The sequence below is a fragment of the Microseira wollei NIES-4236 genome (genome assembly GCF_020521235.1).
Lineage (GTDB): Bacteria > Cyanobacteriota > Cyanobacteriia > Cyanobacteriales > Aerosakkonemataceae > Microseira > Microseira wollei.
Genome location: NZ_BLAY01000057.1, coordinates 1 through 52,829, shown reverse-complemented (window position 1 = coordinate 52,829; position 52,829 = coordinate 1). Strand labels below are relative to the sequence as shown.

General features: G+C 46.2%; 48 protein-coding genes, 1 tRNA gene and 2 pseudogenes. 27 read left to right on the top strand and 24 right to left on the bottom strand.

The window, feature by feature from the left end:
* Window positions 1-266: 266 nt before the first annotated feature.
* From sppA to dnaN, 4 genes are all read right to left on the bottom strand, one after another.
* A complete protein-coding gene (gene sppA, locus MiSe_RS19570) occupies window positions 267-2,096 on the bottom strand; it encodes a signal peptide peptidase SppA (protein ID WP_226583936.1) in 1,830 nt (609 codons plus the stop codon).
* 97 nt (window positions 2,097-2,193) lie between these two features.
* On the bottom strand, window positions 2,194-3,240 hold the full coding sequence (fni, locus tag MiSe_RS19565; RefSeq protein WP_226583934.1) for a type 2 isopentenyl-diphosphate Delta-isomerase: 1,047 nt from the start codon (window positions 3,238-3,240) through the stop codon (window positions 2,194-2,196).
* 309 nt (window positions 3,241-3,549) lie between these two features.
* On the bottom strand, window positions 3,550-4,086 hold the full coding sequence (gene pyrR / locus MiSe_RS19560) for a bifunctional pyr operon transcriptional regulator/uracil phosphoribosyltransferase PyrR (RefSeq protein WP_226583932.1): 537 nt from the start codon (window positions 4,084-4,086) through the stop codon (window positions 3,550-3,552).
* Between the two features lie 104 nt (window positions 4,087-4,190).
* Window positions 4,191-5,342 (bottom strand): DNA polymerase III subunit beta, encoded by a 1,152-nt coding sequence (gene dnaN, locus MiSe_RS19555; protein ID WP_226583929.1) that lies wholly within the window; start codon window positions 5,340-5,342, stop codon window positions 4,191-4,193.
* Between the two features lie 401 nt (window positions 5,343-5,743).
* Between dnaN and MiSe_RS19550 the strand changes: the two genes are divergently transcribed.
* Window positions 5,744-6,106 carry a hypothetical protein gene (locus MiSe_RS19550; RefSeq protein WP_226583925.1) on the top strand — a complete coding sequence of 121 codons (363 nt, stop codon included), beginning with the start codon at window positions 5,744-5,746 and terminating at the stop codon, window positions 6,104-6,106.
* Between the two features lie 49 nt (window positions 6,107-6,155).
* Here MiSe_RS19550 and dnaA read toward each other — a convergent pair whose 3' ends face one another.
* Entirely contained in the window at window positions 6,156-7,535 is a 1,380-nt protein-coding gene (dnaA, locus tag MiSe_RS19545; protein WP_226583923.1) for a chromosomal replication initiator protein DnaA, read from the bottom strand.
* Between the two features lie 331 nt (window positions 7,536-7,866).
* On the opposite strand from dnaA, the gene MiSe_RS19540 reads away from it, so the two are divergent.
* From MiSe_RS19540 to MiSe_RS19520, 5 genes and pseudogenes are all read left to right on the top strand, one after another.
* On the top strand, window positions 7,867-9,885 hold the full coding sequence (locus MiSe_RS19540) for a serine/threonine-protein kinase (RefSeq protein WP_226583920.1): 2,019 nt from the start codon (window positions 7,867-7,869) through the stop codon (window positions 9,883-9,885).
* A gap of 28 nt (window positions 9,886-9,913) precedes the next feature.
* The gene (locus MiSe_RS19535) at window positions 9,914-11,161 is read left to right on the top strand and encodes a U32 family peptidase (protein ID WP_226583917.1); all 1,248 of its coding nucleotides are present in this window, start codon (window positions 9,914-9,916) and stop codon (window positions 11,159-11,161) included.
* Between the two features lie 5 nt (window positions 11,162-11,166).
* On the top strand, window positions 11,167-12,333 hold the full coding sequence (locus MiSe_RS19530) for a U32 family peptidase (protein ID WP_226583913.1): 1,167 nt from the start codon (window positions 11,167-11,169) through the stop codon (window positions 12,331-12,333).
* 90 nt (window positions 12,334-12,423) lie between these two features.
* Window positions 12,424-12,918: pseudogene (locus MiSe_RS19525) on the top strand (MEKHLA domain-containing protein).
* Complete coding sequence (locus tag MiSe_RS19520; protein WP_226583951.1) at window positions 12,842-13,072, top strand: hypothetical protein; 231 nt, start codon at window positions 12,842-12,844, stop codon at window positions 13,070-13,072. Before MiSe_RS19525 ends, MiSe_RS19520 begins: the two are co-directional and overlap by 77 nt.
* A 140-nt stretch (window positions 13,073-13,212) precedes the next feature.
* Here the strand turns inward: MiSe_RS19520 and MiSe_RS19515 are convergent, their stop codons facing one another.
* Window positions 13,213-14,151 (bottom strand): DHH family phosphoesterase, encoded by a 939-nt coding sequence (locus MiSe_RS19515; RefSeq protein ID WP_373872818.1) that lies wholly within the window; start codon window positions 14,149-14,151, stop codon window positions 13,213-13,215.
* A 72-nt stretch (window positions 14,152-14,223) separates the two neighbouring features.
* Between MiSe_RS19515 and MiSe_RS19510 the strand changes: the two genes are divergently transcribed.
* From MiSe_RS19510 to frp, 3 genes are all read left to right on the top strand, one after another.
* Window positions 14,224-14,934 (top strand): tRNA1(Val) (adenine(37)-N6)-methyltransferase, encoded by a 711-nt coding sequence (locus tag MiSe_RS19510; RefSeq protein ID WP_444980522.1) that lies wholly within the window; start codon window positions 14,224-14,226, stop codon window positions 14,932-14,934.
* A gap of 568 nt (window positions 14,935-15,502) precedes the next feature.
* A complete protein-coding gene (locus tag MiSe_RS19505; RefSeq protein ID WP_226583907.1) occupies window positions 15,503-16,462 on the top strand; it encodes an orange carotenoid-binding protein in 960 nt (319 codons plus the stop codon).
* Between the two features lie 127 nt (window positions 16,463-16,589).
* Window positions 16,590-16,916 carry a fluorescence recovery protein gene (gene frp / locus MiSe_RS19500; protein ID WP_444980521.1) on the top strand — a complete coding sequence of 109 codons (327 nt, stop codon included), beginning with the start codon at window positions 16,590-16,592 and terminating at the stop codon, window positions 16,914-16,916.
* 386 nt (window positions 16,917-17,302) lie between these two features.
* On the opposite strand, the gene MiSe_RS19495 is transcribed toward frp, so the two are convergent.
* Window positions 17,303-17,533 (bottom strand): helix-turn-helix domain-containing protein, encoded by a 231-nt coding sequence (locus MiSe_RS19495; RefSeq protein ID WP_226583901.1) that lies wholly within the window; start codon window positions 17,531-17,533, stop codon window positions 17,303-17,305.
* Window positions 17,534-17,686: 153 nt separating this feature from the next.
* On the bottom strand, window positions 17,687-17,893 hold the full coding sequence (locus tag MiSe_RS19490; protein WP_373872817.1) for a helix-turn-helix domain-containing protein: 207 nt from the start codon (window positions 17,891-17,893) through the stop codon (window positions 17,687-17,689).
* 239 nt (window positions 17,894-18,132) lie between these two features.
* Between MiSe_RS19490 and MiSe_RS19485 the strand changes: the two genes are divergently transcribed.
* The 5 genes from MiSe_RS19485 to cmoB all read left to right on the top strand — a co-directional run bounded on the left by MiSe_RS19485 (window position 18,133) and on the right by cmoB (window position 21,440).
* The gene (locus tag MiSe_RS19485; protein ID WP_226583898.1) at window positions 18,133-18,486 is read left to right on the top strand and encodes a hypothetical protein; all 354 of its coding nucleotides are present in this window, start codon (window positions 18,133-18,135) and stop codon (window positions 18,484-18,486) included.
* A 117-nt stretch (window positions 18,487-18,603) separates the two neighbouring features.
* The gene (gene cmoA, locus MiSe_RS19480) at window positions 18,604-19,374 is read left to right on the top strand and encodes a carboxy-S-adenosyl-L-methionine synthase CmoA (RefSeq protein WP_226583895.1); all 771 of its coding nucleotides are present in this window, start codon (window positions 18,604-18,606) and stop codon (window positions 19,372-19,374) included.
* A 94-nt stretch (window positions 19,375-19,468) separates the two neighbouring features.
* Window positions 19,469-19,705, top strand: coding sequence for a hypothetical protein (locus MiSe_RS19475; RefSeq protein ID WP_226583892.1), 237 nt, complete (start codon window positions 19,469-19,471; stop codon window positions 19,703-19,705).
* A 126-nt stretch (window positions 19,706-19,831) separates the two neighbouring features.
* Window positions 19,832-20,281 carry a hypothetical protein gene (locus MiSe_RS19470; RefSeq protein ID WP_226583889.1) on the top strand — a complete coding sequence of 150 codons (450 nt, stop codon included), beginning with the start codon at window positions 19,832-19,834 and terminating at the stop codon, window positions 20,279-20,281.
* Window positions 20,282-20,405: 124 nt separating this feature from the next.
* Entirely contained in the window at window positions 20,406-21,440 is a 1,035-nt protein-coding gene (gene cmoB, locus MiSe_RS19465) for a tRNA 5-methoxyuridine(34)/uridine 5-oxyacetic acid(34) synthase CmoB (RefSeq protein ID WP_226583886.1), read from the top strand.
* Here the strand turns inward: cmoB and MiSe_RS19460 are convergent.
* The gene (locus MiSe_RS19460; RefSeq protein ID WP_226583883.1) at window positions 21,437-21,616 is read right to left on the bottom strand and encodes a hypothetical protein; all 180 of its coding nucleotides are present in this window, start codon (window positions 21,614-21,616) and stop codon (window positions 21,437-21,439) included. The genes cmoB and MiSe_RS19460 overlap by 4 nt on opposite strands.
* 26 nt (window positions 21,617-21,642) lie before the next feature.
* On the opposite strand from MiSe_RS19460, the gene MiSe_RS19455 reads away from it, so the two are divergent.
* Window positions 21,643-21,867 (top strand): hypothetical protein, encoded by a 225-nt coding sequence (locus tag MiSe_RS19455; protein ID WP_226583880.1) that lies wholly within the window; start codon window positions 21,643-21,645, stop codon window positions 21,865-21,867.
* 139 nt (window positions 21,868-22,006) lie between these two features.
* Here the strand turns inward: MiSe_RS19455 and ilvC are convergent, their stop codons facing one another.
* Window positions 22,007-23,002, bottom strand: a complete 996-nt coding sequence (gene ilvC, locus MiSe_RS19450; protein WP_226583877.1) for a ketol-acid reductoisomerase — start codon at window positions 23,000-23,002, stop codon at window positions 22,007-22,009.
* A gap of 175 nt (window positions 23,003-23,177) precedes the next feature.
* Here ilvC and MiSe_RS19445 point away from each other — a divergent pair, with 175 nt between their 5' ends.
* Window positions 23,178-26,012, top strand: coding sequence for a DUF4912 domain-containing protein (locus MiSe_RS19445; protein WP_226583875.1), 2,835 nt, complete (start codon window positions 23,178-23,180; stop codon window positions 26,010-26,012).
* 32 nt (window positions 26,013-26,044) lie between these two features.
* Here the strand turns inward: MiSe_RS19445 and MiSe_RS19440 are convergent, their stop codons facing one another.
* Window positions 26,045-26,575 (bottom strand): pentapeptide repeat-containing protein, encoded by a 531-nt coding sequence (locus MiSe_RS19440; protein WP_226583872.1) that lies wholly within the window; start codon window positions 26,573-26,575, stop codon window positions 26,045-26,047.
* Between the two features lie 257 nt (window positions 26,576-26,832).
* On the opposite strand from MiSe_RS19440, the gene MiSe_RS19435 reads away from it, so the two are divergent.
* The 3 genes from MiSe_RS19435 to MiSe_RS19425 all read left to right on the top strand — a co-directional run bounded on the left by MiSe_RS19435 (window position 26,833) and on the right by MiSe_RS19425 (window position 29,320).
* A tRNA-Asp gene (locus MiSe_RS19435) sits at window positions 26,833-26,906 on the top strand.
* A 180-nt stretch (window positions 26,907-27,086) separates the two neighbouring features.
* The gene (gene gltX, locus MiSe_RS19430; protein WP_226583870.1) at window positions 27,087-28,565 is read left to right on the top strand and encodes a glutamate--tRNA ligase; all 1,479 of its coding nucleotides are present in this window, start codon (window positions 27,087-27,089) and stop codon (window positions 28,563-28,565) included.
* 80 nt (window positions 28,566-28,645) lie between these two features.
* Window positions 28,646-29,320 (top strand): hypothetical protein, encoded by a 675-nt coding sequence (locus MiSe_RS19425; protein ID WP_226583867.1) that lies wholly within the window; start codon window positions 28,646-28,648, stop codon window positions 29,318-29,320.
* Here MiSe_RS19425 and MiSe_RS19420 read toward each other — a convergent pair.
* The 5 genes and pseudogenes from MiSe_RS19420 to MiSe_RS19405 form a co-directional block, all read right to left on the bottom strand.
* Window positions 29,317-29,748 (bottom strand): hypothetical protein, encoded by a 432-nt coding sequence (locus MiSe_RS19420; RefSeq protein WP_226583865.1) that lies wholly within the window; start codon window positions 29,746-29,748, stop codon window positions 29,317-29,319. The genes MiSe_RS19425 and MiSe_RS19420 overlap by 4 nt on opposite strands.
* Window positions 29,749-30,070: 322 nt before the next feature.
* Window positions 30,071-30,308 (bottom strand): annotated as a pseudogene (locus MiSe_RS19415) (type II toxin-antitoxin system HicA family toxin).
* On the bottom strand, window positions 30,308-30,526 hold the full coding sequence (locus tag MiSe_RS19410; protein WP_226583859.1) for a type II toxin-antitoxin system HicB family antitoxin: 219 nt from the start codon (window positions 30,524-30,526) through the stop codon (window positions 30,308-30,310). The pseudogene MiSe_RS19415 and the gene MiSe_RS19410 overlap by 1 nt, the downstream one beginning before the upstream one ends.
* Window positions 30,513-30,737, bottom strand: coding sequence for an NACHT C-terminal helical domain 2-containing protein (locus MiSe_RS52760; RefSeq protein WP_444980520.1), 225 nt, complete (start codon window positions 30,735-30,737; stop codon window positions 30,513-30,515). Before MiSe_RS52760 ends, MiSe_RS19410 begins: the two co-directional genes overlap by 14 nt.
* 66 nt (window positions 30,738-30,803) lie before the next feature.
* Window positions 30,804-33,254: an NACHT domain-containing protein gene (locus MiSe_RS19405; protein ID WP_226583856.1), complete on the bottom strand. Its 2,451-nt coding sequence runs from the start codon at window positions 33,252-33,254 to the stop codon at window positions 30,804-30,806.
* A gap of 151 nt (window positions 33,255-33,405) precedes the next feature.
* On the opposite strand from MiSe_RS19405, the gene MiSe_RS19400 reads away from it, so the two are divergent.
* Window positions 33,406-33,624, top strand: a complete 219-nt coding sequence (locus MiSe_RS19400) for a hypothetical protein (RefSeq protein WP_226583853.1) — start codon at window positions 33,406-33,408, stop codon at window positions 33,622-33,624.
* Window positions 33,625-33,745: 121 nt separating this feature from the next.
* Here the strand turns inward: MiSe_RS19400 and MiSe_RS19395 are convergent, their stop codons facing one another.
* The 4 genes from MiSe_RS19395 to MiSe_RS19380 form a co-directional block, all read right to left on the bottom strand.
* Window positions 33,746-34,051 carry a hypothetical protein gene (locus tag MiSe_RS19395; protein WP_226583850.1) on the bottom strand — a complete coding sequence of 102 codons (306 nt, stop codon included), beginning with the start codon at window positions 34,049-34,051 and terminating at the stop codon, window positions 33,746-33,748.
* 239 nt (window positions 34,052-34,290) lie between these two features.
* Window positions 34,291-35,577, bottom strand: coding sequence for an exonuclease subunit SbcD (gene sbcD / locus MiSe_RS19390; RefSeq protein ID WP_226583847.1), 1,287 nt, complete (start codon window positions 35,575-35,577; stop codon window positions 34,291-34,293).
* A gap of 82 nt (window positions 35,578-35,659) precedes the next feature.
* Window positions 35,660-36,391, bottom strand: coding sequence for a phosphoadenosine phosphosulfate reductase (gene cysH / locus MiSe_RS19385; RefSeq protein ID WP_226583844.1), 732 nt, complete (start codon window positions 36,389-36,391; stop codon window positions 35,660-35,662).
* 32 nt (window positions 36,392-36,423) lie between these two features.
* On the bottom strand, window positions 36,424-36,660 hold the full coding sequence (locus MiSe_RS19380) for a hypothetical protein (RefSeq protein WP_226583841.1): 237 nt from the start codon (window positions 36,658-36,660) through the stop codon (window positions 36,424-36,426).
* Here MiSe_RS19380 and MiSe_RS19375 point away from each other — a divergent pair.
* Together MiSe_RS19375 and MiSe_RS19370 are read left to right on the top strand one after the other, a co-directional pair.
* Complete coding sequence (locus tag MiSe_RS19375; protein ID WP_226583838.1) at window positions 36,650-39,835, top strand: tetratricopeptide repeat protein; 3,186 nt, start codon at window positions 36,650-36,652, stop codon at window positions 39,833-39,835. The two genes, MiSe_RS19380 and MiSe_RS19375, sit on opposite strands and share 11 nt — an antisense overlap.
* A 161-nt stretch (window positions 39,836-39,996) precedes the next feature.
* Entirely contained in the window at window positions 39,997-40,995 is a 999-nt protein-coding gene (locus MiSe_RS19370; protein WP_444980519.1) for a zinc-dependent alcohol dehydrogenase family protein, read from the top strand.
* On the opposite strand, the gene MiSe_RS19365 is transcribed toward MiSe_RS19370, so the two are convergent.
* Window positions 40,960-41,352, bottom strand: coding sequence for a hypothetical protein (locus MiSe_RS19365; RefSeq protein WP_226583832.1), 393 nt, complete (start codon window positions 41,350-41,352; stop codon window positions 40,960-40,962). The genes MiSe_RS19370 and MiSe_RS19365 overlap by 36 nt on opposite strands.
* Window positions 41,353-41,490: 138 nt before the next feature.
* Here MiSe_RS19365 and MiSe_RS19360 point away from each other — a divergent pair, with 138 nt between their 5' ends.
* Window positions 41,491-41,892 (top strand): helix-turn-helix transcriptional regulator, encoded by a 402-nt coding sequence (locus MiSe_RS19360; RefSeq protein ID WP_226583830.1) that lies wholly within the window; start codon window positions 41,491-41,493, stop codon window positions 41,890-41,892.
* A gap of 34 nt (window positions 41,893-41,926) precedes the next feature.
* Here the strand turns inward: MiSe_RS19360 and ilvN are convergent, their stop codons facing one another.
* Window positions 41,927-42,445: an acetolactate synthase small subunit gene (gene ilvN / locus MiSe_RS19355; protein WP_226583827.1), complete on the bottom strand. Its 519-nt coding sequence runs from the start codon at window positions 42,443-42,445 to the stop codon at window positions 41,927-41,929.
* A 310-nt stretch (window positions 42,446-42,755) separates the two neighbouring features.
* Here ilvN and MiSe_RS19350 point away from each other — a divergent pair, with 310 nt between their 5' ends.
* Window positions 42,756-43,097 (top strand): BON domain-containing protein, encoded by a 342-nt coding sequence (locus tag MiSe_RS19350; RefSeq protein WP_226583823.1) that lies wholly within the window; start codon window positions 42,756-42,758, stop codon window positions 43,095-43,097.
* Between the two features lie 47 nt (window positions 43,098-43,144).
* Here the strand turns inward: MiSe_RS19350 and MiSe_RS19345 are convergent, their stop codons facing one another.
* Window positions 43,145-44,110, bottom strand: coding sequence for an alpha/beta fold hydrolase (locus MiSe_RS19345; RefSeq protein ID WP_226583820.1), 966 nt, complete (start codon window positions 44,108-44,110; stop codon window positions 43,145-43,147).
* Between the two features lie 856 nt (window positions 44,111-44,966).
* Here MiSe_RS19345 and infC point away from each other — a divergent pair.
* From infC to MiSe_RS19325, 3 genes are all read left to right on the top strand, one after another.
* Window positions 44,967-45,500 carry a translation initiation factor IF-3 gene (infC, locus tag MiSe_RS19335; RefSeq protein WP_226583817.1) on the top strand — a complete coding sequence of 178 codons (534 nt, stop codon included), beginning with the start codon at window positions 44,967-44,969 and terminating at the stop codon, window positions 45,498-45,500.
* A 316-nt stretch (window positions 45,501-45,816) separates the two neighbouring features.
* A complete protein-coding gene (locus tag MiSe_RS19330; protein WP_307731468.1) occupies window positions 45,817-48,870 on the top strand; it encodes an Npt1/Npt2 family nucleotide transporter in 3,054 nt (1,017 codons plus the stop codon).
* A 219-nt stretch (window positions 48,871-49,089) separates the two neighbouring features.
* The gene (locus MiSe_RS19325; RefSeq protein ID WP_226583813.1) at window positions 49,090-49,548 is read left to right on the top strand and encodes a Crp/Fnr family transcriptional regulator; all 459 of its coding nucleotides are present in this window, start codon (window positions 49,090-49,092) and stop codon (window positions 49,546-49,548) included.
* A 582-nt stretch (window positions 49,549-50,130) separates the two neighbouring features.
* On the opposite strand, the gene MiSe_RS19320 is transcribed toward MiSe_RS19325, so the two are convergent.
* Entirely contained in the window at window positions 50,131-52,728 is a 2,598-nt protein-coding gene (locus MiSe_RS19320) for an NACHT domain-containing protein (RefSeq protein ID WP_226583810.1), read from the bottom strand.
* Window positions 52,729-52,829 lie beyond the last annotated feature (101 nt).

Below are 52,829 nucleotides of genomic sequence, written 5' to 3'. Positions count from 1 at the left end.
TCTAATCAATCCGGAAATTAAATGGCAAACGGGCATAAACACCCATCGGATCGTTGATTGATTTCAGGGCACGGCATCAGAGATATTTCGGTTCTTAATCCAAGATTTAATCATGCCGTGCCCCTACCATCACGATCTAATCAATCCGGAAATTAAACCAAATAAACAAACCCTAATCAATCAGATCGCCAAGTAGGGGCACGGCATCAGAGATATTTCGGTTCTTAATCCAAGATTTAATCATGCCGTGCCCCTAGGAGCGCGATCTAATCAATCCGGAAATTAAATGGCAAACGGGCATAAACACCCATCGGATCGTTCATTGATTTCAGCATGGTTAGCTCTTTTTGCAGTTGTTGATAAGCAACTGTAAGCGGATCGGATTGAGTCGCTTTCGGCGTAAAATCATCCCCATCGACGCTAGCAGAATCGCCGCCTAAATTCTTAAACAGCCGTTCTTCTAAACTACGGCTTCGGGGATATTCTTGCAACTCCCAATCATCTTCCAACTTAGCTTCTTTGGCAGCAAATTCAACGGCTTTATCCAATCCGCCAATTTCATCCACCAAACCGATTTGCTTCGCCGCCAAACCCGACCAAACTCGTCCTTGGGCAATTTCTTGCACTTTGTTTGTTGATAGCTTGCGCGAGTTAGCAACTTTACCTAAAAATTGATAGTAAATCCGGTTGACAGATTGCTGGTAAATTGCCAATTCTTGGTCAGTTTTAGGACGAGAAATTGTTTGGGCATCGGCATAGCGACCTGTTTTTACCCCATCCCAAGTAATGCCGTTGTTGTTGGCTAATTTTTGCACATCTAGCAGCAATCCAAACACGCCTATAGAACCTGTAATCGTATTTGGTTCTGCAAAAATGCGGTTGGCATAAGTCGAGATCCAGTAACCGCCAGAAGCCGCTACATCGCCCATTGAAACGATTATCGGTTTTTTCTCGCGAATTAGCCTGACTTCGCGCTGGATTACTTCAGATGCCGTAGCGCTACCGCCGGGACTGTTGACGCGGAGGACAACAGCTTTGACATCATCATCCAGACGCAGGCGGCGTAATTGACCCGCTAAGCGATCGCCTCCCACTTGTCTCACGCCTCCTTGTCCGTTGACAATCTCTCCCTCGGCGTAAATCACGGCTATTTTATGGCGAGATTGACGTTTAATGCCGACAGTTCTTGGGGAAACTCGCCCATAGGTGGGTAAGCTGATTTGTTTGAACGTGCGATCGTCTTCTTTACTGTCGGTTAGTTGCTTGAGATCGGCGACAACTTGATCGAAATAGGCGACTTTATCGACGAGGCGACCTTTCTGTGCTTCCTCTGGATTTAGCACACCTTTATTGTCTGCGATCGCTTGCACTTGCTGCGGACTTAATTCCCGACTCTTTCCTACCGTAGTGCGAAATTCCCCCCAAATATCGTTTAACAATCTTTGGGTTTGTGCGCGATTTTCCTCACTCAACTTTTCCAGAATAAATGGTTCAACGGCTGACTTATATTTCCCTACTCGAATTACCTGAACGCCAATGCCGTATTTTTCCAAAGCGCCTGCCAAAAACATTTGTTCTGCGCGTAACCCGTTCATTTCCATCGCGCCCAACGGGTTCACCACAACCGTATCCGCTACCGAACCTAAATAATAGCTTCGTTCATCCCAATTAGCATCGTAGGCAATAATCTTTTTCCCAGATGCTTTAAACTTTTCCAACGCTTGCCTTACTTCTTTTAGCGTTGCATACCCAGCGCCAACACTGCCAGATTCTCCATTACCATCTAAATAAATACCAACAATCCGCCGATCTTTAGTCGCTTTTTCGATAGCGTCCAGAACAGTACGGAGGGTAATCGAGTTATCTTCCTCACCCGATACAGCTTGTTGAATTAGTTCTCCCGTCCCCGAAGCGCGGCTTGAATCAGTAATATTGAGGGATAGATCGAAAACTAATACCGACTTATTCCTAACTTGTGGTTCAGTATCTCTAGTTGCAGCTGCAATCAGCAGAAAAATCAGTCCGCTGGCGGCAAGCATACAGAAAACCAATTGCCCAACCAGACTAGCGAAGGTGTATTTGAGAAAGTCACGCATATTTTTTATTTTTCTGCTTTCAGTTATGTCGGGGCGAGTATAACAAGCAATATCTCAACCTGCCCCGATCGATCGACCCAACGCCGACCAATATCAACTATGCTAGCTTCTGCAAGGCAAGAGAATGTTTTAAGTCTGATAAAGTCCCGTTGCCGGTGCAGAACAGTACTGTGGTGATTTCTGCTACTAGCACCTCGGCTAAAGTGTCTAGCGCCGCTTCTGATTCAGCTGCTGCTTGTAAAAAAGGCAACGCTAAACCGGCGATATCCGCACCTAAAGCGATCGCTTTCCCCACCTCTAACCCATTCCGCAGTCCTCCAGAGGCAATTAGGGGGATGTTGGGTGCGATTGCTCTCACATTCGTAATACACTCTGCCGTGGGAATTCCCCAATCGGCAAATGTCGCCCCCAAACGCCGCTGCATCGCATCTTTTGCCCTTTCGCTTTCCACCTTCGCCCACGAAGTTCCCCCAGCACCCGCCACGTCGATAGCAGCCACTCCAGCATCGATTAATTTTTGTGCCATCGTCGCCCAAATCCCATTCCCAACTTCTTTGGCTATTACCGGCACGGGCAATTTTTTGCATAAAACAGCAATTTTGTCAAGCAAGCCGCGAAAGTTTTTATCGCCTTTAGTTTGAACGGATTCTTGCAGGGGATTGAGATGTAAAATTAGGGCATCGGCTTGTAATAAATCGATAGCGCGGAGACATTGATCTAGACCATATTGGTAATTGAGTTGTACCGCGCCCAAATTAGCGAAGAGGAGGATATCTGGGGCGAGCGATCGCACCGCAAAAGTCCCCCCCACTTCGGGATTTTCCACCGCTACCCTTTGAGAACCCACACCCATCGCCAGCTTATACTTTTGTGCAACTTTAGCCAAGCGCTGATTGATAATTCCGGCGAATTCCGTTCCGCCTGTCATCGAAGAAATGAGCAGGGGCGCGCCCAATTGTTTCCCTAAAAAAGTTGTGGATATATCAATTTCATTCCAATCTAATTCTGGTAAACAACAGTGGGTAAAGCGATAGCGTTCTAGACCTGTAGTTTGTTGAAATTGTACCGATTCTTCCAGACAGACGCGCAAATGATCTGCCTTGCGATTTTGAGTTTCTGTTGGTGAGGTTATTTTTGAATTCACGGCGATCTATTTAGTTACGTTTTTTCCAGGTTAGTTACGAACCTTGGGAGTTGCTAATGGCTAATTGCTAATTGCTAATTGTTAATTGCTAATTGCTATCAGATCGTAATATAGCATTTCCCCTGGTATTAGCCATTAGCCATTAGCCATGAGCCATGAGCCATGAGCCATTAGCCATGAGCCATGAGCCATTAGCCATGAGCCATTAGCCATTAGCCATGAGCCATTAGCCATGAGCCATTAGCCATTAGCCATGAGCCATTAGCCATTAGCCATTAGCTTCTATTCATGAGATAATCGGCTACTGCATTATGGCTTGATTAACTCTACTGCATCTCGTCCATCCATATCTTGAAGGTAAACTTTAACTTGTTCTTCCTTAGCCGTGGGCAAATTTTTACCGATAAAATCTGCTTGAATTGGCAATTCTCGATGACCCCGGTCAACTAGGACGGCTAACCAAATTGCTTCGGGTCTACCATATTCGTGGACTGCATTCAACGCCGCTCGCACCGTGCGACCTTTATAAATTACATCATCGACCAGCACTATAGTTTTACCAGAAATATCAAATGGAATATCTGTTTTTTCTGGAGTCCGCACCCCAATTTGATCGAGATCGTCTCGGTAGAAAGTAATATCCAACGCGCCTACGGGGACTTGGACTTGTTCTAGCAATTCAATCTGACGCGCCATCATTTTAGCTAGGGGAACGCCCCTGGTATGAATTCCCAGCATCACCAGTTTAGACAAGTCGCGGGACTTTTCCACCAACTGGGAAGTCATGCGGTTAACCGTGCGGCGTACTTCTTCTGCTGATAAAATTTCGACAACTTGGGAAGGCATAGGGATTGAGTGGGTAATGGGTAATTGGTAATGGGTAATTGGTAATTGGTTTTTTACCCTCGTGACCACGGCGCCTGGGAACGCTATTACCTATTACCAAATTCCTAAGACCGAATTTGTACTGGCATAATGATGTGGGTTGCTTTCGCACCTCCCAGAGGCTTCAGCACCACAGGACTCAGTGCATTACCTAGTTCCATTTCGACTTCTGGAGTGGTTAAATTCTTGAGACTGTCCATCAAGTATTTGACGTTAAATCCAATCTCAATATCGTCTCCAGAAAGCTGAATGGGAACCGACTCCCGTCCGCTGCCAATATCTTGAGCTTCTACAGCTAAAGCTAGTGTTTGCTTGTCGCTATCGAGTTTCGCCTTAACGATATTATTTTTCTGGTCTGTTAAAACGGAAACTCGCTCTAATGCACTCAAAAGTTGCTTGCGTTCGATGATTGCAGACCTGGTAAATTGACGGGGAATCAGTTGACTATAAGCTGGGTACTGTCCTTCTAACAAGCGGGTAGTTAAGCGCTGGTCGCCGATTTCAAAGACTACCAGAGAGCGATCGCAATGCAAAACAACCGATGGGGTAGATTGGCGCGTCCCCAGCATCCGCTCTACTTCCCGCAACGCTCTTGCCGGAACGGTAACGTTCAATTCGGTCATCGGTTCGGGAGCAGTTTCTTCCTCACCACCGGGTGCAACTTCAGTTTGAACCACCGCGAGTCTATGACCATCCGTCGCGGCAAATTCTATACCATCTTCTTGGCTAGTAAAATGAACTCCTGTGAGTACCTGCTTGGTTTCGTCAGAACTCGTCGCAAATAAAGACCCGTGCAATCCTGCAATTAAAGCCTCAGATGGAATATAGATAGTTTGACCATCTTCTACCGTCGGTAGTTCTGGGAATTCTTCGGTTCCCATTCCCCGGATTTGGTAGCGTCCACCAGATACTGTTATGGTTACTAAGTATTCTCCCGCTTCATCGTCGATAGTAATTTCCGCTTCTGGTAAACGGGAAACAATATCGTTGAGCAGCTTTGCCGGTAGGGTGAAAGTCCCGCCAGCTTGCACAGTTGCAGCAAAGCTGGTTCGGATACCCAAACTCAGGTCAAAAGCTGTTAAGCTTACCCGTTGTTGTTCTTCATCTGCGGTTAGCAGCACGTTGGCTAACACGGGATGGGTAGGTTTTGAGGGAACTGCACGACTAACTAGCGACAGGTTGGCATTCAGGTCGTTCTGGGTACAAACCAGCTTCATGGGATGTGTGTCTGTCTTCAGTGACTTGACCGATCGTACTACCTGTATTGCCCATCGGGAAAACAAAAACAGGACTCATATCATGTCCGCTTGCAGAGGTAGCGTTAGGCTAGCAGGTGAGCAGGTGAGCAGGTGAGCAGGTGAGCAGGTGGGAGGGAAAAAACAGTGTTTCGCACAATTAACTATATCAGGACTTACGCCAGGGCGTTGCCAGAAACCCGGTTTCTACGTTGATCTCTGGTTGCCAAACCCACGATTTTTCGCAGAAACCGGGTTTCTCTGAAAAAGAAACAAAGGTGATAGGAACGCCCAAGCGTAAGTCCTGAAAAAGACTTTGCGCCCTCGTTACTTGGTTGAACGAGTGTAATTTTTAATATCGGCAGTAGTAATGACTGTGGAAAATGTGGAAAAAGTCGGCTAATTCTTTCCGTATTGCGGTTTCCGGAACCGATAGCCTGTGGAAAACTTGTGGAAAAATCGGCTGGGTTTTCCACAGAGTATTTATACCAGGACTTATGCACGACGAGGGCAGAAACCTTTTTCAGAGAAACAAAGGTGATTGGCGTAAGTCCTGTCTACTCTATGACTGTTTCCGCTCAAACTATGGATTTTTCCACAAAATTTCCACAGTTGCTGACATTCTTTGCAATCCTTTACATTTAAGCATTATCCACGACGAAGCCAAAAACCGGGTTTCGACCTATATCTCTACAGGACTGAGGCAAAGAAACCGGGTTTCTCAGTTCGGAAACCCAGATCGGTGAGCGTACTTGGTTTCTTCTGCCCACCTGCCCACCTGCCCACCTGCCCCTATTAGGATCGATTGGGGGATTTGCTGGCGAGGTTAATCCGATCGCTCAGCTGGCGCAGGGTATTCGCCATATTGGAATCGGTCTTTTGCAACTGGGAAATTTTATCGCAACTGTACATCACCGTGGTATGGTCCTTGCCGCCAAACTCCTCGCCAATTCTCGGCAAACTCAAATCCGTATGTTGGCGCATCAAGTACATGGCGATTTGGCGTGCCATACTAATTTCCCGTCGTCGCGAGTTACCCTTCAAATCTTCAATCGACACCTCAAACGCATCCGCCACCACCATGATCACCGCATCCGGCGTCGCCGCGACTTTTTCCGTTGGCGGGTTTAAAACCGGAGCAATATTTTCCACCGTCATCGGCAACCCGGAAATCGAAATATACGCCACAGCGCGAATTAAAGCACCCTCCAGTTCCCGAATATTCGAGGTGTAATTCGTCGCGATGTATTCAATTACATCGCGAGATAAGCGCATATTTTCGTACTCCGCCTTCTTTTGTAAAATCGCCATCCGCGTTTCCAAATCCGGCGGTTGGATATCAGCAATCAACCCCATGGAAAACCGGGAACAAAGGCGGTCTTGCAATCGGGAAATCTGCTTCGGAGGTCGATCTGCCGCCAAAACCACTTGTTTTCCGGCTTCGTGCAGCGTATTGAACGTGTGGAAAAACTCTTCTTGGGTATATTCTGTCCCTTCAATAAATTGGATATCGTCCACCAACAATACATCGGCGGCGCGATAATGCTCGCGGAAGCTTTGCATACTATCTTTGCGAATCGCCGCAATCAAATCATTGGTAAATTGCTCGGTGGAAACGTAAAAAATTTTGGCATCCGAACTAATATCGAGGCGATAGTGACCGATAGCTTGCATCAGGTGAGTTTTTCCCAAACCAACACCCCCGCAGAGAAACAGGGGATTAAACTCGCGCCCTGGAGATTCGGCGACTGCTAAAGCAGCAGCGTGAGCCATGCGATTGTTAGACCCTACCACAAACCGCGAGAAAACATGCTTGGAATTTAACGTCGTCGGTCTGGGTCGCTGACCGGACGTAACTTCTGGCGGATTGGGATTGACTGGGAGAGGCCAAGAAATTTCCATATCGCTGGTAATATTTTCATCCCCTTGGACGACGCTAATGTAAATTTCCACCGACTGACCCAAAATATCTTGCACTACCTCTGCGATGGTTTTGATGTAGTACTTCTGTAGCCAACTGCGAGCAAATGGATTCGGCGTGCGAATCACCAGACAGTTATTTTCCAGTTGTTCCGCAGTGGCGGTTTTGATCCAAGTTTCAAAGGTAGGGCGGCTCAACTGTAGCTGCAATCGCTCCAGAACCTGGCTCCATAAATTTTCGAGGGAGACTTCCACAGGTTTTCCTCCGCCCCTATCCGGCAATAAATACTGTATGAATCAGCTTAGCAAGTCTGGTCAGCACCATCGAAAGGGTTTTGACCTACCATTAAAGGCAAGCCGTGTCAATTCCCATTGGTTGAGGACTTACCCAAGGGCGTTCCTATCACCTTTGTTTCCAGCTGCTATCTCTAGTTGCCAAACCAACGATTTTTCATAGAAACTTTGGTGTTTGCGTCAGGGTGGATGGGATTCGCTTTTGTACCATTGCTTGCTAATCCCCCTAATCCCTCCAGGAAAAAAAAGAGCCATTATTTACACTGAAGATAGAGGAATTTCGTAGCCAGCTATGAGCTACTGTATCAATCCCAACTGTCCCAAGCCTAACGACGCCGCCAACGCCAATAGTCCCATTTGTCGTCACTGCGGTTCGGAGTTGTTACTAAAAGGGCGCTACCTAGTAATGCGCCTTTTAAGCGACAAAAGCGGCTTTGGCAAGATTTATGAAGCATTTGACGGGTCAACCCCCAAAATCCTCAAAGTTTTAAAAGAAGATCACAACACCAATCCCAAAGCCGTCGAACTATTCCAACAAGAAGCGGTAGTATTGAGTCAGTTAAACCATCCAGGAATTCCTAGAATCGAGCCAGATGGATACTTTCAATTTTTTCCTAGAGGTGCAAAGGAGCCGCTGCATTGCATCGTCATGGAAAAAATTGAAGGGCCAAATTTAAAACAATGGATGCAGCAACAAGGCAATCACCCCATCAGCGCAGACCAAGCGCTAAATTGGTTAAAACAACTAGCAGAAATTTTGCATCTCGTCCATGAAAAAAACTACTTTCATCGCGATATAAAACCAGAAAATATCATGCTCCGCCCCAACGGTCAATTGGTATTAATTGACTTTGGCACTGCTAGAGAAATGACCTATACTTACCTGGCAGCAGTGAGCGGAACGGGCAGCATTACAAAGGTAAGTTCCGCTGGCTACACGGCTCCAGAACAAGAACAAGGTCACGCCGTACCCCAATCTGATTTCTATTCTTTGGGACGGACTTTTGTTTATTTACTCACGGGCAAGAACCTGACCAATCAGGCAATTTATGATGCAATTAGAAATGAATTAAACTGGCGCAATTTTGCTCCCGACCTAGCGTTACCACTTGCCAATTTTATTGATGATCTAATTGCTCCAAAAGCAGCAGATAGACCTAAAAATACCCAAGAAATTATAGACTGTTTAGCTAAAATTTCCCAGGAGATGTATTATGCTAAATTTCCGGCGTCTGGTAGCAGCAATATATTGATGCAATCTTCAGCCAAAGTTTCCCTAATTCCAAGTAAAGTTATAAGGCAGAATAAAAAATGGCTATTATTAGGATACGTGGCTTTAGCTGTAGCATTGGGAGGATATGGAGGTTGGGAATTTTACTGCAATTCCCAAATTAACCCGATTGAAAATATCTCGCCAGTCAAAATTTTTACCGGACATTCCAGCTTTATTAATTCCCTGGTTTTTAGTCCCGATGGTCAAATATTAATTAGCGGCAGTGCTGACAAAACTATCAAAATTTGGCATCTGGCCACCGGCAAGGAAATTCGCACAATTAAAGACCATAATAGCTTTATTAATTATCTCGCGATCGCACCCGATGGGCAAACCTTATTCAGCGCCAGTGCCGACAAAACTATCAAACTTTGGAATCTGGCCACCGGCAAGGAAATTCTTACCCTCAAAGGCCATTATGGGTATGTGAATTATCTCGCCATTACCCCCGATGGGCAAACATTAGTCAGCGCCAGTGCCGACAAAACTATTAAACTTTGGAACTTATCCAATGGGCAAGCAATTCGCACGCTTAAAGGGCATTTAACCTCGGTAAATTCTCTGGCAATCAGCCAGGATGGAAAAACATTATTTAGCGCGGGTGCGGACAAAAATATTAAAATCTGGGACCTGGCAACGGGAAAACAAATTCGCACCCTAACTGGACATACCAGCTTTGTTAATTACCTAGCCATTAGTCTAGATGGGAAAAAATTATTGAGCGCCAGTGCTGACAAAACTATCAAAATTTGGGATATTGCTAGCGGAAAAGAAATTAATACCCTAAAAGGCCATACCAGTTTTGTAAGTTACCTAGCAATGGCACAGGATGGGCAAACGCTTATCAGTGGAAGTGCTGACAAAACTATCAAAATGTGGAATCTATACACCGGAAAAGAAATTCGCACGCTTAAAGGGGATTTTAACTATGGGAATAATTTGCCGATTAGCCCGCTGGCGATTAGTCCCGATGGGCATACTGTTGCCACGGGTAGCGGTGACAAAAGTATTAAAATTTGGCAAATACCGCTAAAATAAAAGTTCCCGCATCGATAAACTTGTTGCCATGTGGAAACCAGAACTGCTAGTCCCGGCTAAAAATTTGGAACGGTTAAAAGTCGCCATTGCCTATGGTGCAGATGCCGTTTATCTAGGAGGGCAAAAGTATGGTTTGCGGGCGCGGGCGGACAATTTTACCGACTCTGAGTTAGCCTTGGGTGTAGCATTTGCTCATCAGCACAACGCTAAAGTCTACATCACGCTCAACGCTTTTCTCCACGATGCCGATTTTGAGGGATTGGCAGACTATTGTCAGTTTCTCTCTGCCATCGGCGTCGATGGCGCAATTGTCTCCGATCTCGGCGTGATTCGCGTCATTAAAAATAGTTCCAATCTCAACATCCACCTATCGACTCAAGCTTCTTGCCTCAACTCTTATGCGGGGCGTTTGTGGAAGCAGATCGGAGTCAAGCGCCTGATTGTCGGTCGAGAACTTAGTATAGCCGAGGCTGGTGCAATTCGAGAGCATTCGGGCATCGATGTGGAAATGTTTACCCACGGGGCGATGTGCATGGCGTATTCCGGTCATTGCACTATTTCTAACTTTACAGCAGGGCGAGATTCTAATCGAGGCGGATGCATTCAATCCTGTCGATTGCCCTATCAGTTAGAAAGTGATGCTCAGAAACAGGAAGATTTAGTAACGTTCATGTCTTCTAGAGATTTATGGGGAATATATCAGATTGGAGAGTTTTTTAAACATCAGATTTGTTCTTTAAAAATCGAAGGAAGGATGAAATCTTCCTTCTACGTCGCCCTGACTTGCAAGGTTTATAGAAAACTAATTGATGCCTATGCCGACGGGAAATTGAATGCAGAAATGCTTCAATTTGCAGCAGCAGAACTGCAATCCGTTCCCCATCGAGACTACTTTTCTGGTTCGTTGGAAACGCCAGCAGGAAGGGATTCGGTGTTCGGACAGCTATCGGGAATTAATACGGGAACGCATCAATATTTAGGTATTGTCGTCGAGTCAACGCCCCAAGAAATTGTTTTGCAATTGGTTGAACCTTTGGCAATTGGAGATAAAATTGAAATTATTCCATTTGAGGGGGAAGCGATACGCTGGAAGGTCGATCGGTTATTTTCGGTGACGGGCGGTCGCATAAATTCCATGCGACAAGATAGCGTTGTTCGCATTCCCAAAATTGATGCACCCATAAACCTAGATGTCGCCAAACTAAATGTAGTTCGATTTGCCCAAGAAGTTAAAACAGTCACGATCCCCCCTGCCCCCCTTGCCAAGGGGGGTTAAATTATATGCAATTTAATACTTTTGTTTCTTCTATTGCCGATATTGAGCGATGCGCTAAAGCTCCCAATTTGCATGAGGTATTGTTGGAACCTGCGTTATTAGCTCGACAGGGGAAACTTTCAGAAGACAAGGTACTTTTGTTAGCGGCAGAAGCTAGGAATCGAGGACTGCGCCCGGTTTTGGTTTGGGATATATTGATGCCTGAACGGGCGATGAAAAGTGTATGCGATCGCATCCAGAATTGGGACCTCACCCGCTTTGCAGCAATCCGCGTTTGCGATCCTGGTGTCGCTTATTGGCTGTTAATTCATTTCCCAGAAATCCCGCTTCAGTTAATTGTTGAAACAGGCAATCATAATCTGGAATCCCTCTTAGGGTGGTGCGAAATTTTTTCTGGATCTTTGGAACGTCTCGTGCTATCCATCGAACTACCTGAAGAAAAACTAATTGAATATTGCCAAGCGCTTCCCGTCGCCTGCGAATTGCTGGGTGTAGGACAAATTTTACTGTTTTACTCGCCGCGAAGTCTGCTAGCAGAACATTTAGCAGAGGAGAATTTTAATCCAGACTCTCCTCTCTATTTGGAAGCTACTGCTGCTTTTGCAGACAATCCCAATCGGCATTTCCCTACTTTGGAAACAGCGCATGGAACCTTCATGTTCCTCGACAAAGACCAGTTTATTCTTGACAAATTAGATGCATTACAAGCGGCAGGTTTGCATACGGTACGCTTAGACTTGCGACATCTGGAACAGGAGGGTGATGTAGCCGTAGATATTGAGAGAATTTGTGGCAAAATTTTGTCAGATCCTGCTTCCCTGCGCGTCAACTGGTCGCGAGAAACACGCGCTCCCTTTTTCAAAGCCAATCGCACAACCGCCCTATTTCCACGCATGAAATCGAAAGTAACCGATTATCGAAATGATGGTTGTTTAGCTGAGGTTTTAGCTGGAGAAGGTGGGAAATATGTTGTGTTTTATACCAGGCGTCGTTTTGAGGTTTCGCAGATTAAAAGCATGATAATGCCAACGGGTGAAGAGATTAAGCTTCCCCAAGAAGTTACTTTTCGCAACTTAAACGGGGAACAGATTGATACTTTTGAGTCTGAACAAATTCTAGTTACGGACTGGATTAAGAAGGCGGTACCAGGCTCCCTGCTGCTGGGCGGTTGATACCGGAATAGGCCACAAACTGGTATGATTCCTTCTGACTGGAGGGAGCGATATGCCTCCCTTCGCTATGGGAACGCACGCAATTAACCTATGAACGCCAATATCCTATTTCCCTGGCAACAAGAGGAACTGATTCTTCACACCCAACGCATACTAAACAGCTTTAAGCATTGGGCAGGACATTCTCTAATCGAAATTAGTGGCTCACCTATCCAAATAGCACAGGCATTATTTGAAGCGCCTTTTCCGGTATATTCTCACAAGAGCGAGCCAGACCCGATTTTCAACTACGGAAACCGCAAAGCTTTGGAACTGATGCAACTCAATTGGGAACAATTGACCCAGATGCCTTCAAGGTATTCAGCCGAACCAATAGAACAGGAGGAACGCTCGCGTCTGCTCAACCAAGTGACAACCAAGGGTTATGTTACCAATGGTCGGGGAGTCCGCATTTCTCGCACTGGTAAACGGTAAATGGTTTCAGACTTTACCGTTTGGAACCTGCTCGATGAAAATCATCAGTATTGCGGTCAAGCGGCTAGGTTTACTCAGTGGATGCCGCTGCCAGAAAACAGAGAAAGCTAACCGGGAAGTACGTTATATTTTGAAGCGATCGCCAATCATGGAAACAACAAACCTATTGGACTTAGTAACAGGCGGATTAGCCCTGGCTATATTAATCGGCGGCTTGCTGATGCTATTTTTTGGGGTATCTGCATTTGGGGATAAGGATAAGTAGCTTGACTCTCTCCCGTTTACAGCGGATTGCTTTTCGAGTTCTCTCCTCAAGCAATACATCATCGTAGGGGCACGGCATCAGTAACTTTTGTCGCATTACTCAAAGCTTTTAGGATGCCGTGCCCCTACCTCCCATTGACTTTAACCGTCAGCATTAATCTGAGCGATCAATTCTTTTAATACCTCATCTGCCTTATCGTTATCAATTTGACAAGTGCCGGCATTCGCATGACCACCGCCGCCATACTTCAGCATCAATTCACCAATATTGGTTTTGGCGGTGCGATTGAAAATTGACTTACCCACGGCAAAGACTGTATTTTGCTGTTGCAGACCCCACATTTGGTGAATTGAAATATTGCATTCCGGGAAAAGAGCATAAATTACAAATCGGTTGCCTGCATAGATAGTCTCTTCATTTCTTAAATCGAGAATCACCAGGTTATTATAAATGGTGGCACACCGCTGAATCTGTTCCTTAAATTTTTGTTCCTGAGCGAAGTAAACATCAATTCTTTCTTTGACATCAGGCAGTTCCAAGATTTCTTCGATTGTGTGTTCTTTGCAGTAGTCAATCAGATGCATCATCAAATTATAGTTAGAGATGCGGAAGTCCTTAAAGCGTCCCAGACCCGTGCGGGCATCCATGAGAAAATTCAGGAGTACCCACCCTTGTGGATAGAGGACTTCTTCAATTGTGAATTGAGCAGAATCTCCCTTATCTACAGCCTCCAGCATTTCCGGAGAAATATTGGCAAACTTATTTTGCCCACCCAAGTAGTTGTAGACGACTCTGGCGGCTGAGGGGGAATCAGGATCGATAATATGATTGGCCTTAATTGTTTCATGGCGAATCGTTTCGCTGAAGTGGTGGTCAAAAGCTAGACCGACGCCTTCTACATAGGGTAAGTTAGTGGTGATGTCTCGGCTGGTCACCTCTATTTTGCCATCCTGCATATCTTTGGGATGGACGAACTTTATATCATCAATAAGGTCAAGTTCCTTCAGTAAAATCGCGCAGGCGAGTCCATCAAAATCGCTTCTAGTTACCAGACGGTACTTTTTCCCTTGTTCCAGCATATAATCTCCGAAAACCGATCTGTGCTTAGGATATAGACGCTCCCTAGTAGTTTACCCAAGTGTGTGGCTAGAATTCCCAATCCGTACTTTCACTTTAAAAAGTTCACTATTTTTCAGGATCGGTGCGCCATGAAGGTGGGTACTGATGGTGTCCTACTGGGGGCGTGGACGGATACCACAGGCGCACAACACATCCTCGATATCGGCACGGGGACGGGTTTACTGGCACTGATGTTGGCGCAGCGATCGCTCGCGAATATCGATGCGGTAGAAATAGATGCAGATGCTTGTATTCAGGCGAGGGAGAATGTTACGCGATCGCCCTTCTGGGATCGTATCGGCGTATACCAGTGTTCTATCCAAGATTATGCAACGACTTGCTCGCAGCGGTACGATCTCCTGGTTTCTAATCCACCTTTTTTTGAGAATGCGTATAAAACACCACATCAGGCAAGAACCTTGGCAAGGCATAGCGATCGCCTCGAGCAAGTCGATCTATTGCAAGCAGCAGAACAACTTCTATCTGAAAACGGTCGGTTGGCTGTAATTTATCCATCAGAATCAGCTAAAATTTTCCCAGAAAAAGCCGAAGCATTCGGTTTTTTTTGCCACCGTAAACTGTACGTTAAGCCAACATTAAATAGTCCAATCAAGCGCGTTCTAATCGAACTGGGCAAAAATCAATCGGAATATCAAGAAACCACGCTTACCATAGAAGCAGACAGACATATTTACACTGCTGAATTTATTGCCTTGATTAAAGACTTTTATCTGAAGTATTGAGATTCAATTATCAAAGTAGGGACACGGCATCTGAAATATTCTCTATAATATAATATTTTATGATTGCCCTGTCCCTACTCTGAAACGGGGAATAAGCTTTGTCGTGACTCAGTCCTGTATAGAACTGGCTCCTTGTTAAGAAATATTAAAAAAATTAATCAGTCAGATTACTCCCTTCGCGGTAGAAGACTATCTACATCTTTCTTCTTCCTTCTTCGTGTTCTTCGTGTCTATGCGCTGGCGCGCACGCTACGCGAACGCGGTTTATTAAATAGTTATTCTTACCTAGCGAAGCGAGTAATGATTGACTGCCAGAAAGCTTTGCGTGCAGGCATTAATGCTGCCGCTCCCCTTCCGCGTACCTCTGCTGCCAACCGCTATCAACGGCATCTCCAAGGGTTACAGCTACGAACCGAGGGACATTTCTGAGACTTATATGAAGATTTATTGACAAGTTGTAAAGTTTTGTGATAATTTAACGATGGGCAGGTAAGGTTTCATTCTCTGGAAGCTCTCGGTTTGACCTTTGTGCCAGTTGCAAATCTAGTCAATAAGGTGGATCTGTACTATGCCATTTACTATCGACTCAGCTCGCGGTATTTTCCCTAACACTCTTGCTGCTGATGCTGTGCCAGCCACAATTGCCAGGTTTAGTCAGTTGAGTGCGGAAGATCAACTCGCATTGATTTGGTTTGCATACCTTGAAATGGGTAAATCAATCACAATTGCTGCTCCAGGAGCAGCGAATATGCAGTTTGCCGAAGCCACGATGAATCAAATTCGGCAAATGTCATTTCGCGAGCAATCCCAAGTCATGTGCGACTTGGCAAACCGCGCTGATACACCGATTGGTCGAACCTATGCTACTTGGTCTGCCAACATCAAATTAGGTTTTTGGTATCAGCTTGGACAATGGATGGAGCAGGGAATTGTTGCTCCAATTCCAGAGGGTTATAAACTTTCTGCTAATGCCGCAGCCGTACTGCAAGCAATCAGAAACCTAGAATCAGGTCAGCAGATTACGGTATTACGTAATTCTGTGGTTGACATGGGTTTTGATACCAGCAAATTGGGTAGTTATAACCGAGTTGCCGAACCTGTTGTTGTTCCCAAAGAAATTTCACAGCGCAGTAAAGTCACGATTGAAGGCATTAATAATCCAACCGTATTAAGCTACATGGATAACCTGAATGCCAACGATTTTGATGCGCTGATCGAGTTATTTACTGCTGATGGTGCTTTGCAACCTCCCTTCCAAAAACCGATTGTGGGCAAAGATGCCGTGCTGCGGTTTTTCCGGGAAGATTGCCAGAACCTCAAGTTAATGCCAGAACGAGGCGTTGCTGAACCCGCAGAAGATGGTTACACCCAAATCAAAGTCACTGGTAAAGTGCAAACTCCCTGGTTTGGTGCTGGCGTGGGCATGAATATGGCTTGGCGGTTCTTGCTCAATCCTGAAAACAAAATTTTCTTTGTAGCAATTGACTTGCTAGCATCTCCCAAAGAGCTATTAAATCTGGTTCGCTAAACGCGAGCTAAGCGCGAGTAAACCTTAGATAATGGTGGATGAGCGCTCTTTTCTAAAGGGCGCTCTTTTGCTTGGGAGTTAGTGGTGCAATCGGATAAATTTAAATAATGACAGTTTAGTTTGGATGATGCAAGTGAGTGAAATTGAGTGGTCTAAGACAGAGCAGAAAGTGGCTAAAGAAGCCTTCGAAAAAGCCTATGAGCGAGAAATTGCGGCTTTGATACAGGAAGTTCGCGCGCAAGCAAGTGCGATCGCAGAACTTGATGATATGTGGCGTTTGCACGATTTCTTAAGTGCCAGAAGACACGATATCGATGGCAAGTACGACTACAGTTATTCAGTTCTCCTCTTTATTTTTGCCAGATTGGTGAAAGAGGGATGGTTGCATCTGGATGAATTGAAGGGACTCCAAACAGATAAGCTTTCTAAGGTAGCTGCGCTCTCCCGCATGTGAGTAGTAGGGGCTAAGGCTAAAGTAAGTTTTGTCCCTAAGGTCAAAGTTTTTCTTTAGCCTTAGCCCCTACAATGTTGTGTTGCACCCACGCAAAAAACTGGGTTTCTCGGTTCGTCGCCAAAAATATTTCCTGGGTATTAATTTTGAATTATTAACTCAAGTTGCTAGTTATCTCATAAATAGAAGCTAATGGCTAATGCAAAGACAAATCTTTTATTAGCAATTAGCAATTAGCAATATGTATCTCTCACCCCATTGCACTTATGCAGTTTAAGTTTTAGTGGACGCTGGCGGCTTCAGAACTTACGCAAAAAAACTCAGGTGATCCGACCTATAGTACTACCATCAGTAAGGAAGAAGGCGGTTCACCTACCAAAGTTCCTGGATCAATCATCTATATTTACCCCCAAATCCACTCCCAAGACACCTTCAATTTTCCTTAAGGTTTCTAGCGGCAAAAACTTGGTTTCTTCCTTTTCAATTTTGTACCAGTTGGCGGGAGTCATATCAATTTCGCCGCAAATCTGAATTAGAGAGCGCGAATCCGCCTCTCTTGCCCGTTTGATTCTTGCTCCCAATCCTGGGAACTCACGTTCGACAACCTTTCTGACCTTCATTTAGACAGTCGCTTTGTACACCTCAATTCTCAATTATCGGTTGACTTGTTATATTTACTATAAACTATAAACTAATGATTTAGTACTAACAATTGTGAGTTTAGAAAAAAATCACAAGAGAAGGCGGTGAACTTTGGTCGGTGAGAGGATCGCTCATCCTTTTACTCTCACCAATAAATCCTGAATCTCGCAATTTAGAGCTTCACAAAGTTTTTCTAAGGTATCTAGTTGAATCCCTTTGGCTCTACCTTGCTCCAGCTTCTGAATATTCTGAGGAGACATCTCAGTCAGTTTAGCTAGTTCGTACTGACTCAGCTCACGGGATTCTCTCACCTGCTTCAGCCTGATTTCCACCGGCATAATCCAAACTCTACTTTTATCAGCTTCGATAGTACTACTTTGATTAGCGCTACATTTAATAATATAAGTAGCTTATATGCGTAATATAATACTATTACAAAAAATAATACTATTGTAAGTTGCCTTAAACTATTTTTAGTACTAATATTAGTAATAGAGAACGCGGTTGACCGACCAAAGTACACCGCCTTCTCAGTTAAACCCTCTAAACAAGGATTTTTTTAATCGGATCGCCAGCTTTGGATCAAAGCATTACTCAGCTACTATCGCGCATCAGCAATTACCATGATGGTGATTTTGATGCTGCCCGGATGAGTTTGCCACAACAAGAAGTTGAGGGCATTGCCACGTTGCTGATCGAGCAGCTAAGTGCCAACCTCAAAGGCGCTGTGCTTGCTAACTATCTTTTCGCGATCAGAAATCGGGCAACACTTCAACGTCCTTGGATGATTGTGCGTATTATACCAGGTGCAAAGACTCATATCATCGCTCGTTTTGTCAACCGCCAAGACGCCGACGATCGTTTAAGAGCTTTGCAGCGGTATGTGCCGAATGCAGTGTTTGAGGTTGTCTTCGATCCTGGTGAAAGCTAATAATTTTTTTAGGCGTTCGCGCAGCGGAAGGGAGGCATATCGCTTGTTGCTAATATCGGTACAGAACGCAAACTTGCGCTCGCAGGTACTTGGAAGGTAGCCCAAGGGATAAATCCAATGTCTGACCAATTTGATCCAGAACTATTCCAAACAAAACTTTATCTCAGTCCTGAAAAAGACCAACTGTTTGAAACCGGGCCTTGGCCTAAACCATTTGTATTTAATGAGGATGTAGTGCGAGTTTTTGATGATATGATATCGCGCTCAGTTCCCCTGTATCGAGAAGTCCTAGCCTGTGCAGCTCATTGGGCTAGAGATTACTATCAACCGGGAACTCGAATTATTGATATCGGCTGTTCAACTGGAACATTTCTAGAATTATTAGGGCGATTTTTAAAGCAACCAGCGACCCTAGTCGGGATTGATAATTCTCAACCGATGCTAGAAAAAGCCCGGCAGAAATTGGAGCGAATTCAACAAATTCACCAAGTTGAATTAATCTGTGAAACTGCTGAAAATTGCTCATTTGAAAACAGTAGCGTTGTTGTAATTAATTACACGTTACAGTTTTTACCGTTGCAGGTGCGGCAAAAGTTGCTCAGGTCTATCTACGAGGGTTTGAATCCGGGCGGCTTGTTATTCTTGAGCGAAAAAGTTAAATCGGCTTGTCCGCAATTTCAAGAGACAATTAATCGGCATTACGAAGCTTTTAAAGCGCATAATGGATATGCCAAAACTGAAATAGAACGCAAAAAAGAAGCATTAGAAAATGTTTTAGTACCTTTAACTGAAGCACAACAAATTTCAATGCTACAAGAAAGCGGTTTTAGTCACATCGATTCGCCAATCAAACTGCATAATTTTATCTCATTGGTGGCTCTCAAGTGAATCAAAATAAATTTAACTATAATTTACCCAGAAAGTCATCCTTTAAAAAGTGCTAGGATGGTTAATGTACTCTTAAAAACAAAGGATCGTTATAGTGGCTGAAAATACTGTTAAAGTCGGAATCTCGTTTGAGTCATTGCTGGAAGCAATTTCATTGCTGGCAGTTCCTGAGAAACGCAAGTTGTGGGAATTCCTTGAGGCTGAACTGTTCCAGGATCGAGATGAGGAAGATGAAGATAGTCCCGAAACAATAGCAGAAATTCAGGCTGCGCGCACGGACTATCAGGCAGGTAATTATCTTACCTTAGACCAATATTTGGCACAGCAGTAAAACTTATAAATATTTAATAATTAACATTACCGATTCATGGTAAACATGTTAGCATAGCGCCTAGTAATTTCTGACAAAGATCCTATTTGCGATCGCATAGTCTTGATACTGGGTTACCTTGACTGTATGAATAAAAAATTATCCTTCCTTCACTCCGTTCTGACTGTGGCAATTGTCGGACTTGTGCTTGGTATAAATGGCAATATCGATGCCATTAGCATCGACGATGATCGCAGACAAAAAGACAATTCTGCTGCTGTGGCTCAGAATTTAAACTGCCCTAACTTGGACGAATCTTTAGTTCCTGTTAGACATCCCGTGCGTGCCAGCTTAAATAGAAAATTTCGTGCTGAAGGGAGAGCAGGAGAAATTAACAATGTTGTCAGATTAGGAAATTACGGTGCAGCCTATTGGTGGACTAGAAGTTCAGCTACTCCGGTAGCGATACAATTTAAGGGTAATGGTTTAGGTCAAGCAGTAACAACATCATCTGTAGTTAATGTCTTGCAGTCATGGGGGGCTTCTCGTAATACTGCTCAGTGCATCCACCTACTGCTTAACGAATCAGGAATTTAATTAACTATTAACGCAAGTTGCTAGTTATATTTTAATGGCTGCTAATAGCTAATGGCTAATTGCTAATTGCTGATGGCAAAACCGAAAAATATGTCCATGAGCAATCAGCAATTAGCGGTTAGCAATGGCAGCAACTCATGATAGTTATAACTATGATGTAGAACCAAATAGTAATATGTTTGATGAGATGGTTGGATATTTAGCTCCTGATTATTGCGCTCGCTACCCCACCCTCTTACAACGCGACGCAATTTTAGCAGTACGTCAAGAGCGACAATCCAAGTTATTCGCACCCCAAGTCAGTCTGTACCGCGATGCCGTTCAATCTGTTCAAGACATCCAAAGCAATTGGTTCGACTTCTCCGATGCCGTCGTCAAAGTCGGTCGATCTGATGAACTATCAACTGAACAACAGCAACGATTTTATCAAGCCCTACAAGCCTTTTGTCCTTGGAAAAAAGGGCCTTTTGAACTATTTGGCACGACTATCGATGCTGAATGGCGTTCTGACTGGAAATGGGCGCGCATTTTACCCCATATCCAACCCCTGAAAAATCGCCGCGTGGCGGATATTGGCTGTCACAACGGCTATTTTATGTTTCGGATGGCACACCAAAAACCTGAGTGCGTCATCGGGTTTGAACCTGTTGCGAAACACTTTTGGAACTTTCAGCTAATTCAAAATATCGTCCGGCAAGAAATGCTGGCATTTGAATTACTGGGTGTGGAGCATATCGACTATTATCCCAATTTTTTTGACACCATCTTTTGCTTAGGGATTCTCTACCATCATCCAGATCCGATTGGTTTGTTGGGTAAAATGCGGCAAGCTTTAGCACCCAAGGGAGAAATTATTATAGACTGTCAGGGAATTCCGGGAGATCTACCTGTTTCCCTGACTCCGCGCCAGCGTTACGCACAAGCGCGAGGTATCTGGTTTTTACCTACCCAATCTTGTCTGGAAAATTGGATGATCCGCGCTGGTTTTACCCAAGTTCGCTGTTTCTTTGCTCAACCCCTCTCAATTGAAGAACAGCGTAGCACCGCTTGGGCAAACGTGGATAGCCTGCGAGAATTCCTCAATTCTGACGATTTTTCCCTAACTGTAGAAGGTTATCCTGCTCCCTGGCGTTATTATGCCCTCGCGCGCCAAGATTAAAGGACGCACCAGACGCGGCGACGCGGCGACGCGGGGACTACCTTCAGACGAGGAATGAAGAAAATTGAACATTTAACCCCAGAAAAAAAGTTAAACTTACCCATTTGTGAATGGCGGTTCTGGGAATTTTTAGCAAGAATCAAGGTAGGAGCGATCGCTAAGGGTGCCGGAGGCATATCGCTTAGTCTATAAGGATAACAATATGGATCGCAAGACTGCTACAACCTATCTGTTAATCCTGTTCTTGTTATTTGTCACTTTGGGGGACAGGATTCTTCCCAAACCATTGAGTACTGCTAGCGTTCAAACGCGAACTTCACTCAACAACTTTTTTATCGGGTTGTTTCCTCAAAAGGGACCTAAGCTAAACCCCAACGAGCGAACGGAAAAGGCAGTAGAACAGGAGGAAAAGGCAACGGGAAATTAGCATTTGGCTAATGGCTAATGGCTAATGGCTAATGGCTAATGGTTAATGGCTAATGGCTAATGGTTAATAGTAAAAAGGGCTTTTTGCCAGATATCAAGCAATTACCAATTAGCAATTAGCCATTAGCCATTACCAATGCTTAGTCCTTTTTCAACCAGCTAAACATTGCGCGTAAATCCTTGCCGACTTCCTCAATGTGGTGTTCGGCTTCCTGACGCCGCATGGAAGTAAATCCTGGTTTGCCAGCTTGGTTTTCCAGGACGAATTCCCGTGCAAATTGACCGCTTTGAATTTCTTGCAGAATTTTCCGCATTTCGGCCTTAGTTTGGTCGTTGACAATCCTGGGCCCGCGCGTATAATCGCCGTATTCGGCTGTATTGGAAATGCTATCGCGCATTTTAGCTAAGCCGCCTTCCACAACTAAGTCAACAATTAATTTGACTTCGTGGAGGCATTCAAAATAAGCTAATTCGGGTTGATATCCGGCTTCGACTAAGGTTTCAAAACCAGCTTTGATCAGGGCGCTTAAACCGCCGCACAAAACTGCTTGTTCGCCAAACAAGTCGGTTTCGGTTTCTTCGCGGAAGGTGGTTTCTAAGATACCGGCGCGGGTACCGCCGATGCCTTTCGCGTATGCCATCGCGCGATCTCGTGCTTGTCCGGAACCATTCTGATACACTGCAAACAAAGCGGGAACGCCTTGTCCTTGTTCGTAGGTTCTCCGCACCAAATGCCCCGGCCCTTTGGGTGCTACCATCACCACATCGACTTCTGCTGGCGGTACAACCTGACCAAAGTGAATGTTAAACCCGTGGGCAAAAGATAGCACCTTGCCAGGGGTTAAATGGGGTTCGATTTCATTTTTATAGACTGTTTTTTGCACTTCATCCGGCAGCAAAATCATAATCCAGTCTGCCGTCTTGGCTGCATCCGCCACCGCATGAACGGTTAAACCAGCTTCCTTGGCTTTTTCCGCCGACTTACTGCCCGGATACAGACCCACAATGACCTTAATGCCGCTATCTTTAAGATTGAGGGCGTGGGCGTGACCTTGAGAACCATAGCCGATGATGGCAACGGTTTTATTCGCCAAAAGGTCTAAATTGGCATCAGCGTCATAGTACATGCGAGCCATAAGGGCAACTCCTTCGGTGGAAGCGTCTCGATCAACACAGGACTTGTTATTCTACCAAAATGGGTGCATGTCGTATAGGCTGCGATCGCATTTGAGAAAACGACGGCTATATAATTAGCACATCTTTATTTAAAGAAATTAACTTCAGTCAGGGCTGTCAAGCTGCTTTTTATATATGTTGGACAAAAAATATACAAGGCTAGTCACTTTGGCGTTACTGTGCTACCTCGCGGCTGCTGAACAACCCGCAGCAGCATCTACCTTCGCTGCCGTTTTGGCTCAAACTCCCGCTCCTACTGCCCTACCAAGTCGTACAGCCGTTCCTGGGGTGACAAAGCTGCGGATTGCCAGTTCTTCCAGCATGGAGAAATTTAACGAAGCGCTCAAACAGCGCTTTGAGCAACAGTTCGCCGGACAAGAAGTCATCATCGGGTACGGGGACGCAAATGCCGCGCTGCGAGCAGTGCGGCAAGAACAAGCCGATCTGGCTGCTATTGGGCGTCCCTTGACTAGGCGGGAGAAAGCCAGAGGTTTGGTTGAGGTTCCGGTAACTCGCCATAAAATTGCCATTGTGGTCGGGGCAAATAATCCCTTCACGGGCAGTTTAACCGACCAGCAATTTGCCAAGATATTCCGGGGCGAGATTCAAGATTGGTCTGAGGTAGGTGGCGCACCCGGTGGAATTCGAGTCATCGACCGCCCCGCAACGAGCGATATCCGCCAAAGTTTGCGGCAATATCCGGTTTTTCAGGCAGCAAGGTTTGACACGGGTGCAAACGCGGTCAAGCTATCGGAAGATACCACGCAAGCCGTCATTCGCGAGTTGGGAACCGATGGGATCGGCATCGCTATTGCCGATCAAGTACTCAACCAACCAGGTGTTCGCGTCCTGCCGATGCATAAAACCACCCCAGATGACCCCAGGTATCCTTTCTCGCAAGGTTTGTTTTACGTCTATAAGAAAACGAATACCAGCGCTGCATTAAAGAATTTTCTGGGCTATGCAACCGCACCCCAGGGTCAGAGCGCGATCGCCGCAGCTAGAACAGCAATTGCAGCAACACCCGCAGCAACTCCTACTTTGGGAACGACAGCAACACCTGGTGCCACGGCTTTATCCACCCCAGCAGCAACACCCGCAGCAACTCCTACTTTGGGAACGACAACTACACCTGGTGCAACTTCTACTTTGGGAACGACAGCAACACCGGATGCCACGGCTTTACCCACCCCAGCAGCAACACCCGCTGCAATGACTGCCCCCCAGACAACAGCGTTAACCACACCCACCGCTAATGCCATTGCTGGTACTTCTATTTCAGATGGAGGTGTACAGGGGATCTGGTGGCTGTGGCTCTCAGGTTTGCTACTATTTCTGCTTTGGCGAGCCTTGAAAAATCAGCGAAAGCAACCTCAATCAAATCAACACCTGTCTCTGTCAAGCCTCGATCCGATCGAACCTAGCGATTCTCCTACGGTACGCGAACGTTATCGATTCCCAGTATCATCTGATACCCCAACAACTGCTAACGAGACAAAAGATATAGCGCTCGCAACATCTGGGCTGGTTACTGGGTCAGAAATTGCCCCATCACAACCGATAACAGAACAGGTGTCTTCCCCTGTAGCATCGGCTCTGACCCAGAAAACTCCAGAACCCGTATCCGACATCCCAGAAGCAGCTTCTGGGTTAGTTGCTGGCTCAGAAATTCCAGACTCAAGCGATTATTCCCCCTCACCACCCGTCGCCTTTGATCGATCCACCCCAACAGCATCGCAGCCAATCGAGTCAACTCCAGAAGACATTTCCCACACCGTGGCGGAAACCCCAATAGCTATACCTTCGGTGACACACTGGACTGCGATTGCAACTGCTGGGTTAGTTTCTGGTTCAGACATTGGAGACACAAGCGATACTCAACCCGTCCCACATGACTCTTCCCCCATCCCGTCTACAAATACATCAGTATCAAATGTTACAGATAAAACCCCCGCCGGGGAAGCGCTCGCAACATCTGGAAAACACACCAGAGACACAAGCAATACAAAACCCGTTTTAGATGATGACTCGGTGTCTATCGGGGAAACTGTTGTAGCAGAAGGGGCAGCGGTATCGCTGACCTCAAGTGCTTCGCCAAACGCGATCGCCACAAATGCAGCAAAGCTATCAGACCAACCTGCTATGGCAACTCAGGCGAATCGCCAGGGAGTACAAGCAGTAAAATCCGATACCGAAGCAACTGAGAACGCGGATAGCTCAACAGCAGCCGATGAAAGTACTATTGTCCTGTTATCGAGCGAATCAGAATGGGCCTACGCTTACTGGAATATCCCCAAGGAGGAAAAAGAGAAATTGCGGCAGGAGGGTGGTACTAAGTTAGCGTTGCGTCTTTACGATGTCACCGATATTGACTTAAATAACCAACAGCCCCAAAGCATTCAACAAAATGATTGCAACGAAGACTCGCGGGATGGATACTTGATGGTTCCCTGGCGCGATCGCGATTATATGGTGGAAATTGGCTATGTTACACAGAACGATCGCTGGCTAATGTTAGCTAGATCGGCAGTTGTCCGCATACCCCCCGCCTCAGATCAAGATCGACAACTAGCCAATGTCGAATTGGAAGCCATGGGGCTACTATCTGTGCCGCCTGTTAGTCCATCCATCCTTTCTTCTAGCGGCGGTAGGTTGGGTGTTACCAATTTATTAGATACCTCTGAGAATCCCTCGTCTGCCTCTACTGAAAAAACTCGTCACAGCAAGTTTCGCCTGGTTGCAGATGCTGAGTTAAGCGTTTACGGTGAAACCGAACCCGATGCCAAGGTTACCATCGACGGTCGTCAGATCGAACTCAATCCTACTGGGACATTCTGCTGCCAAATGCTTTGTCCGGATGGCGAGAGCGAGTTTACCATCACAGCAGTTGCCGCTGATGGCGAGACTGACTCGATCCAGATCAAGCTTACCCGCCAAACCCTCAAGCCCAATCCCACTCACTCAACGTAAAAAAAGAGACAACGGTAAATTCCTCCCACCCATCACTTGCCTTGATATCCATCGGGAAAAGTGGTTGTGCGATCGCACACCGCCTTTGACAGATCCGCATTCTGGGCGCGAAACAAATTGCTACCCACTAGCACCGCTGACTCCAGATTCGCTCCCTCTAAATTCGCGGCTCTCAAATCAGCATCGCTTAAATCCGCCTCGCTTATATCCGCATGATATAAGTCTGCCCCGTATAAATTCGCACCCCTAAGCTTTGCTCCCCGCAAATTGGCATAACGCAGATTGGCTCTTGACAAATTCGCGCCTTTCAGGTTAGAAGAAGACAAATCAACTTGGTAAAGTTGGGTATCCGCCAATTGAGCATGTTGTAAATTAGCTTTCTGCAAATTCCCTTGACTGAGATTGGCATAAGGTAAGTGAGCTGCCCTTAAATTGCTATTTTTAAGATTGATTTGCCTTAAATCCACTTCAAACAAGTAAGCCTCGCTTAAGTCAACTTGCTCAAAGTCTCGTTTGCCGCCAGCGTATTGAGCTAGCAATTCCTCTGTGCTTAACTTCTGCATGTACATCTTGATGCTGAAAACACCTGTCTTCCACTTCCCACCAAAAAAATTGAGTATTTATGCTTACTCAACCTTTAGAATGCTATATTTGTAAACTGAGATACATTTATTTAAAGTTTTTTTAATATTTGTAAATAAAATAGAAAAAGAAAAATTTATGTGTATAGGCAAAAAAAAAAAAATTTTAGAGAAGTCGGGCAAAAAATACTTGACAACTCTGGGAAATATAGTAATAATGGAAATTGCGCTCGAAAGTTGGGACTGTAGTTCAATCGGTTAGAGCACCGCCCTGTCACGGCGGAAGTTGCGGGTTCGAGCCCCGTCAGTCCCGTAAACTCTAGCTCCCAGGCTCCGGCCTGGGAAAGCCTAGCTCCCAGGCTCCGGCCTGGGAAAGCCTAGCTCCCAGGCTCCGGCCTGGGAAAGCCTAGCTCCCAGGCTTCTGCCTGGGAACGCGGATTTAAGATAAACTCTAAAATCTACAGTAGTCGTGCCTTGCCGGAGATAGTTAGTTGTGACAGTTAGAGTTCGGATTGCGCCTAGTCCCACGGGAAATTTACACATTGGCACGGCGAGAACGGCTGTGTTTAACTGGCTGTTCGCCCGTCATCAGGGTGGTCAGTTTATCTTGCGGATTGAAGATACCGACTTAGAACGCTCAAAACCGGAATACACCCAAAACATCCTCGAGGGCCTCACCTGGCTGGGATTAACTTGGGATGAAGGGCCAATTTTCCAAACCAAACGCCTAGATTTGTATCGGCAGAAAGTTCAAGATCTGTTGGATAAAGGCTTAGCCTATCGCTGCTACACCAGTGCAGAAGAACTAGAAGCGATGCGGGAAGCGCAAAAAGCCAAAGGACTTGCTCCCCGCTACGATAACCGACATCGGAACTTGACGCCAGAACAACAAGCAGCGTTTGAAGCGGAAGGTCGCAAACCCGTGATTCGGTTCAAAATAGATGACGACCGGGAAATTGTCTGGAATGACATGGTACGGGGAAAGGTCGCCTGGAAAGGTAGCGACTTGGGTGGCGATATGGTAATTTCCCGGACTGCGGATGGGGATGGCGGGCAAGATGCCCACCCCACAATTGGCATACCCTTGTACAATTTTGCTGTAGTGGTCGATGACATGGATATGAGCATCACCCACGTCATCCGGGGAGAAGACCACATTGCCAATACAGCTAAGCAGATTTTGCTTTACGAAGCCTTTGGCGTCTCACTACCGGAATTTGCCCATACGCCGTTAATTTTGAACAAAGAAGGGCGCAAGCTTTCCAAACGGGATGGGGTAACCTCGATCTGGGACTTCAAAGACATGGGTTACACCGCCGAAGCAATGGTCAATTATATGACCTTGTTGGGGTGGTCGCCGCCAGATTCGACTCAGGAAATTTTTACCCTAGAAGAAGCAGCGAAGCAGTTTAGCTTCGATCGCGTCAACAAAGCGGGGGCAAAGTTTGACTGGGATAAGCTCAACTGGATTAACGGTCAATATCTCCACAAAATGCCGGTAGAAAAGCTGACAGATGAATTAATTCCCTATTGGCAAGCAGCGGGATATCAGTTTGATAAGGCTGGCGATCGCTCATGGTTACAACAAATAGCTGCTTTGATCGGCCCATCGCTTACCCGCTTGCAGGAAGCTGTTGCTATGAGTCGAGTTTTCTTTGCTGCGACGGTGGATTTTACTGAAGAAGCTCAAGCTCATTTCCAACAAGAAGGAGCAACAGCCGCCCTTGAGGCAATTTTAACCGCCTTAGATAGCATTGAATCGCTAACAGAAGCAAATGCCGGAGAAATTCTCAAGCAAGTCACCAAACAACTGAACGTCAAAAAAGGATTGGTAATGCGAAGTCTGCGCGCAGGTTTATCCGGCGAAGTGCATGGCCCCGACCTGATTCAATCTTGGCTGATCTTGCATCAAAAGGCACTCGACCGACCCCGGTTGCAACAGGCGCTAGAACGCTTGTCTGAACTTAGCTAGGAACTTTGTTGCCAGTACGATCGTCCCTGAAGGTGCAAAACATTTGATACACGATTGCTTATCCGCAATCTACCGTTAAAATGCAAAACAAATTGCAGAATCAAGGGTCAAGATTAAGAATAAAAGCGTTCTCAGGTTCTGCCTGGGAACGAATAATACCAAATCCGCTTCGAGGTTGGCTTTTATCCCCCACCCTGAAGGGTGGGGCTACACAAACTTTGACCGCCTGCGCGGTCTTTGAAAATAAATCCGGATTTGGTATAAAACCAGCAAAAAAAATAAAACAGGTTTCTTTTGTTTGTTTCTTTTTACTTTCTGTTGTTTACTGTTTACTAACCCAAAGCGGAGTTGAGGCGCAGAGATCCCAAAATATACAAAATATTACCGTCAGCCCTGGCTTTTCTCCAACTCCGATTAGAGTTCAAGGTGTTGGTGGCGGGTCAGTTTCCATCAGTCAAATTGCCGGTCGCCAGGAAACAGCCAATGGCCCCTGCGTTGGTTTTACCGATGCTAAACCTAACCATAATTTAGTTTTAACTTCGTCGTTTAACTACCTCAGCATTCAAGTTGAAAGTCGAGAAGATACAACGCTGCTTGTACGGGGGCCTGGGGGAATTTGGTGCAATGATGATTTTAGAGGGAAAAATCCCGGCCTCGCGGGTGAGTGGTTACCTGGAACTTACGAAATTTGGGTAGGTGCCTATGGAAAAGAAAAACAAGCACCCTACACGCTTCGGATCTCAGAACAGCGTTAGAAAAGCATAACGCGACCATCGTTGAGGATGTAGATCGTGCGATCGCCCGGTATGCGTCCCCCAGATATTAACACGACTCGCAGGGTGTCCGGATTCGGTTTAGAAAGTCTCGCGGTCAGTACTCGCGATATCGTACTCCAAAACACCAGCGAGAAATTTGGTTCCGTCGCGGGCCACCGTCGAAATCTCAACGCCTGTCCAGGTCTAATCCCAATTGCGTCAGTCCCCGCCACCTTTTCCGCCAAAAGCACCGTAACGCCAGTTTGATTCACCACCTCCACATCGATGCGTTGTCCGGGTACGAACCCCAAGGGCGGCGGCGGACAGCTAGCACCTGCACAAGTTGCGGCGATTGCGAGATTTTGGTTTTCTGCGTGACCCAAAATTAGGGCAGTTGCAACTAAGAATACTGGCAAAAGTTTAGACATGCCAGACACCCGATGAAGTTTTTACTTTTGAAGTTTATCTTAATTTTTTCTGCGTTAGTTTGTAATTGCAAATATTTTTATCTTGATTCAATAAATATTTGCAATTACAGCGGATTGCACTCGTATGAGGTACACCGCAAGTTTGTCAAGCGCGCAGCCATTTTTGCTGCGCGCTTGACAAACAAAGCCTGAAGGCTGTACCTCACTAAGAAAGCAATCCGCTATAATACAGGACTTACGCACGACGATCAAAGAAACCGGGTTTCTGGGTAGAGAAACCCGGTTTCTTTGCGTAATTCCTGTAATAGTTTCTTTGCAAGCGTCAACTTTGCTCGTATGCGTTCATGAATTCATCCCGTGAGATGCCTGACTGGGTGCAGATAGTTCTGAGTGTGGCTCCTTTGATCTGAGAATGGTTTGGCAGTGTCAGAGGCGTGCGTACCGTCCTCATTATCTCGCACCATCGAGATATGCTCCCGCTCCCTAACAATTTGAAACCCCAAAAGTTGAAGTGCTTTGATAACTTTTGCTTTGGCAGCATCGACCGGAAATTTAGGCATCAGATACTTGCCTCCGCAACGAATGCTTCCAACACAGGTGATTCCGGTTCGAGTACCTCTTCACCAAAAGTTTCAATATGAAACTTGATGGCTGATTTGACATCGGCTAAAGCTTCCTCATAGGTGTCACCTTCTCCAACAACGACACCTTTAACTCCAAGGGGATAAGCAACATAACCATCCGGATGTTTTTCAACAATTATTTTAATGTTTTTCATCGTCTTTCCTCTGCTGATACTTTTTAATTTCTTCGATTGGCAACAACAACGTTTCTTCAATCTCCTGCCGCACTTCCCGACTGACGTAACAATCGCTATTCAAACAATCTATTAGCAGCTTATTGGCATTGTAATACTGCTTCAGGAGTGACTTTTGCTCTGGTTTAAACTCAAATAGCGGCTCGAAAAAATATTGCTGGATCCTCTCAATTTGTTCAATTTTGTTCTTCCCATGATTCTGCCACCATCGTTGAAAATGTTCTCTATTTTTTCCAGATTATTCAGGCATTTTAGCTTGTAAATTGCGCCATTCATGCTGTATTTTTATAGCAGAAGCAAAACCATATTTCAAGACAAGTACCAGATCTGTATGGCTATCCATAGCAGCTTTGATTAAGTCGTCAATTCTGGAATCGATAGCATGATAAAAGTCAACAATAGGCTCTGAACTCTGAAGCCAACGGGCGAAGAAAAAGGCTCTAATGGCTGATGGTTTTACTTCACAAAATAAAGATTGCTGATGCACCAATTTAAGAAACTGATATGTAGTTTCCTCATTTTCAACTTTTTTGAGAAGTGCATAAGCCTTCTGTTTCATCAACCGTAACAAAGTATCGGCACTATCCAACATCCCAACTGTCAGCAAAAACACTTCCCGCCAGCGCTTCTCCGTCAAATGACTCACCAACCCTTGTAAAATCGGATCGTCTACATCATATTGATTGCAACTTGTCACAATCTTGCGTGCCGTAAAATATTCGTGAAACGTCAAATGTGAAAATGAATAAATGCCCCTCGCCCGTTCCACAAATAACCCATGCTGTGCCTCAATCGACTTCAACACCGCTGCGCTATCCAATTCTAATACTTCTGGATCTGTACTAGCATCTGGTAAGTTTTGAATGTACTGGGTGATGTAGCGCTCTACTTCCTTTTGTTTAAAGAAATAATTCCCAGCTTCAAACGTAGTGCGGGCAATCTGACTAAGCAAATCTTCCTTTCTTTTGGGCGACAATCGTTTGTAGACTTGCTCTCGCTCAATGTTGCGTTTCACATCCCATTTTTTCAGCAACACATCCACGCCAGTCTGATACAATTCGGCGCGGTTAGTGGGAAAGCTGCCGGAGTCTTCAAACACCAAACACAACAGGGTCAGCAGTAATGGATTGGTTGCTAGTTCCCGGATGGGTTCATCTTCTTTCAGCTTTTGCACAAACCGATCTGCTTTGATTGGGTCGTTTTTAGTGCGGAACCATTTCCCGGAAAAATCGGCGATTTGTTCATCGTTAAAATCGGCAATTTCCACATCGGTGAATTTTTCAAATGTATATTCTCGCGCCGCAAGGCGACAGGTGATGACAAATTGATTTTGGGGAAATTGCTGCGAAAATTCCTGGATTTGGCGCAATACCCGAGGACTATCGGCATCTCTGACTTCATCCAATCCATCTAATAAAATCAATGCCCTGCCATGTCGGATAATTTCCTGTGGGGGCACGGCATCATCCACCTTTCTATTTAAACCGAAAGATCCCGGATGCCTTGCCCCTACGGCATCATCCACCTTTCTGCTTAAACCGAAAGATCCCGGATGCCGTGCCCCTACGTCATGGGGTGTTTCTCTGGAAAACATGGGAATTAATCGATTGAGGGGCACGGCATTATCCACCTTTGTATTTAAACCGAAAGATCCCGGATGCCGTGCCCCTACGGCATTATCCACCTTTCTGCTTAAACCCAAAGATCCCGGATGCCGTGCCCCTACGGCATGGGGTGTTTCTAGGGAAAACATGGGAATTAATCGATTGAGGGGCACGGCATTATCCACCTTTGTATTTAAACCGAAAGATCCCGGATGCCGTGCCCCTACGGCATCATCCACCTTTGTATTTAAACCGAAAGATCCCGGATGCCGTGCCCCTACGTCATGGGGTGTTTCTATCGAGAACATGGGAATTAATCGATTGATGTATTCCAACAAATCGGGTTGACCAGGTGCTTCGGCAAAATCTTTTAGCGTCACGAATATCGGCAATCTTTCTGGTTGAAATTTGCCGCCGATGCAATGAATTGCTAAATGCTTCAGAAATGTTGTCTTCCCCGATCCTGGTTTTCCCAAAATCATCAATTTCGAGAATTTCTCAACCGCTTCCAACCCCGGAATTCGCTTTTCTCGCACATCTCCAAGGCAAAACCGCTCATAATTTTCTGGGGAAACGTCCTGCATTAATTCTGTTAGTTCCAGCCCTCTGCGTCCCGCGATTTTCTCTAAGATATTGACACTGGTGTAGATTTCGCCCAGTTCAATTGGTTGGTTCATGTCCAGCACCCGCATTGTGCCGCATTTTTCCTGGATGTAAGGTTGTATCTGCTGTCGCACCTGCTGTACCAGCGCATCAATATCAGCATTACTTTCCTGTCTATCCTGAGATGATTCTGCTTTAGCTTGCTTAGATCGACCAGAAACCTCTTGCCAATCTAACTCCAGCGCTTTACATATTTCCTTGAACTGCTGGTATTGAACGGGTTCGCCTTTGAAGAATTTATTGATGGTTGTACGCGATATTCCAACCGTGGTTTTGGGTGATGCACCCTTGACCTTGCCGCGCGATACACTAATGCGGGTTGCCAGATCGGATTTGGTAATGGCAAGTTTGTCAAGTGCCTTGTTCGCCGCTTTAATTCCTGCTTCTGTAAGTTGTAGCGATCGCTCTATCTGCCCTGCCATATCTAATCTTGCTGCCTTTTGACCATCCTAGCGACAAAGACAGTAATTGAACAAGGTTGAACACCCCTTGCACAGTTGGAGATAATTCGCTGAACCACTCTCCCAGCTTGCATTTGACAGACTTTAGGAAGTTCATTACCAAAAATGTTCTATGACAACTTCCACCCCCAATCAACCCGCACAACAGCAACCATTACCCAATCGGAAGTATAGCGCGAGCGCGAAATCTAACAAAAAGCAACCTTGGCTAAAAGCGATCAAATTTGCTGTCGTCGGTTTTGCCACCTGGTTAAATCCTCAAGCTGGTTTGCTTATCTTTTTACTCAAACTTTGCTTTCAAATTCTGCAAGCACTTCAGGAGGATCGTTAGCAGATATCCCCACAAACCCAGAAACCCGGTTTCTTGAAGAAACCGGGTTTCTCAATCCGATCGTTTCAACCCTTTTTAACGGGTTTCAGCTTTCAGCTCGAAATTTATTTTCAGGCAACTGTCATTGTTGCATACCCATCCAATTTATGTGCCAGCCCAAACTATTAGCTTGTGCTGGAGTGAGGGGCGAAAAGTCTACCCACCTGACATATACGCGAAAACCTGTGGCGGTTGCCAAGTAGACAGAAGTAGCTCCGATTGTTCCCCAATGACTGCTGTTGCCACCAATTGATGTTATATACACCGGAGTGTCGGTGAACCCAGCAGCACTCGTGTCAACATCAAGATAGATACCTTTAGCTGTGTATACCTGCCAAGCTGTTGCACCTGGAGTTGTTCTTCCGGAAGCAATTGTCACGACGCTCATTTTTAATACCTCCTTGGAGGCTGTTATTTCCCAGCCGTGCAAAAACAATGCCGCAGTTTTTATCCTATTTTTGATTCAGAAAAAGCGAAGTTGTTTTTGTCTGGGTTCTTAACTATATTTAAGTGTGCTTGGAAATCTCCTACCAGTCGCTTTTTATGGGTAACTCAGTTGAGTGTCACTCAATTGCTCTACAAGGCGATTGAGTCACGAGATTGTGCGATTAAATTTTTCCAAAACTTCTAAAGCAAACGCAACTGACCAACTGCTTTTTCTCCCTCAACTTCAGGTGCATCTAACCACACCTCTTTATCTCCTTCTAACAAACTTTCCGCTGCCTCTAGCATCTCAGATGCAAGACTTTTAAGGTCTGCTCGACTCTCCAAATAAGTCTTTAATGCTGCCATCGGGTCAATGCTGTTACCCGCACCCAATTCTGGCACGCGAGGGCGCGCTAATTGACTGACTAATTCTGCTTGAATTGTGTAAGTGTGAGCATCTTTTAAAGCTTGGTGCAGAGATGGGTTATCAATTTGATCCAGCTGTTCGGAACGCAGTTTATAAATCAACCGCACAACCGCATCTTTAATATCTTTTTTCCCAATCGCTTTGATTAAAACTGCTTGCGGGTCTTCTGCTTTAGATAAATCGACTTCAATCGTGCAAAATACTCTAACTGATAGTTGACAAAATTCCCATTTAGCGCTACCTTTTTCTAATTCAATTAATACAAAGCCTTTGTCTTCTTTTTCTTCGCTGAAATCTACCCGTTCGATGCTACCGGGATAAATAACTGGAGGGTCGTTCGATTGATTCAGATTTTGGTGTTTGTGGACGTGACCTAAAGCAACGTAATCAAAACAAGGTCGCGTCAGCATAGAAAGGGGAATAGTAAACCCTTTTCCTACTGCTAAAAAGCGTTCTGCTCCCAGATTAGCGCGGTCTGCCATTAAATGAGCCAGCAAAACCGTTGGTACATTTGGATCTAAGCGTCTAATTTCGCCTTCTAGTGCTGGTTCTAGGCGCTTAATTAATAGATCGTTAACGTCAGCGAGAGATAAACCTTCGGTTTCTTTCCGAGTTAGTAAGGTAGAACGAGTTAACCAAGGTAAAGTAATAACTTGGACAGGGCCATTGCGGGTTTGGATGGCGTGGGTTTCCAAGCGATCGCCCACAACAAACCCAGGCACTCCCAAGGTACGATAAATGCATAAACTTGCCCCACCCTGTCCTTGGGCGTGTTGGTCGTGGTTCCCTACCAACAATACTGTAGGAATTTCAGCATCTACCAAGCGACGAAACTGACTGGCAAACTTTTCCTGCACGTTGGGTGCTGGCGTCGCATCGGGAAACGCATCCCCGCCGAATAATACCAAATCGACAGGTTCTTCAATTGCCCGGTCAATACAGCGAGATAAAGTCTTGACAAAATCCTCCAACCGTGTATTTAACCCCGTTTGAGAGTTAATTTTACCGTGGGAAAAGCCACTTCCCATGTGGATATCGGAGAGGTGGAGGATTTTAATCATATTGGCTAATTGCTAATGGCTAATTGCTAATTGTACGAGGTTATTCACAATTAGCCATTAGCCATTAGCTATTAGCAATTAGTTAAATATGAATTCCACATTCAGTTTTGCCAGTTCCCCGCCAGCGTCCGGCGCGTTCGTCTTCGCCTTCTGCGACTTTGGTGGTAATTGGTTCGTCGCCGATGCTGGGATAACCTTGGTCGTGGAGAGGATTATAAATTACCCCATGCTCGAATGCGTATGCCCAGGTTTCCTTGCGCGTCCAATAGGCGACGGGGTTGACTTTGAGTCGGTTTTGATTATCTATTTCCAAAACTGGCATTTCGGCGCGAGTGGGAGCTTGGTCGCGACGGCGTCCGGTAATCCAAGCTACGGTGTTTAATTCTGCCAAACCTCTGTTGAGTGGTTCAATTTTGGTGATTTGGTGGAATTGGAGGATATCTTTATCCCACAGCGCTTCACCGTACTTGGCGGCAAATTCTTCGCGGGTGTTAACGTCTGGAGATTTGTAAGTTCTCAAGTCTAGGTTATAGACTTCCTGGGCTTGTTTAACTAATTCCAGGGTTTGGGGGAAATGGTATAACGTGTCTAAAAAGATGACTGGTACTGGCGTCGCGGGTTTGAGGTCGCGGTAGAGAATATCTGTAATGACCAGATCATCCACGTTGAAGGCGCTGGTTTGCACAAAACCCGTGGGAATATTCTCAATGCACCAAGCTAAAATCTCTCTGGGATGGGCGGATGCAAATCTCTCGTTAAGTTCGTCGAGGTTCAGTTTGTCGAGAGCGATCGGGGTTTTGAGGGAAGATACCATCGTCGGGTTTTATGATTGTTCTTACACGGTAATTATACCTTAAAACGCACATACTCCGATAGAGAAAAGGGGTTTATTCTGGGAAGGGAGGCGATCGCTTGTTCTAGGCTGCTATCTAACCCAACTCCTCTGCTGACGAGGGAACCACTCGCCTCGCCCTGGAGATCGCGTCTGACCATATACCATACAACAACAGGTAATGATATAAATAGGCGCGATTGTCCTGCGGAGACGCTGCGCGAGCGCATAACTAAGTAAATGTCCGACACTCCCAGTAAAATTAAACACTTCGTAAACTATGCCCTTACTCTCAAAGGCTATGAGAAAGGCGAAGCACAGGTATTTTGTGACCGACTGTTTCAAGCTTTTGGACACAGGGGATGCGTTGAGGCAGGGGCACAGCTGGAGTATCGCCTAAAGTCACAAGGAAAGCACACCAAATTTCCCGATTTAGTTTGGCGTCCACGACTGCTGCTGGAAATGAAAAGTCGCGGCGAAAATCTGGAGAATCACATTCAACAAGCGAGGGAATATTGGCATGAACTGAAACCCCATCCTCGATATATTGTTCTGTGTAACTTTGATGACTTCTGGATTTACGACACCGCGCTTCAAATAGAAGAACCAGTAAGTCGGGTGAAGCTGGAAGAATTACCCCAAAGATATAATATTTTAAACTTTCTATTTCCCGGCAATAGCGCCGTCGATTTGTATCAGAAGGCGGCTAATTATTGCGAGAATATTCCCCTCAGTGGTGCGGCACAATTTGTTGGGCGATCGCAGGAAATCCAAAAGCTGAAGGAGTTGTTGCAGCAAGAGGATGGGCAAGCGATCGCAGTCATTGTAGGCATGGGGGGCGTGGGTAAAACCGAACTCGCCAATCAATATGCTTGGCAACATTTAGAAACTTTAGGAGATAGAGCGGGTGGGGTTTGTTGGATAGATGCCAGAGAAATCGATATAGGAATTCAATTCGTTAATTTTGCTCGGAGTTTCTTCAACCTGAAACCGCCAGAAGATTGGGATATAAAAACTCAATTGAACTACTGCTGGCGAAACTGGCAATCCGGCAATTGGCTGATAGTTATCGATGATGTCACAGACTACAGAAAGCAGGTAAAGCCATATTTGCCACCACAAACATCCCCGTTTAAAATATTGCTCACAACGCGAGAAAACTTGGGTTCATCTTTAGCGCACTTATCGCTTGATGAACTCAAAGCAGGAGCAGCACTGGATTTATTAATATCCCTGGTTGGTGCGGAGCGAATTCAACCAGAATTAGAAATAGCCCAACAAATCTGTAATTGGCTTGGCAATTTGCCCTTGGGTTTGGAACTGGTAGGGCGATATCTATATCGTGACCCAGATTTATCGCTCAAAGCAATGCTTTCTCTACTGGAGAAAAAGCGACTCAGACACAGATCCGTCGTTGAAACTGATGCGACAATGACAGCCAAACTGGGGGTAGCTGATGCCTTTGATTTAAGTTGGGAGCGATTAGATGAAAATGCCCAACAATTGGGCTGTATGCTGAGTTTGTTTGCTTTGGCTGATATTCCTTGGGATTTAGTAAAACAGGCATACAGTAATCTGCCGTTCTCGAAAGATGGCGAGATTGATATGGATTTTTTGGAAGAAGCTAGAGTAGATTTAGTTCGTTGCAATTTGCTACAGCGCACAGGTAAAGAAATCTACAGCCTGCATCAGTTGATTCGAGAGTATTTACGTGAGAAACGAGAACAGTCAGAGCAGGTGAATGATTTTAACCAAGCGTTTGTAGACGCTATTGTGGCAGTAGCAAAACAAGTTCCTGAACCTGGTAAATTAAGTTGTCAGTTAATTGATTCAATTTTCTATAAAATTCCTCATCTTGCAGAAACTGCCACAACATTGATGGATTGGCTAAGTGGTGAGGATATATTCTGGCCTTCGTTGGCATTAGGCAGATTTTACAAAGCTCAATATTTATATGAGCAAGCAGAACATTTTTATCAGCAGTGTTTAAATCTCACTCAAACTCGATTGGGTGTTGAGCATCCTTATCTGGCAATTAGCCTAAGTAATCTGGCAGAACTTTACCGCGAGCAGGGGCGATACAAAGAAGCTGAACCTTTATTCCTTGAAGCTTTAGAAATTTGGCAAAAGTTGCCAGACAAGGATGAGAATGAACCCACAATGATTTTGAACAATTTGGCGTTACTATACGAAGAGCAAGGTCGTTACAGTGAAGCTGAACGGCTATTCTTACAAGCATTGGAACTAAATCGATCTTCATATGGTGAAGAGCATACTTATGTTGTTGGATTTATTCTCCATAATCTAGGAAAATTATACCAGCAACAAGGACGCTATAGTGAAGCAGAATCAATAGCGATCCAGGCTGTTAAAATTAGGAAAAATTTGCTAGGAAATGACAACCCAATTACAGCAATGACTATCAACAATCTGGCAGCTGTATACTTATCTCAGAGCCGTCACAGCGAAGCTGAACCTTTATTGCTGCAAGCTTTAGCAATCATCCGTAGAACACGGGGAGAGGAACATCGAGAAGTGGCAACTTGTCTGAGTAACCTTGCCAGCTTATACATATCTCAGGGTCGATACAGCGAAGCTGAATCTATGTTATTAGAAGCTTTGGAACTAGATAAACGATTGCTAGGTGAGGAGCATCCAGAATTAGTCACAGATTTAAGCAATCTGGCTAATTTTTATCAATCTCAGCTCCGATATAGTGAGGCAGAAACCCTGTATAGGCAAGCTTTAGAACTGGGAAAGCGTGTAGTAGCACATAACCATCCTATGATGGCAAACAGCTTGCAATATCTGGCTGTTCTCTACTATTCTCAAGGTCGCTACAGCGAAGCTGAAACCCTGTATAAGCAAGCGCTGGAACTGGAACAATCTAGGCTGGGAGAAGACCATCCTGAATTGGCAAAAAACCTGAATATTCTAGCTCATCTGTACCATGCTCAAGGTCGCTACAGTGAAGCCGAAACTTTGTATAGGCAAGCATGGGATATGAGAAAACAGCTATTGGTAGAAGATGACCCCAATGTAGCTAATAGCCTACACAAGTTGGCTTATATATATCAGGAACAAGGTCGTTACACCGAAGCTGAAACCCTGTATAAGCAAGCGGTGAAACTGAAAAAACGCCTGCTAGGAGAAGACGATAATGAAGTGGCAGTCAGTTTAAATAACCTGGCATTACTTTATTACAACCAGAAGCGCTACACTAAAGCTGAACCTCTTTTAGCCGAAGCTTGCAAAATTTTTGAGCGACGCTTAGGAACAAACCATCCTGACACGATTAATTGCAGAAAAGGTCTTGCAATCGTTCGCGAGCGCATCAAATCCACATCGACAGAATTGCCCAATTTTAAACAGAAACCCCACAAAAGCGGCACTAAGAAAAAGCCCAAAGGTTTTGGCAAAGCATAACCGCCCTACAAAGAAGATTAGCATTGAAAGCCTTTCCTCTCTCTCCTCTCTTCCTTGGCGTCCTTCGCGTCTTCGCGGTTCAAATCCTTACATGCTTACGCTCTCCCCCCAACTAAGGTAAACTGCTAATCTGTCCCCCGGCACAAAACAAAGGAGGATGTGTGAAAGGAGTCCTAATGACAGCCCCAGGCGCGCCAGAAGTCCTGCAACTACAGGAAGTCCCAAATCCCGCCTCTCCAGGCGATACAGAACTTTTAATCCGCTTAAAGGCAGCAGGCATCAACCCCATCGACACCAAATTACGCCAGCGAGGCACTTTCTATCCCGATAAAATGCCAGCAATCTTAGGATGCGATGGTGCTGGTATTGTCGAAGCTGTCGGTGCTGGCGTGGAGAACTTTCGCCCCGGCGACGAGGTATATTTCTGCTGGGGTGGATTGGGCGATCGCGCAGGCAATTACGCAGAATATACAGTCGTAGACGAGCGATTTGTTGCCCAAAAACCCGCCTCCCTCTCCTTCGCCGAAGCAGCAGCAGCACCCCTGGTTTTAATCACCGCTTGGGAATCTCTCTACGATAGAGGACGCCTGGAAGCTGGCAGAAAAGTTTTAATTCATGCTGGTGCGGGTGGTGTCGGTCACGTCGCCATTCAACTGGCAAAATTACAAGGGGCAGATGTTTGTACAACCGTTAGTTCTCAAGAAAAAGCCGATTTTGTCCGCAATTTAGGCGCAGATGAAGTAATTTTTTATAACCAAACCGATTTTGTTGGAGCAACTTTAGATTGGACACAAGGCGAAGGCGTAGACTTAGCTTTTGATACCATCGGCGGCGATATTTTTGCGAAAACTTTCCCCGCTGTTAAGATTTATGGCGATCTCGTGACAATTTTGGAGCCTGATGCTAAAACAAGCTGGAAAGTCGCGCGCTCGCGCAATCTCCGCATCAGTCTAGAATTAATGCTAACTCCCATGTTGCAAGGACTCGTAGAAGACTTGAAACACCAAGCAAAAATTCTTTCCCAATGCGCCCGTTTAATTGATGAAGGCAATCTCAAAATTCACCTCAATAAAACCTTCCCCCTAGAAGCTGCTGCTGAGGCTCACCGATTACTGGAAACAGGTTCAATGATGGGTAAAATCGTTTTGAATATAGACTAAAGGCTCGGATAAATTATCTTGGCATTCCTGCCAAATTTTCTGCAAAAATGAGAGGACAGAATCCTCGTATTGCTTGCGATGTTTTTTGCGATCGTTTTTGAGCGTACTCCACAAATGATTGAGTTGTTGTAGGGTAGAACATTGTTGGAATTGCGATGCGATCGCATTCTTCCAATGTTCTAGCACGCGATAGCTGACAAACTGTCCGCCTATATCTTTACGATGAACAAACAACACAAAAGGCCAGCACTCAAATTTTACAATTATCGACTCGGCAACGCCCAAAATTCTGGCTATTTCTCCCTTGGTGATGCGGAATTTCTTTGCAGGGTCAACCCGCCTGAACAATGTAGTCATAGCTTACTCTCTCCCAGCTATACTCTTTAATTAACACTATTTTACACGAAAGCAGATGATTTGCGGAATGCCTTCATAATATGTAATGCTGAAAACTTGAGTGCTGCGAGCGCAAGATAGTGCGAGTTGGTTGGTAAAATGGCTGGATTAGTTGACTTTAAGGCGGCGATCGATCTGGAACAACTGCGTCCTGTGAGATTCACAGAAATAGGACGCCAACGCTTGGGTAAGCTGATCAAAGCAGCTAGAGAGCGTCTGGGTTGGTCTATCATCGAAACAGAATTCGCTACCAAGGCTTATGAGGCTGCTGTGTTTCAAGCCAGAGATTCACAAGTCCCCAACGATATAGGCATCAGCAATGCCACCGTTAGCCGCTATGAGCGCGGAAAGTTGGATAATTTAGACTGGCGGTCTTTATCCCTGCTGTGCTTTGTTCTCAAGCCAACCGATCCCCTAACCGGGAAAGCATTGGAACCGGCGAATGCTCTGTATATCGCTTGCGAGCATCCGCCTTATAATGACCCCAAGTTGTATCAATAAAGGCGATATGCCTCCGGCACGCTGCGCGAACGCGCTAAATCTTTGCTTCCAAAGACTTGAGAAACTCGGTATTGACCCCTGACTCGCGAGTGAGGGCTATTTTACCAGTGCGGGCAATTTCGCGCAAGCCAAATTTTTGCAGTACCTGGACGATCGCGACCATTTTACCCGGATCGCCGACAACTTCCAGGGTCAGGGACTCTTCGGAAACATCTACAACGCGCGCCCGAAAAATCTGAGCTAATTCGATAATTTCCGATCGGTTGCTGCTAGTGGCATTCACTTTCAGCAGCATCAATTCTCGCTCTACACAGGGAATCTCAGTAATGTCCTGTACTTTGAGGACATTAATTAGCTTATAGAGTTGTTTGGTGAGTTGCTCGATGATGCGGTCATCTCCAGGCACTACCATCGTAATGCGAGAGATGCCCATTTGCTCTGCTGGACCGACTGCAAGGCTTTCGATATTAAAGCCGCGACGGGCGAATAAACCAGCAATCCGGGATAGAACACCCGCTTCATCTTCAACCAAAACCGAAAGGGTGTGTTTCATAACTTTGTCACCTAAAAAAGCTTTCCATGCCGCTAAATTTCCACCCGGAAAGCACCGAGCAAGTCCTGGGATGAGGGATCTTATTTTATCGCGATCGAGCCGCGAGCGCAGCACTGCCAGGGCTGCTACTCACCAACAGGGGCAGCACTTGCTCTTACCAGCAGCAAGAGTTTCTTAGAGTAATCTATCTAAAGTTAGAGGCTGCTATTAAGCTATATTTTATATATTTTTGCCTGTAAACCCTCTAAATTTTCCAAAATCTTTAATTAGTTAGTAGAGTCAATCTTTTTTGATAGGAGGAAAAACGCTCATGGGTTGGTTACAAAGACTATTCGGAATGGAAAAACCCCAAGATGCTCAAACAAATCCGACACCAGTCGGGACAGCCCCCGGTGGTGAGACAATTCCCCCAGAACGAGTGGGATTAAACGGAGAATATGACCAAAGCGGTTTAGCAAAGCGAGTTGCCTTAGCTTTCGACGAAGACGGCGAATTAGCCGATCTCGAACGTCTTTGGGTAGCGCAGACGGGTAGCACGGTAGTTTTGAAAGGAGAAGTTCCATCCCAAGCACTACTTAACAAAGCAGTATCGGTGGCGCAAAGCGTCAACGGTGCGACCTCTGTCCAAACCGACCAAGTCAAGGTAGGTTAACACAGATAGAGCAACCACAAGGGAGACATCCCTCTCCCTTGTGCTTCTCAAGGTAAAGAAACCGATTTTTCATCCATGACCGATTCAGATTTGTTTGTGCTTGTACGCCAAGAGTGAATCCAATCGAGGATAATTTGGTTGACTTGGTCGGGGCATTCATCGTGGGGACAGTGACCGGCATTGTCTAATTCGACTAGCTGTAACTGGGAGTTGTACTGGAGAAACTGACTAGGACGGAACAGTTGGGGAGGAATCATCCGGTCTTGTTGACCCCAAATCAGCAGCATGGGAATGTCTAATTTAGACAGGATGGTCTTAACGCCAGGACCGAACTCGACCTTGGTCATGGCTTTAAACAAGGCGTAGAAAGCTTGCGCCGAACCCCGGTCGGCAGCAGGGCCGGTTAAAATATCTACGAGTTCGTCAGTGACGGCTTCTTTATTGGCGTAAGCGAGCCCCACCCACTTGCGAACAACAGACCGACGGCGAACCAGCTGGAAAACGGTTTTTAACACCAAAGGTGACATGACCAGATTTTCGATTGTAGCGATCGCTGGTCGCAGCAGCGGCGGAATCGCGTCATTACGCATCGAAGGGTCGTGCAGGCTCATCATCACGATTCCCTGTACCATATCAGGATGAGCCGCCGCCGCAGCTGCGCAAACAAGGGAACCGATGGAATTGCCAACCAAGACCACAGGTTGCCCGATAAACGCCTTCCAGAAATCGTAGACCTGCTCTACCCACAAACCGACATTGTAACGAGCCGCAGCCTTCTCAGTGGCGCCAAAGCCCAACATATCCAGGGCATAAACCGGGTGGGATTGACTGAGAACCTCCAGATTGTGTCGCCAGTGTCCGATGGAAGCCCCAAATCCGTGCAACAGAATTAACGGCGTTGCTAAAGCGTGTAAATTTTGCGGTCGAATGTAGGTGTAGCGAGTTTGCCAACCCCGCCAAACCCAATCCCGTTGACTTCCAACTCGTTGCTGCCAGTGTACGGAACTTGTCACCACAAACCTCCGGGAGTTGGATCGCAACCGCTATTTATCCGGGGGATAAAACTTGGGCATCCGGCGATTTTAATCGCCGTCAACCAAACGGCGGATAAGTTCTCGCACCACGTCTGATTGAGTTCTTTTCTTTTGTTTGCAGTACTGTACCAACTTTTTGTACTCTTCCTCCGACATCCTAATGTGTAATTGTTTTTCAGCCATTTTGTGTACCGATATGGTACACTTATTGTCTGCCGAAATCGCGAAAGGCACTGTGGTAGCCACGCAGAAAAGGTCTCGCAGTAGGCAAGTGTTGACGAGTAACACGCAAACCGTGGCAATGGGGCTGTGCGGGAGATCTCGCTTGTAAAAACAATATCTCGGTGTCGAATCCGAGAATGTAAGCCAGCCTGGAGGTTCATCTGCAACATGAGTACATCCTGAATTTGATGGGTAGTGTTGCTAGGTAGTTGCTCTGAAAGCGACCGCACTCAAGGTGGTAGCTCTTGCTGCGGCGCTGGGGCCGGGAGTAAGCTTACAATCGCTTTTGCTTCAAAACAGTTAAAATTTCTTTACCTGACTATTATGGTAACAATTTTGGGGGGAATTACCCTCAGCCATAGGGAAAGCGATCGCGCCTCTGCCATATAACAGCGAGCCTGTTGTTGAAACAAGTTGTTACAGAACTTCATGAGAATCCAGAAACTGATAAAAAATTGCTAGAGTGAATGGCAAGTACAAGCAGGCAGACTCCTCTGGGGCGTCGAAGCGTGGTTGAAGAGATAATATCGCTGCAACCCCGACCGCATCTACTGACAACTGCTTCTTGTAAGTCCAATAGTTGTTATTCAAAGGCTAGCAGACCTCTTACTCAATGCCTGTGATCGAAAAAAAACGCACTCGTAATCTCCCCCAAATCAACGAACGCATCAGATTTCCTAAAATTCGGGTGATTGACACCGATGGTACCCAACTGGGGATCATGACCCCAGCCGAAGCCATCCCAATGGCAGAGGAAAAAGAACTCGACCTAGTGTTAATCAGCGATAAAGCAGATCCACCCGTTTGCCGGATCATGGATTACGGCAAGTACAAGTACGAGCAGGAAAAGAAAGAGCGGGAAGCTCGGAAAAAGCAACACACTTCTGACGTCAAGGAAGTGAAGATGCGCTACAAAATTGAGGAACACGACTATCAAGTGCGTCTCAGGCAAGCGCAGGGCTTTATCAAGGATGGTGACAAGGTGAAAGCCACCGTCATGTTCCGAGGTCGGGAAATCCAACACAGCGACCTGGCAGAAGAACTGCTCAAGCGGATGGCGACGGACTTGCAGGCAGTGGCAGAAGTGCAGCAAGCACCCAAGAAAGAAGGACGAAATATGATGATGCTGCTGGCTCCGAAAAAATAACCCTTCGCTAGCACGATCTTGGAGTTGATTGACATAGCTCCTTGGCTTGCTTGAGAACCGCAAATTTTGGCATCATTAAAAGCGAGCCGCGCTGCCGCAGGTGAAAGGGCGAGCGCGTGCTACGCTATCAATAATAGTGGTTAGTCTCTAAAGGCCGCCGCTACGGGAACGTGCAGGGTGAGCGCTTTTCTTCCAGTGGGGCATTCTATCAACAGTATTCAAGGGCGCCTGCCAAAGAAAAACGATCTACAAAGCAAAGCGGTAAATTGACAATAGACCGCTGACTGCTCTTCAATCGCTAGTAGGAAGACGCCGCGTGGCTGCAAAAGGCACGGGCAAGCGTGGAAATGAAAGCTACATGAAACTAAAAAATCCGGGGTTTTTCAGGGGTGGATTAGGACGGCTGCTGTTGCAGTGGCTGAATCTGCGCCCAGATGAAAGCGATCGCACGCTGCTAATGTTTGCAGGACACACCATCACCGCAGTGGGATTGCTTTGGTTAGAAGCTAGTACGGTTGCTTTATTCCTAGAAACTATAGGGGCAGATCAACTGCCTTGGATTTATATCGCCAGCGCCGGATTGGGTATTGTCGTGGGGTTTTTGTCCACTTGGATGCAAAGCATCCTGCCCCTGCGTCGGTATATCGTCGTCATCGCGTTGTTAATCGCGATGCCGCTATTGTTATTTCGCTTTGGGTTAAACAATCTAGACGCCCAAACTCCAGACGCGCTGGCTAGACTCACCGTATTTTTATTACCTCTGTGGGTCGATGCGGCCTACGCCCTAAATTATCTCAATACCTCGATTACAGCCAACCAGCTATTTAATATTCGAGAAATTAAGCGCACGTTCCCCTTGATTAGCAGCGGCGGCCTCGTTGCAGATGTGATGAGCGGCTTTTCATTACCCCTGCTGCTGCGCGTGCCTGGAGTTAAGGTGCAAGATATCATCTTCGCGGCCTTTTTCATCCTGCTCATAGGGGCTATGCTGTTGCTGTACCTCACCCATCAATACCAGCAGGCATTTCCCGATGCGCCCCAGCGAGTTTTAGATGATGTCCACAACGATACTCGTACCCGCCGCCTCAAAGGTCCCCTGCGGCAATACGCGCTGTTGTTATTGGCATTCTTTTTTATTGCCCAGGTATTGGTGCTGTTAATCGACTTTCAGTTTCAGTCGCGCTTGGGGCTGACGTTTAAAGGTCAAGAAGAAAACATAGCCAGCTTCCTGGCTCAGTTTAACGGCGTGTTAGGGCTGTGCGAACTGGCAACGCAATGGTTTGTATCGGGGCGCGCCATCGAACGGATGGGGGTGTTTCGCACCGTCATGTTCCCGCCCGCGATTATCGCAGGCATGGGGTTGTTCACCCTGGTCGGATTGATCAATACCCTGATCAGTTTATTCCCCCCAACAGAATGGCTCAAAAGCCACCAAAACATCGACCAATTGTTTATCGGTCTGGTGCTGTTAAAGTTTTCCGATGAACTGCTCAGGTATACTCTGGTGGCAAGTACCGGGCCAGTTCTATTCCAACCAATTCCAGACCAGCAGCGGGGCAGCGTTGAGACGCAAGCGCGAGGCATTGCCGAGCCAATCGCTACCGGATTGAGCGGGGTAGCTATTTTACTGATTATCGGGGTGATCGGGAAAGCGAATCAACAGCTGCTGGGGTGGCTCGTCATCGGCGCGATCGTGATCTCTGCCTTGGCGTGGCTGGTGTTGATCGGGATGTTGCGCTCGCGCTATCTAGATTTATTGGTCTTGAGCGCCCAACGAGGTCAGCTGGGCGTTGCTAACGTCAATTTGAAGGTGTTCAAGCAAGCCGTATTAGAAGCTTTATTGCGACCGGGCGCCGAAGCCGATAAACGCTCTTGTATCGAACTGTTAAGTCAAATCGACCCGCAAAATGTGGGCGAAGTCCTCGGACCGCTGCTGCCTTCACTGCCCCCCGCGTTGCAGTACCAAAGTTTGGAGGTGATGCAGCTTCATCCCAATCCCACATATCTCGCCTATATTCGCAACCTGATCGAAACTGCCAATCCCGAACCAGACGTACTAGCGATCGCCCTGCGCTACCTCTGGCTGACCGAGACAAATCCAGACATACGGCAATTACAGCCTTATATCCAACCAGAAGTCAACCCGGTCGTGCGGGGCACCGCAGCCGCCTTGCTGTTGCGCCTGGGAAATGCCAAGCAAAAGTGGGAAGCCACCAGAGCATTGCAGCAAATGCTCACCAGCAAAAAGGAAGAAGAACGGGTAATGGGCTGTCGGGCGCTGGGAGAAGCTAAATATTTGCAAGCGCTGCGACTGCAAATCCCCAAATTATTGCAGGATAAGTCTTTGCGGGTGCGCTGTGCCGTCCTGGAAGTGATCGGGTCAACTCGCCTGGAAGAGTACTATCCCTCTTTGCTGCGCGGACTCGAATACAAGTCCACGCGGGAACCCGCAATGCGATCGCTAATAAAGCTTGACAACGAAGCTATTGCTATGGTAAAGGAACTGGCAACGAATATTCACAAGCCAGATTTGGTAAGGCGGTATGCTTGGGAAGTCATCGGTGAAATTGGTACTGTGGAAGCTTTGACCACGTTAGTGTCTAACCTAATGACGGCTTGGGGAAATACCAGACGCCACATTCTGCAAATTCTACTCAAGCTACCCCAGGAAACCGGGATCGAAGCCGTACTTGACCGCCTCGATCGGAGCGGCGTAGAAATGTTAATCGACCAAGAACTGATGTTTATGGGTCAAATGTACGCCGCCATCCTCGACATCAGTCCAAAAAGAGTGACGGGACGAGAAGCGGATCTGCTGCGAAGGTCGCTGGGAGATGCGATCGCAGATTCACAGGATCGGTGTTTTTTACTGATGAAGTTTCTCTACAGTCTGGGTACAATTCAAGCGGCAGCGTTCAATTTGCGGTCGGGTTCGCCCTCTGACATGGCTCGCGGGTTGGAGATATTAGACCAAACCTTGGATATTCCCAGCAAACGGGTGTTGCTGACTGTCCTCGATCAGCACTCGGAACGGGAAAAACTCCAGAGTTTAATCGGGATAGTCGCGTATCAGCCCCTGGAATCAAGCGATCGCCTCCGCCGCTTGCTCTACCTGCGCCACTTTTTGTCCGACTGGTCTACGGCTTGCTGTTTCCATTTAGCCAGAGTGCAACAGTGGGTTCTCGCTCCCGAACTCTCCCTTGGCTGTCTGCGCCATCCTACCGGCTTCGTGCGAGAAGCAGTTATCGCTTACCTCAAACAAGCTACCCCTGGGGTGCTGGTCGATATACTACCCAAGATGCAACAAGATCCTGACCGCCTCGTAGCTGCACAAGTACAGGAGATAATGGCAGAGTTAGGTAGTAGGTAGTTGTCAGTTGTGTAGGGGCGGATTTTACCAACCATGTACGTGTTCGGCGACAGTTTATTTAAACCCGCCCCGCATCAGTTGTGTAGGGGTGGGTTTTACCAACCATGTATACAATAAGCGACAGTTTATTTAAACCCGCCCCCCGTCAGTTGTCAGAGGAAATATACTTTTTACCACTGACAGCTGACCGCTATTTCCTTCAGTAGATGACAAATCCGCATGTTAACTAGCGTTGACCGCTTATTATTTGTCCGGGGCGTCCCCATTTTTCAGGAACTGCGGGATGATTTTCTCGTCCGCCTAGCTTCTGTAATGGAGGAGTTGTCTTTTCCGGCAAAACATACTATTTTTACCCAAGGACAAGAGGGACGCGCTCTCTACATCGTCGTTTCGGGTCAAGTCCGCGTTCATATCGGCGATCGCGATTTGGCTCAGCTTGGTTCTGGAACCTGTTTTGGCGAGATGTCTTTATTTGACGCCGAACCTCGTTCGGCTTCGGTTTCTACCCTGGCTCCCTGTGAGTGTCTGGTATTGACCCAGCAGCAACTCTATGAAGCTATTGAAGAAACGCCGGGAATTGCTGTTAATATTATTCGCCTGCTTTCCCGTCGCATTCGCGAGTTGAATCAGAAGTTAAACGCACCTGCTCCTTCGGAAGAGAAAAAGTTGGTGGGCTAATTGCTAATTGCTAATTGCTCTCGACAGGTTTATCGGTATTTTAATTTTTATGCGATCGCATAAGCTAAAAATATGCGTGAGCTTCTGGTTTGTTAATTAAGAATTGAACCACAAAAGACGCAGAGGACGCAGAGGAAGAGGTAGAGAAAGATTCCTCGCCCTACCCCAAGACAAAATCATGCTGTAGGGGCGGGTTTTACCAACCATTTCTGGTGGAAACGGATATCTCAAATAAACCCGCCCCGACCAACCGATAATCACACAGGCTCACGCATTTCCCCAAAATATGCGTGAGCTTATGCTTTAGGCTCAAAGAGAATTGAACCGCGAAGACGCAAAGGGCGCGAAGGAAGAGGAAAAGAGAGAGATTGCTCGCTCTACCCCAAAACAAAAATCATGCTGTAGGGGCGGGTTTTACCGACCGCCTCTGCTGCTAACAGATATGTCAAATAAACCCGCCCCGACCAACCGATAATGACTATGGCTCACGCTTTCTGGTCAAAAATGCGTGAGCTTATGCTGTTATGGGGTTGAAGAGCGATATGCCAAGGGCTAGCGAAGCGATCGCACTCCCTGAAGCCTCTACACCATCCCTAGATGCTGCTTTAACGCTTCTGGCACATTTTCTGCTGTCTCCAAACCGCGAACATTTTCCCAATTCGTATATTCATCCCAGGTAATGTTTGCCAGGTTTGTCCTCCTCTGTTCTACGATGTTGGAGTTTTCGTCATTGAGAGTTAGGACACCCAGGTTCGCGCCTCTGAGGTCTGCGCCTCTGAGGTTTGCGCCTCTGAGGTTTGCGCCTCTGAGGTTTGCGCCTCTGAGGTCTGCGCCTCTGAGGTCTGCGCCTCTGAGGTCTGCGTCACTGAGGAATGCGCCAATGAGGGTTGCGCCACTGAGGTCTGCGCCAAAGAGTTTTGCGTCAAAGAGTTTTGCGCCAATGAGGGTTGCGCCACTGAGGTCTGCGCCAAAGAGTTTTGCGTCAAAGAGTTTTGCGCCAATGAGGGTTGCGCCACTGAGGTCTGCGCCAATGAAGTATGCGTCTCTGAGGTTTGCGTCACTGAGGTTTGCGCCACTGAGGAAGAACCCAACTGTTCTGAAAAAGCCTAAAAGATCAATGCAATCGCTGTAGCCGATAATGCGACGCAATCTATTTTTGTCAAAACCATCAGTGTCCTTTTTCCCGCAGAGATAGAAAACAATCTTGCCTTTTAAATCATCTTTCGACTGAGCATAACGATTTAACTCCAAGAGCAAAATCATCGCATTCAACCCTGCATAAATATCCACCTGTCGCTGTCCAAGTCGGATATTTGAATTTGGCAAATGTTTTTTCAATTGTTGTACCTTTTTCTGCGGCAGCGTTTCTGTCTCTTGGTCAATGAACGCTCCCTCACACCACTGGAGATAAAAATCTTCTAGACGCTGGAACAATTCTACGGGTTTAAATTCATCGCTAGCATCCAACAATGCCATCAAGTATTCCACAATCTCTGGCGTTAACCCACCATAGCCCAGTAAGTCATAAATTTCTTTGTACAGTTCCTCATCTTTGAGCTTGTAACCCCTCCGCCTGTCGGTTTCTGTCCATTCCTCCAAACTTTCTTTCAGCAACTGGGCAAACAAAAACTCCCCAAAACTCTTATGGGTAAATTCCACCGCCCCGCCCCTATCTCCTTCACATGGCTGGAGGTAGAAAGCAGCTAAAGCATTATTGAGCGCTTTCTCTCCTGCTGTCTTTTTAGCTTTTTCAATTAACTTAGCCTGTTGGCGATTTAGGCGGTCTTCTAACATGGTAATCTTGGCTGATTCACCACCAGATTGCACCACGCACAGCGCCGCTTCTTGCAAAATACGACGCAAATCTTCTGTTTCCAATCCGGTTAAGCGAAAATTTTCATTTTGCCGCTGTTTTTCCAATACCCAGTTTACCGACTGCTCATAAACGCGAATTTTGGCTCCCACCCCACTGACTCCATCAAAGATTTGAACTTTCAAATGTTTATCCCGGTGCATCCTTGCCAAAAGATAAAGTAACAGCGGCTCTCGCGCTAACTCCTTCACCCTATCTGGACAGTTTTGATTTCGTAAAAAGCTCTGAAATTCCAGACTTTCAACTTCGCCAACTTGTGCCGACCATTGGGTAAACCACTGCTGCTGAATTGAGTCGTCCATCAACTCAATTTCTACTCGTTCTAAATTAGTTGGCATCAGCCGTTCAATCCCTTGCAGCGCCAAGGGTCGTCCTGTAATCAAAACTCGATGTCCGACAGCAGGAGGCTGGTTATAATTGCGTTGAAAATCGGCAATTTGTTGGAGAAATTCTTTTAATCCGCCCCCCGCGCGTCCTTCCATCAGCAATTCATCAAAGCCATCTAGCAAAAACAAAAATCGGGTATTTTTATCGGTCAACCAACCCGCATCGCTATTGACAAAATCCAAGTTTTGTAGTATAGTTCGCCAGGTTGTTTCCAAAGTATTTTCCAGTGTTCTGATATCGCGCAAGCGAATCAAAATTGGCGTCCAAATTGGATGTAAATGCTGTCTCACCCAATCGGCAAACATCCGACAAAATACGCTTTTCCCTCGTCCTGGCCCCCCTTGGATAAACATGACTTTATCTGGTTTATCCAGCATTTCCTTCGCCCAAGTTTCTAAATCGATGGGTTCTGCCTCATACGGCTTGCCATTCCCATCTAAACGCCTCGCTTTCAATGGCACATAAATATCCTGAAAGGTAAAGGTTTCATCAAATACTGTTTCCAGGGGTTTTGTGGCAATCCGCTGTTTCAAATAAGCGTCGATGCTGTCGTATTTATCCGGCTGCTGTCCGGCTAAATAAACTTCCGCCAACTGCTTGACATAATTCGGTATTTCTGCTGTGGCTGTTTTCAAGTATTTAGGCGTTCCCCAAGCAACCCAAGCGGTTAAAATTTGGGCATGATTTTTGTCAATTCCTGCTTGTTGAAGCTGGGTTGAGAAAAGCTGATTTAAAACTTGGGCTAATTCTGATTTCGGGAAGCACTGGAGGGCGTTTTTAGCTAGATTTTCATCGAGTTGAAATTCTCGCAGTTTTTCTATCTGCTGTTTAATGGGGTCGGAGATAGAAATTGTCCCAATTTCCTTTAATATATCGTTGCTTTGCGCCAATTCGTTTAACAATTCTGCGAAATTCCCCACCGTCTTTTACGGTGGGGATGGATAGCATGCTAAAGTTGGGGGTTCGATGCCCCCAACTTTAGCAAATACTCTTCTTCCGAATTCGGCGGAAGCCTCCATCC

What these genes read in the sequence shown, in the direction of transcription:
- sppA (WP_226583936.1), bottom strand. Translation starts at nt 2,096, where the DNA reads ATGCGTGACTTTCTCAAATACACCTTCGCTAGTCTGGTTGGGCAATTG.
- pyrR (WP_226583932.1), bottom strand. Translation starts at nt 4,086, where the DNA reads ATGCCTTCCCAAGTTGTCGAAATTTTATCAGCAGAAGAAGTACGCCGC.
- dnaN (WP_226583929.1), bottom strand. Translation starts at nt 5,342, where the DNA reads ATGAAGCTGGTTTGTACCCAGAACGACCTGAATGCCAACCTGTCGCTA.
- MiSe_RS19550 (WP_226583925.1), top strand. Translation starts at nt 5,744, where the DNA reads ATGTGGAAAAAGTCGGCTAATTCTTTCCGTATTGCGGTTTCCGGAACC.
- MiSe_RS19540 (WP_226583920.1), top strand. Translation starts at nt 7,867, where the DNA reads ATGAGCTACTGTATCAATCCCAACTGTCCCAAGCCTAACGACGCCGCC.
- MiSe_RS19535 (WP_226583917.1), top strand. Translation starts at nt 9,914, where the DNA reads ATGTGGAAACCAGAACTGCTAGTCCCGGCTAAAAATTTGGAACGGTTA.
- MiSe_RS19530 (WP_226583913.1), top strand. Translation starts at nt 11,167, where the DNA reads ATGCAATTTAATACTTTTGTTTCTTCTATTGCCGATATTGAGCGATGC.
- MiSe_RS19520 (WP_226583951.1), top strand. Translation starts at nt 12,842, where the DNA reads ATGAAAATCATCAGTATTGCGGTCAAGCGGCTAGGTTTACTCAGTGGA.
- MiSe_RS19515 (WP_373872818.1), bottom strand. Translation starts at nt 14,151, where the DNA reads ATGCTGGAACAAGGGAAAAAGTACCGTCTGGTAACTAGAAGCGATTTT.
- MiSe_RS19505 (WP_226583907.1), top strand. Translation starts at nt 15,503, where the DNA reads ATGCCATTTACTATCGACTCAGCTCGCGGTATTTTCCCTAACACTCTT.
- frp (WP_444980521.1), top strand. Translation starts at nt 16,590, where the DNA reads ATGCAAGTGAGTGAAATTGAGTGGTCTAAGACAGAGCAGAAAGTGGCT.
- MiSe_RS19495 (WP_226583901.1), bottom strand. Translation starts at nt 17,533, where the DNA reads ATGAAGGTCAGAAAGGTTGTCGAACGTGAGTTCCCAGGATTGGGAGCA.
- MiSe_RS19490 (WP_373872817.1), bottom strand. Translation starts at nt 17,893, where the DNA reads ATGCCGGTGGAAATCAGGCTGAAGCAGGTGAGAGAATCCCGTGAGCTG.
- cmoA (WP_226583895.1), top strand. Translation starts at nt 18,604, where the DNA reads ATGTCTGACCAATTTGATCCAGAACTATTCCAAACAAAACTTTATCTC.
- MiSe_RS19470 (WP_226583889.1), top strand. Translation starts at nt 19,832, where the DNA reads ATGAATAAAAAATTATCCTTCCTTCACTCCGTTCTGACTGTGGCAATT.
- cmoB (WP_226583886.1), top strand. Translation starts at nt 20,406, where the DNA reads ATGGCAGCAACTCATGATAGTTATAACTATGATGTAGAACCAAATAGT.
- MiSe_RS19460 (WP_226583883.1), bottom strand. Translation starts at nt 21,616, where the DNA reads ATGCCTCCGGCACCCTTAGCGATCGCTCCTACCTTGATTCTTGCTAAA.
- MiSe_RS19455 (WP_226583880.1), top strand. Translation starts at nt 21,643, where the DNA reads ATGGATCGCAAGACTGCTACAACCTATCTGTTAATCCTGTTCTTGTTA.
- ilvC (WP_226583877.1), bottom strand. Translation starts at nt 23,002, where the DNA reads ATGGCTCGCATGTACTATGACGCTGATGCCAATTTAGACCTTTTGGCG.
- MiSe_RS19445 (WP_226583875.1), top strand. Translation starts at nt 23,178, where the DNA reads ATGTTGGACAAAAAATATACAAGGCTAGTCACTTTGGCGTTACTGTGC.
- MiSe_RS19440 (WP_226583872.1), bottom strand. Translation starts at nt 26,575, where the DNA reads ATGCAGAAGTTAAGCACAGAGGAATTGCTAGCTCAATACGCTGGCGGC.
- MiSe_RS19425 (WP_226583867.1), top strand. Translation starts at nt 28,646, where the DNA reads ATGCAAAACAAATTGCAGAATCAAGGGTCAAGATTAAGAATAAAAGCG.
- MiSe_RS19420 (WP_226583865.1), bottom strand. Translation starts at nt 29,748, where the DNA reads ATGTCTAAACTTTTGCCAGTATTCTTAGTTGCAACTGCCCTAATTTTG.
- MiSe_RS19410 (WP_226583859.1), bottom strand. Translation starts at nt 30,526, where the DNA reads ATGAAAAACATTAAAATAATTGTTGAAAAACATCCGGATGGTTATGTT.
- MiSe_RS19405 (WP_226583856.1), bottom strand. Translation starts at nt 33,254, where the DNA reads ATGGCAGGGCAGATAGAGCGATCGCTACAACTTACAGAAGCAGGAATT.
- MiSe_RS19400 (WP_226583853.1), top strand. Translation starts at nt 33,406, where the DNA reads ATGACAACTTCCACCCCCAATCAACCCGCACAACAGCAACCATTACCC.
- MiSe_RS19395 (WP_226583850.1), bottom strand. Translation starts at nt 34,051, where the DNA reads ATGAGCGTCGTGACAATTGCTTCCGGAAGAACAACTCCAGGTGCAACA.
- sbcD (WP_226583847.1), bottom strand. Translation starts at nt 35,577, where the DNA reads ATGATTAAAATCCTCCACCTCTCCGATATCCACATGGGAAGTGGCTTT.
- cysH (WP_226583844.1), bottom strand. Translation starts at nt 36,391, where the DNA reads ATGGTATCTTCCCTCAAAACCCCGATCGCTCTCGACAAACTGAACCTC.
- MiSe_RS19375 (WP_226583838.1), top strand. Translation starts at nt 36,650, where the DNA reads ATGTCCGACACTCCCAGTAAAATTAAACACTTCGTAAACTATGCCCTT.
- MiSe_RS19365 (WP_226583832.1), bottom strand. Translation starts at nt 41,352, where the DNA reads ATGACTACATTGTTCAGGCGGGTTGACCCTGCAAAGAAATTCCGCATC.
- MiSe_RS19360 (WP_226583830.1), top strand. Translation starts at nt 41,491, where the DNA reads ATGGCTGGATTAGTTGACTTTAAGGCGGCGATCGATCTGGAACAACTG.
- ilvN (WP_226583827.1), bottom strand. Translation starts at nt 42,445, where the DNA reads ATGAAACACACCCTTTCGGTTTTGGTTGAAGATGAAGCGGGTGTTCTA.
- MiSe_RS19350 (WP_226583823.1), top strand. Translation starts at nt 42,756, where the DNA reads ATGGGTTGGTTACAAAGACTATTCGGAATGGAAAAACCCCAAGATGCT.
- infC (WP_226583817.1), top strand. Translation starts at nt 44,967, where the DNA reads ATGCCTGTGATCGAAAAAAAACGCACTCGTAATCTCCCCCAAATCAAC.
- MiSe_RS19325 (WP_226583813.1), top strand. Translation starts at nt 49,090, where the DNA reads ATGTTAACTAGCGTTGACCGCTTATTATTTGTCCGGGGCGTCCCCATT.